Here is a 57,671-nt window from a genome sequence, read left to right on the forward strand (position 1 = left end):
GCGGCATCCGCAGCGGATTCTCGGAGCTTGAGGCGGAGATTCCAGAAGTCAGACCAGGAGCATGAGGGCAGCGGCATCCGCAGCGGATTCTCGGAGCTTGAGGCGGATACTGGCGGCCTTGCGTTTGTCCTTCAAAAGATGCGGCATCCGCAGCGGATTCTCGGAGCTTGAGGCGGCAGAGCGGATCATCCGGGATGATAAGGTTTTCGGCGGCATCCGCAGCGGATTCTCGGAGCTTGAGGCGGTCTACTCCACCGTTGCAGTGGGGGCAGACGGAGGGCGGCATCCGCAGCGGATTCTCGGAGCTTGAGGCGGAGCTATCGCGGCTCCGTATTCGGGGTATATCTTCGCGGCATCCGCAGCGGATTCTCGGAGCTTGAGGCGGGCCCTGGCCCTCGCGATGAGCGCATCGATATTGAGCGGCATCCGCAGCGGATTCTCGGAGCTTGAGGCGGCTGTAGCCCTGTACCCATCGCGGTAGTAAAACCAGGCGGCATCCGCAGCGGATTCTCGGAGCTTGAGGCGGGCAGCGCATCCAGCAACACCACGACAGGATGATGCGGCATCCGCAGCGGATTCTCGGAGCTTGAGGCGGGAGCAATGAGAGAGCATGTGGTCAAGGGGAAGGCGCGGCATCCGCAGCGGATTCTCGGAGCTTGAGGCGGCTGAAGGTTCTCGGTCTCTTGGCCGAGTTTGATGGGCGGCATCCGCAGCGGATTCTCGGAGCTTGAGGCGGGCATTGCTTCTTGCGGTCCACGGTGATGAGTTCAGCGGCATCCGCAGCGGATTCTCGGAGCTTGAGGCGGAGGAGCCCGACGCCGTTCACGAGCCGTTCGATCCGCGGCATCCGCAGCGGATTCTCGGAGCTTGAGGCGGTTGCATAGGGTGAAGGGAGATTTTGCATGCCGACGCGGCATCCGCAGCGGATTCTCGGAGCTTGAGGCGGTCCGGCGTGTATCCGACGAGGAGACGTTCGACCTGCGGCATCCGCAGCGGATTCTCGGAGCTTGAGGCGGAGCAGGGCGGCAGCGTTCAGGTCGACGCCGATTGCGCGGCATCCGCAGCGGATTCTCGGAGCTTGAGGCGGTACATCAGCACGGACGGCGAGTACAAGGAGACGCGCGGCATCCGCAGCGGATTCTCGGAGCTTGAGGCGGCAGTCGACCGTGATGCCGCGCCACTGCCGCCAGAGCGGCATCCGCAGCGGATTCTCGGAGCTTGAGGCGGCGTAAAGTGCGGCGAGGAGGAGAAGGAGAACGTGGCGGCATCCGCAGCGGATTCTCGGAGCTTGAGGCGGAATGCTGGTCGCGCCTCGTCTACGACGGCGACAAGCGGCATCCGCAGCGGATTCTCGGAGCTTGAGGCGGGTCCGGCGTTGCGGCAGTCCGTCTTGGGAAGACGCGCGGCATCCGCAGCGGATTCTCGGAGCTTGAGGCGGCCTGTAGCATATCGGCATATTGTAGCAGGAGTTATGCGGCATCCGCAGCGGATTCTCGGAGCTTGAGGCGGGCACGAAGGATCGCCCAGGACGAGGCGGCCGAGAGCGGCATCCGCAGCGGATTCTCGGAGCTTGAGGCGGGAAACTGAAGGCGATCCAGTTGCGTTGCTAACAGAGCGGCATCCGCAGCGGATTCTCGGAGCTTGAGGCGGAAACGCCGGGTTGCGCAGATCGCCGCGCGTATTGGCGGCATCCGCAGCGGATTCTCGGAGCTTGAGGCGGACTTGCCTCCCTTCTTCTCAATCCTGTTCCCATGCGGCATCCGCAGCGGATTCTCGGAGCTTGAGGCGGTACCGCTTCTGCCGCTGCTCGCAATATCGCTCTCGCGGCATCCGCAGCGGATTCTCGGAGCTTGAGGCGGAAAGGCTACCAGGCCGCCCGCACGAGATGGATCAGCGGCATCCGCAGCGGATTCTCGGAGCTTGAGGCGGTACGCCGGGCCTACAGAGGCGAATCTGAAGTGGAGCGGCATCCGCAGCGGATTCTCGGAGCTTGAGGCGGTGCTCCTCGTACGTCGGCGCGCATACCCGGATCCGCGGCATCCGCAGCGGATTCTCGGAGCTTGAGGCGGAATAAGAACGATGATACTACCCGCACATTCGCGTTCGCGGCATCCGCAGCGGATTCTCGGAGCTTGAGGCGGGACGTACTCCTTCATCGCGTCGAGCTTGTTTTTCGCGGCATCCGCAGCGGATTCTCGGAGCTTGAGGCGGTAATCAAGACAGCACAATTATGCGTCTGAGGGAACATCAGGTTATTACGTCCGACTGCCGGATCAGGTTAAATGTCATATTATGAAAGTGAAAAGATATCGAAACTCGATCCGGACTATTCCTGCATATGCGCTTCGCAAAAAATGGAGAAGATGGTTGCCCAGGTTAAAGGACGATATTTCTAACCTTTATCACGACTTGCAGATATATAAAGATTTAGTCGAGATCATAAAGGCTAATCCAGAGACTCTTAACCCGCCAGTATTTTTCAACTGGGCGGAAAACAATTTCCTCGCCATTTTTTGTGTCGGGATTCGCCGTCTTGCTGATACAGACTTACGATCCATATCCCTCTATCGCCTTCTACAAGAGATTTCTTGGCGACCTGATATAGTTAGCCGTCGTAGTTATGTGATGCTACAAAGCCGGCGCGGAATCAATGCGTCTAGGTACAAAGATATCCTCAACCCCTTTAATGCTTTTGATGAGGTTGCTGTTAAGGATAAGTCGCGAATATCAGAGAAGCTGGTGAAAAGAGATCTGGATGATCTCAAGAAGGTTGAAGACAGAATCAAACTTTTGGTGGATAAGCGTATTGCTCATCATGCCCCGTTAAGCCAGATAAGGAAGTTCCCTAAAAAACGGCAGATCGAGGAAGCTCTTGAATTCTATGACCACCTTCTGGCCAAGTATTATACGTTACTCACCGGGGAGGGGTATTCTACCTTCTACGCAACTCCCCAATACGATTGGCGCATTGTGTTTCAAAGGCCGTGGATGAGCTCTGATCCGCGAAAAAAACCACCGCATTACAATGGACCTAAGCTGGTCTAGATTTAGGCACAAGGTGAAAAACCGGGGTCACCTCGACTATTGACTGAGCGCCGGATACTACACTGCTATTGTTGTTGTGGGGGCAGGAGGCGGGTAGAGTAGTTCCAGAAGCAGTTCAGTCACTAGTCGAGGTGACCCTTGCGCTGTTCGTGGGCAAGATAACGCCGGAGGTATGGAACCGTCTTGACTTGCCCCCCGAAAACTGGGCCAGTTGCATTTAGAGCAAAGCGATCAGGGCGAGGAAGCAAAGAGGACGTTAGTGCCGTCTGAGCCGGAACCCATCATTGGCCGCGGGGTGAGCCAAAGGTTTTGATCTCGAAAGGAGGCCATCATGCACGCAGCAAAGATGTCGGCAGTCGTGGCGTGTCTGCTGCTGATGCTCTCCTTATCCACTGTCAGCGCACAGACATACACCCAATACGGCAACACGTATTACGGTTCCGACGGCAGTTCCTATAGCCGGTATGGGAACACCCTGTACGGGAGCGATGGAAGTACGTACAGCACGTACGGCAATACCACCTATGGGAATGACGGCAGTTCATACACCAGGTATGGAAACACGATTTACGACAATAGAGGCAAGAACTGGACGACGTACGGCAACACCACGTATGGTTCGGACGGCTCTACCTGGTCTCGATACGGGAATCAGATTTATCGCAACAATTGAGGTGACCCTGGTGCTGTTACCAGTCGGCAGCCCGAGCAATACGCGAACGAACTGCATCTGGACAACATCGGCGAGGGCCCCTTCTCGCCGGCGCTGAAGGGCCAGGAACTGCTCCTGGAGGTCCGGGGTTTCGTGGGAGCAGAACGGCGCGGGAAGGGGAGAGCCATGGGCCTTCGGGACGACACGGAGAAGTACGTCCGGAAGCTCCAAGGAACTTAGGCACGGCAAGCCGGAATGGAATCTGTTGTGATGGAGTCAGTTACTTCTGAATGGCAAAGGCGATATCAAATTCGGCCTTGACAAATTCGCTATTCGCGAATAGCGTATCTAGTTGAGGATTAAAGTATAAGCATTGAACACTGGTTGGCGCAACGTTGTGAAGCCGGGGTGTCGTATGTTAGGTTTGACTTGAGTCATTCGCTATTCGCGAATAGCGTATCCGGGTAGCTATGAAACCACAAGACATACTAGTCGTTTTGAAGTTGCTGTCGTCCTCTTGGCCAGGGAGTTATGCGGCCATGGGCGAGCAGATAGGGTTGAGTGCTTCCGAGACCCATGCGGCGTTCCGCAGGGCACGGCAGAGCGGGCTGATTCATCCGGAACAACCATCGCCCGTAAAATCGGCCCTTGCCGAATTCTTATTGCACGGACTCAAATACATATACCCCGTCAAGCCTGGCCATAGGACTCGGGGCACACCTACGAGTTTTGCCGCATCACCCTTGGCCGCGGAGTTTGCGTCATCGTCATCGTCGGAGAACGTACCAGTCTGGCCTGACCCGGAAGGCACACAGTCTGGATATGAGTTCAAGCCGTTGTACCAATCCGTGCCGCTGGCCGCAAAAAGAGATGCGCGACTGTACGAATGGCTCGTGCTTGTTGACGCAATCAGAGGCGGGCGTGCCCGTGAGAGGGAACTGGCGGCAAGGATGATCGCCAAACGTTTGGGCTATGGCAAACCATATTGACCTTCAGGCCGTGGCGATAGTCGCCAGGCGCTTGGAGCCATTGAACACCAAATGCGTGTTCACCGGCGGCGCGATAGTCCCGCTACTGCTTGATCATCCCGGGTTGGTTGCAGCCCGAGAGACGAAGGACGTGGATGTAATCATCGAGGTCCAAACACGTCTCAAGTTGTGGGAGCTTGAGGAACGACTCCGCAAGCTCGGTTTTAAGAATGACAGTGCCGAGGGGGCGCCGAGGTGTCGATGGATAGTCGATGGCATCCATGTGGATGTAATGCCCTCGACAGACATTCACGGTGAGTTTGGTGATAGATGGTTTGAGATTGCGATCCGGACGGCAACGCTGAAACGAATCGACGATATGCAGATATGGGTCGTGAGTGCGCCGTGTCTCATGGCGACGAAGCTGGATACTTTCCTGGACCGAGGCAATGACGATTATGCGATGAGCCACGATATTGAAGACCTCATTACCATCGTGGACGGTCGCGAGACTTTGAAGAGCGAGATCGCAGAATCATCAGATTGCCGTCAGTTCATCGGGGATGGATTCACGCGCTTGCTCGCCAGTCCCAAGTTCCGAGACAGTATACAGGGCCACCTGCTGCCGGATGAGGCGAGCCAACGACGGCTTCCTCTTATTCTCAAGAGAATGGATGAAATTGCAGCCCTTACGAGTTGATGGCCAGAGAGTTGATGCAGAGGGTGTATGACAGACTATGAGATACACATCCCCGCACAAGCCCGATAGATGCCCCGCATGCGGCTCGCGGAGGATCGCGGACATCCTCTACGGTTACCCCGCCTTCTCCAAGGAACTGGAAGCCGACGTGGCCGCGGGGCGCGTCATGCTCGGGGGATGTTGCGTGACCGGCGACGACCCGGCATGGGAGTGTTTGGATTGCCATATCGGAATCTACGACAAAAGGAAATGACAGGGATACTAGATACCCGCGAAGAGTCGCGAAGAGTCGGGGTCTGACGCTGCTGCTGTTCTGCTGTATGCATTGACTGCGCCGTCGATGCGTGCGATACTACTTAAAGAGGTGAGGGTAGTCTGTGGTCGTGAGGCCGCAGTCAGGAGACGATGGGGCAGTACGGAGCATCTCTTCTGGCTACGGTCTTTCTTTGTGCGCGGGCGGCGAATGCGCCGCTGCGGCCCCCGGAGCGGGATGGCGTTTACTCCCGGAAACTGGTATCACGCGCCGTCGGCGCAGATCACCACCGCGGACAACCTGATTTTCTCGAGGGCCGTGGGCCGGAGGGCGCTCCAAGCGCAGCAAGCCCGCGCCCGTCACGCGCGTCGCCCCCTGCAGGAGGCGTGCTCACAACCGTGAAGAAGAAACATAGATCGCCAGCGCGCTCCGCCCGCGCGGGGAAGGACGCGGACGCCGTCCCTCCAGATGCCGCCCTGGAGCGCCTGCGGATGGCGCTCGATGCCGCCGGGATGGTCACCTGGGATTGGGATGTGGGCGCGCATACCATCCGCTACTCCGACAACGTCCCGGCGCTCGCCCGGGGAACGGACGTGAAGCCGTACTGCACCACCGACGGCCTGATCGCGTTGGTGCATCCCGACGACCGGGACCGCATCCGCGCCGCCATCCACCGGGCGGTGACGATGCAGGAGCCGTACGACTGCGAATACCGCGTGCGCATGCTCGACGGCCGCTACCATTGGATCCACGGGAAAGGGAAGCGCGTCATCGTCCGGGGCGGCGCGCTCGTCCGCGTGTTGGGCGTTTCGCAGGATATCACCGCGCGCAAGCAGGCCGAGCAGGAGCTCGAGAGGAGGACCCGCCAGCTCGCGGAGCTCGCCTCGGCGCTGAGCATGGCCGAGCACCGCGAGCGCCGGCGACTCGCGGACCTGATCCACGACGGGATGCAGCAGCTCCTTGTCGGCGCCCGGATGCAGGTGCAGAAGCTGCTCGCGGGGGAGCGTGGAACGTGGCGGAATCAGCTCGACGGCCTCGACAAGACGCTGGGCGAGACGCTCGACCTGGCGCGCTCCATGATGAGCAACCTCGCGCCTCCCGTCCTGCTGCACCGGGACCCCGTTTCGGCGTTTGTTTGGCTCGCGAGCATCATGCGCACGCGCCACGGCCTGTCGGTCGCGCTGCGGACGGACCGCCGCCTCCCCCGGATGCCGGAGCCGCTCCTCCTGTTCGTCTTCACCTCCGCCCGGGAGCTGCTCATAAACGTGGCGAAGCACGCCGGGGCGCGAAGGGCCGCCCTCTCCCTGCGGCGCTCCTCGGGCAATCTCCTGCTCGAGGTGCGGGACCGGGGGAAGGGGTTCGACCCCGCCGCCCTCCCGCCGCCGGGCGGCGACGGCGGGTTCGGCCTCTTCAGCATACGGGAGCGCGCCGAACTGCTCGGGGGCACGCTCTCCGTGGGGTCGGTCCCGAAGCGCGGGACACGCGTCCTCCTCTCGCTCCCGCTGACGCGGGAGGCCCCGGCCGCCGCGCAGGGGGGCGCGGCCGAGCGCGCGCCGGGCGGCGAACGTCGCGCGGCCGGGCGGCGTCCCCGCCGGCCGCGACGGGGCTCGCCCGTCCGTATCGTCCTCGCCGACGACCACCTCACGGTGCGGGAGGGGTTGCGGCAAATGATCGAGATGGAGGACGGCTACCGGATCGTCGCCGAAGCCGACAACGGGCGCGAGGCGATCATGTGCGTGGAGCGGCACTCCCCGGACATCGTCATCATGGACGCCCGGCTGCCGGTCATGGACGGCATCGAGGCGACGCGCATCATCGCGAAGAGGTGGCCGCGCGTAAAGGTCCTCGGCCTCTCCATGCACGACAGCGATTCGCCGATCGGGGAGGGATTCCGCGCCGCGGGGGCGGTCGCCTACGTCCCGAAGGCGGCACCGCCGAAGGAGTTCCTGCGCGCGCTCCGCTCCTGCCTCCCCGGCCGTCCGCGGCGATGATCCGTCGTCGGGCCGGTCCCGATGGCACCCGGGCGACAGCGCCGGGGTCAAACTTTACTTCCCGGGCACAAACGCTGCGGCCGGGCTTCGCGTTAGGCATCCATGGCATACGGCTTCTCACGGAGGGGGCAGGTGAGCGTCACGGTCCGTGCATCAGTCCGGATCGACAGGCCTCCAGAAGACGTTGCCTCGGTCTTGCTCGACGCCGACAAGGCCGTCTTATGGACCACAGCCCTGGAAAAGTTTGAGATCCTCGCAAGGCCTCCCGGCCTGGTCGGCTCCAGGGCACGTCTCCACTACCGACAGGGCGCCAGGCGCTATGTCATGGAGGATGAACTGCTTCAGGCAGAGCCGAATCGGAGATACGTGTCCAGGGTCACAGGGGATGCGATCGAGGCGCACGTGGAGACGATCCTTACGCCGATCAGCGGGGCCACTCGAGTCGACGTGCGATGGGCTGGTTCAGGTAAGCCCCTTCTTCTCCGTCTCCTATTGCCGTTCATGCGCAGATCCATCGCCCGGCAAGCGCAGAAGGACCTGGTGAAGCTCAAGGCCCTGGTCGAATCAGAGTGGCGCGGAAAGGACCGGGGGCAGGGCTCGGCTGATGACCAAGCGGAACATATCGAGGCCGAATAGGATCGGGGCGCACCAGTGTTTTGTACAGCTGCGCAGCTCCCTCGCAATCGCACATCGTGTTGTCCGGGTGACCCGTTCAAAATCCCCGGAAAATCCCCGGAAAACGTTGAACCCCGAGGGAAGGGATGGTATAGTATTTTAAAAGCGGCCTCCGGACGGTTGCGGCGGAGGAATGATCTCGCGAGCCAACGTAGCTCAACTGGCAGAGCAGCGCATTCGTAATGCGCAGGTTATCGGTTCGATTCCGATCGTTGGCTCCATTACTTCAGTCGGTGGCGCGCAGTTTCTTGTTTCCAGGGACAGTCGGGAGAGCAAGGACAGTCGGGACAGTGGGGACAGTGAAAGAATAGGGGAGGGCCGGCGGCCCTCCCTTCGTGTTTTCCGTCCTGATCCCGGCTTCCCGCCCACCAGACGGAGGACAGGTCGGCGGGATGACGGCGATCGGCGTTTCCGGTTTCTCGTTTCGCGTTTTCAGAAATGCGGGGGAACGATGAGAAGGGCGGCGGTGCTGACAACGTGCCTGGCGCTGTGCGGGTGCGCGGCGTCGCGGGGCGCGGCGCCGTTTTCGGTGGATGTCGACGTGCGGGATGCGGACGGGTCCACCCCGCTCATGAAGGCGGTCTTCATCGGGAACCGGCAGTTCGCGGAGACGCTCATCGCGCACGGGGCGGACGTGAACGCCCGGAACGCGCACGGGAGCACGCCGCTGATGATCGCCGCGCACGCGGGGAGGAACGAGATCGCCCGGCTCCTCATCGAGAATGGCGCGGACGTGAACGCGCGGGTGAACGGGGAGAACGTCGCCCTCGCCATCGCGAACGAGCAGGGGAACGACGAGCTCGTGCGGATGCTCGAAGAGGCGGGGGCGCGGCTGCACCCCGCATCCGGGACTCCGGCTGTTTCCACGGAATGAGAAGGCGAAGCGCGTCCCCCCGCCCGCCCGCGAGAGGGGGGCCCGGATGACGAACCCCGATTCGAACGCATCCGCGAGGCGCGGATAGCCGGGCGCGCGAAGAGCGTCCCGTGGCTGTCGGGGGGGATCGGGACGCCGTCGCGGCGGCGGATCGCACGGCAGCGGAGCGATCCCCTGGAAGATCCGCGGCGCGCGGGACGGCGCGATCCCCGCACGCAGCGGCGGGAAGCGGCCCCGACGCGGCGCGCCGGAGGGGGGCATTCTCCGCGACCCTGCGCCGCGGGGAAGCGGAGCTTCCGCCGGCCGCGCGGAAAAGGAGCCCCGACGCGGCGTCTTCGGGTATACTATCGGCGCACCCGATGAAACGCGCCCTTGAATGGCTATCCGTCGCCGCGGTGATCTCGCTCGCGGCGGTCCTCCGCTTCACGGACGCATCCTCCCTGCGCGATCTCGCCATCGTGCCCGACAACGCGCAGTACGCCGTCGGCGGCTGGAACCTCGCCCGCGGCCGCGGGCTCTGGATCTACATCAACGACCTGAAGCTTCCGCTCCAGTACCCGTGCGGCTTCCCGCTGATTTTGGCCGTCTTTTACCTCGCGACAAACGCCGCGCTGCACCAGGCGGTCCACCTGGTGCACCTGTTCGCTCTCGCGACGATTCTCCTGGTCTACCTCTTCGCCCGGAGCGTGTTCGGGAGGAGGATCGCCCTTCTCGCGTCGCTCCTCCTCGCCGTCGCGCCTTCCTCAGTCGGGTACAGCCAGGTCCTGATCAGCGACATGGTCTCCAACGCGTTCATCGTCGCCGGGCTCTGGCTGGCCTGGCAGGCGGCGGCGCGAAATGACACGCGGCCGGGGCCCTGGGCCGCGGCGGGGGCGCTGTGCGGCTTTTCAGCCGCGGTGCACCTGCTGAGCGGTCTCACCGTTGTCCCGCTCGCCGCGGCGTCCCTCTGCGGCGCCTGCGGCGGCCGGCGGCGTTTCCCCGCGCCGCTTCTCTGGGCGCTCGCGGGGTTCGCGGCCGGTTTCTCCCCCGTGCTTGTCTGCAACGCCGTCGCCTTCGGGAATCCGTTCCGCAGCGGCTACGACTACTGGGCGCGATGGGGTCAGGGGCAGCGCAACTTCTCCCTTGCCTACGCCTGGAGGAACACGGCGGTCTCGGAGCGCGGGGACGGGAGGGGGAACCTCGGGTTCTTCGTCTGGCATTTCCTCGGCAGGAGCTGGCCCACGCTCTTCGCGCCGTATTTCTTGACCGTTCTTCCCTTCGCTGCCGCGGGGGCGGCGGCCGGGATCGTTCCGACGCGCCGGTGGGCGGCGTTGCCGATCGGCGTTCTGGCGGCCGCGGCAACGGCATGCGCGCTCCTCTTCCCCCTCGCCCCGTGGGTGAACGCGCCGCTCCTCGCCGCCGCGGCCGCGGCGCTTTTCTTCCCCGCCGCACGAGCGGCCGGGCGCGGTGCGCGCCTCTTCGCGCTCATCGCGTCGACGCTTGCCGGATCGGTGGTCCTCGTCCTCCTCTTCTACAGTTTCCAGATGTCCAAGTTCCTCCTCCCGATCGTGCCGCTCGTCTGCATCCTTGCCGCGCGCGGCGTCCTCCTTCTCGCGGAGGCATGCCGAGGCCCCGGCGCCTTCCCGGTGCTGCTGCGCCTTCCCGCGGCGGCGCTGTTCGCCCTCACCGCCTGGGGATGCGCCTTGCCGTTCGCAGGCGGACACTTCTCCCGCCCGGAATTTCCGTGGGGCTGGCACGAGGGGATCGAGCTGCTCGACCGCATCGCCCCGCCTGATGCCATCCTGATCTCCGGGATCGACGGGGTGTTCGTGACGCACTACTTCGTCAAGGAGACGCAGCGGGTCTACGTCCCGACGTCCCGGGATATCGAGTACGTCAGGCACCGGAAGCTCCCGCTCTCGACGGCCATGGATGATCCGGCGTATCTGGCGGCCGCGGCGGCGAAGGGGAGAAGAATCTTCATGGACGGGTTCACCTATCACCAATGGGCCGGAGTGCGGGTGGCGATGGAGAAGCAATTCATCTTCGTCCCGGTGGCGTCGTACCGCGGGGGCGCGCTGCGCCTCTTCGAGCTTCGCCCGCGAGTCGTGCACGGTCCAACCACGTAGGCCGCCTTTCCTGGCACCCGGCGAGGCTTGAATACACAAGGGGGGAACGGTGAGCGGGGGAAGGACGGGCGCGGCGGTTAAGAGAGCAGGCGCCGTTCTGGGGGCGCTGGCGGTGTGCGCCTTCGCCGGGGAGGCCGCGTTGCGCCTGCTGGCCCCGTTCCCCGAGCACGGTTCCCGGGCCATCCACTCGTTCCCCGACACCTACCACCCGCTCCTCGGCTGGACGGGCGTTCCGAATCTCGACACCGTCTTCACGCTCCCGGATTTCAGCCACCGGATCCGCAACAACCAACGCGGCTTCCGGGACCGGGATCACGCGAGGGAGAAGGCCGGGAAGCGCCGGATCGTCGTTTTGGGCGATTCCACCGCGTGGGGGTGGGGCGTCGAGGCGGAGGAGCGGTTCTCCGACCGCATGGAAAGGATGCTCCCGGGTTGGGAGGTGCTCAACCTCGCGCAGGCGGGCTACTCGACGGACCAGGAGCTCCTCGTCCTGGAGACGGAGGGGCTCGCCTATGGCCCCGAGCTCGTCCTGCTCCTCTTCGACCGGAACGACGTGGCGGAGGGGAACAACGCGCGTCTCATCGACAGGATGCAGCCGAAGCCGTGGTTCGAGGAGCGTGACGGCGCGCTGGAACTCCGCGGCGTCCCCGTCCCGCGCGACGCCGTCTACTGGGCCCGGAAGGCGGCGCTCGCCAAGACCTACGGCGGCCCGCCGCCGCGCGGGGGGTGGGAGGGATTCCGCGACCGGGTCCTCGCCCGGTCGCACCTTCACAACTGGATCTCGTTCCGGCTCACGCACCCGGCGCGGAGGGGGGGAGGGGAAGAAGGACGGGAGGACGAGGAGGTCCTCGATGCGAGGATGGGCCTCACGAAACGACTCCTCTCCCGGATGCACCGCCTCTGCGCGGAACACGGGGCGCGCTTCGTCATCGCCGACGTCCCGTCGGAATACTCCCCGTTCCTGGCGCGCTTCTGCCGCCGCGAGGGGATACCGCACCTCGACCTCCGCCCCGCGCTCACGGACGGGCTGCGGCCGGTGCAGCACCGGCGGGTGGGGCACTGGAACCGGCTCGGGCACCGCCTCGTCGCCGGGGCGGCGGTCGACTTTCTGGAGAGGGAGGGGCTTCTGGAGGGACGGGCGGAGAGGCAGGGGGCGCGGAGAGGACCGAGTGAAGGTGTGAAGGCGGGAAGGTGTGAAGGCGCAGGGGTGCGAGAATGCGAGGGTATGAGGGTATGAGGGTGGACGTGAAAACGGATCCGGACGGGCGAGGGAAGGCGACGGGGGGCGCGCCGGCGGCGCGCGACCGCACGGCACTCGCGGCGCGGCTGATCGCCGCGGCGACGCTGGCGCTCGTCTTCGCCCCGTACATCTGGGGGTACCTCAACGCGCCGCCGGGGATGGTCTTCATGGGCTTCGCCGACCACCCGTACGACCAGAACGTCTACCTCTCCTACATTCAGCAGGCGGCGGAGGGCAAGCTCCATACCTGCCGCGACCACACGCTCGAGCCCCAGGCGCGCGCCTGGTTCAACCCCTTCACGTTGATCCTCGGCCGGGCCGCGCGCATCACCGGGGCGACGCCGCTCCAGGTCTACTACGCGGCCATCGCCCTTTACGCCATTCTCCTCCTGCGCGTCGTCTATTGGTTCGCCTCGCTCTTCACCGCGGACCGGCGCGCGCGCCTCTTCGCCTTCGCGCTCTGCGCCCTCTCGTCGGGCTTCTGCTGGCTGATGCCCTACCGGCGCTGGCTCGCCCTCGCCTCGCGCTCGCCGGTCGAGAGCCGGAACATCATCCCGATCGACTACTGGATCGGCGAGACGATCACCTTCGAGACGATGCTCTCCGTGCCGCAGAAGGCCGCGACCGCGCTGCTGATGCTGCTGGCGTTCGGCCTGTTCATCAGGGCGTGCGAGGGCCGCACGGTTTTGCGCGGGATCGGCGCCGGCCTCGCCGCCCTCGCCCTCAGTCTCGTCCACCCGGTCGAGGTCGTCGTCGTCGCGGCGGTCGTCGCCGCCTGCGCCCTCGCCGCCGTCCTGCGCTTCCGGGAGGCGGCCGGCCGAGCCGTCGCGGCGGGAGCGCTTACCGCGGCCACGGCGCTCCCCGCCTTCGCCTATATGGTCTGGCTGTTCAGGACGGAGCCGGTGTTCGTCGAGTGGTCCAAGGAGCGGTTCATCTCGCCGCACCCGCTGAGCTATCTGATCGGGTACGGCCTGCCCCTCCTCCTCGCCCTCCCCGAGATCGTTTGGATCGCGCGCCGGGGGGGGCTCCGCGAGTGGCTCCCCGCCTTGTGGACGATCGCCGTCGCGGCGCTCCTCTACGCCCCGCTCTCGTTCCAGCGGCGCCTCTCCACCGGCGTGCACGTCGCCGTCTGCCTTCTCGCAACGCTCTTTGTCTTCCGCGCCGTCCTCCCGGCGCTCCGGCGGCGGTGCGCGGCCTGGTGGGGGCCGCGGGTCGAGGCGGCCTTCCTCGCGGCGATCGTCATCGCGACCGCGCCGGCCAACCTTGTGAAGATCGCCATCTGCGTCCACGAGATGCGGACGAACCCGCTTGAATTCCACCTCTACCGGGGCGACGTCGAGGCGATGCGGTGGATGATGGAACGGCACAACGAGGACGCCGCCGTGCTCTCCTCCTACAAGAGCGGCCTCTACATCCCGGCCTACACCGGCAACCGGACCTACGTCGGGCACTGGTCCGAGACGCTGCGTTTCGAGGAGAAACGCCGGATCGCCGACTGGGTCCTCCACGCGCCCGGGCGCATGGAGGAGAAGAAAGAATTCCTGAAGGCGCAGGGGATCCGGTACGTCTACTACGGGACCTTCGAGCGGATGCGGGGGCCGTTCGCGCTCGAGGAAGCGCCGTTCCTCGAGACGATCTACGACCGCGGCGGGGTGGCGATCCGGCGCGTCGTCCCCTGACCCCGCCTTTCGTCCGCCTCGGGCCGATTCCGCTTGCGCGCCGCCTCCCGCCGTGCGAGACTGCCGGCGGGGTTGGCGACGGGGGAGCGGCGGCATGAACTCGGCGGGGAGGGGGAACGGGTGGGGCATGGCGCTCCTCGGCGCGATGCTCGCGGCGGGAATGACGGCGTCCGCGATCACGGCGTCGAGAAGCTTCGAGCGGGTGCGGTCCGCGGACCGCACCATCCGGGTGAAAGGCGCGTCGGAGAGAAGGATCGTCTCCGACTGGGCGGTCTGGGAGGCGCGCTTCACGGCGCGGGCGCCGGGGCTCACCGCCGCCTACGAGAAGATCCGCGCGGACCTGGACGCGGTCCTCGCCTACCTCGAACGCGGCGGCGTCCCGCGGGAGGGGGTGGCGGTCTCCTCCGTCTCCACCGATATCAGGTACGGCATGACCGAGAAGGGGGCGGTCACGAACCGCATCGAGGGGTTCGTGTTGGAGCAGACGGTGCGGGTGAGTTCCGGCGACATCCCGCTCGTCACGCGCCTCGCGCGGGACTCCACCGGCCTCATCAAGGACGGGATCGAGTTCTCCTCCCTGCCGCCGAGCTACTACTACACCAAGCTGAACGACCTGAAGATCGCCATGCTCGGCGAGGCCACGAAAGACGCGAAGACGAGAGCAGAGCAGCTCGCCCTACACAGCGGGTGCGAGGTCGGCGCGCTCCGTTCCGCGAGCCAGGGGGTCTTCCAGATCACCCCGGAGTACTCCACCGCGGTGTCGGACTACGGGGTCTACGACACCGGATCGGTCGTCAAGTGCGTCAAGGCGCTCGTCACCGCGGAGTTCTCGATCCGGTGACGGGTTGACCTGGAGGGTCACCCCTCCACGACCTCGATCTCGAGATCCTCATCCTTGACGCTGCTGCACGGGCAGTACTCGAGCCGGTACCGGATCTCCTCCCTGACCTTGTCGAGGGCCTCCTGGCGTGTCGGGGCCCCGGCGCTGCATCTGGGTTCATCGCAGTAGGCGATGAACCTCCCCGAACTCACCTGCACAACCCTGACGGGATAGGGCATCGGATCCGCCTCCTTCTCGCTACCGCAGCAGGAACGGCTGCGACCGGTACCGTCTTCCCTTCCAGCGCACGCCCCTCCCCCCGATCTTCTTCCAAAACGCCCCCGCGAGGATCCCGATGAGCACCGCGGCGCCGAGCGGATGGACGAACACGAAACGCCGGTCCGCGCCGATGAAGGCGTACCCGCGTTCGGCGGCCAGGTGCATCGCCACGAGCTGGGCGAGGGCGAGGCGGGGCCACCGCGGGAGGGCGAGGTAGGGGAGGAACGAGAGGAGGGCGGCCGCCAGTGCCACGACCGGCAGCGCCCAGATGAGGTCGCTGAAGACGAGGAAGAAGATCCGCTCCCAGCCGGCGCGGAGGGAGCGGAGCGAGGAGTACATCCGGCACCGCAGCAGGGCGCGGCCGGGGAGGAGGCGGAACCGGACCCCGGCGCGCTTGGCGTTCTGCGCCAGGGCGATATCCTCGAGCGGGAAGGAGAGCACCGCCGCGTGCCCCCCGATGCGTTCGTAGGCGGCGCGTTCGAAGAGGAAATACTGGCCGTTGGCGAACGCCATCCTCGAGCGGTCGCGGTTGATCCGCCGGAGCGGGAAGAGCAGGAACAGGGCGATGCCGATGACCGGCTGGACGGTCTTTTCCCAGAACCCCTCGCAGGCGGGGGCGGGGAGGAGGGAGAGCGCCCCGACGCCCTCGCGGATCGCCCAGGCGAGGGGGACGCCGATCGAGTGGGGGCCGTGCTCCGTATCGGCGTCCGTGAAGAGGAGCCAGTCGCCGCGCGCCGCGCCCGCCGCGACGGCGAGCGCGTGGCTCTTGCCCGCGCAACCGTCCGGCGGGGGCGGCACCCGCACCGTGTGCACCGACGGGAACCGGGCGCGGAGGATCTCCGGCGTCGAGTCCTCGGACCCGTCGTCGGCGACGATGATCTCGGTGCGCGGGTGCCTCTGGGCGAGGAGGGAATCCAGGCAGCGGCCTATGCAGCGATCCTCGTTGCGCGCCGCCACGAGCACCGAGACGAGCGGCGGGTCCGCGAGCGGCTCCCGCAGCGCCGGGTCGCGCAACAGGTCCTGGCGCGGCGCGAGGAGGGCGGCGAGGTACCGCCGCACCCAGACCGCGAGCACCAGGAGCATCAGAAGCCGCGCCATGGGCCCATTGTAACAGGGCGGCGGGGGGGCGGGGAGGGAAACCGCGCCCGGTCGGGCCGTGTCCCCCTTGAAGGCATACCCCTGTTCATATATCATGGCGAAAAAGGCGCGGCGGGAAACGCCGCGACCGGAAAGGAACGGCCACAATGGCAAGGAAGATTGCGGCGGTGAAGAAGGCGGCGAAGCGTACGGTCCGTGCGAAGGCCCCCGCGAAGGCCCCGAAGAAGAAGGCGGCGAAGGCCCCGAAGAAGAAGGCGCCCGCGCGCCCGCGGCTCAGCCCGCGTGAACTGGAGCGGGAGATACAGAAGATCGCGTACGAGCTCTACGCGCGGAGGGGGTACTTCCACGGCCGCGACATGGCCGACTGGCTGGAAGCGGAGCGGATCGTTCTGTCGAAACTGCGCTGAACAGGCCGCGGGGGCGGAAGAGGCCGGGGCCCGTCGATGTGGCCCGAAACGCAGCCCCGTAGCATCTCCCCGCCGATCCCCGTCGGCGCCGTGGAGACGATCGGCCCCGTTCCCGTTTGAAAGGCCGACGCGATCCGGCTCGACCGTTTCCGCGAGACCCCCGTCGCCTGCGCCTCCTCCGCCGCGATGCGCATCGAAGGCGATCGGCAGGCCGGCCTCTCCGCACCCCGATGCCTTGCCCGGACAGATCCGCCGATTCATGCCGATCGCCCGCGCATTTCCGAGATCTGCGCGATGGCCCCTCCGTTTCGCCCGGGCCGCCGCCGCTTCGCGGTCGGCGCATCCCCCCCGCGACAAGGACGGCGTCGGCGTCTTCACCGCCTCCGGGGAGTGGGGCGGCCCCCCTTCCGCCGAGGCGGTGCGTCGCGCACACGAGGCGCTCCGACCCGTCAAGACCTGCGAAAGGAACAGGGTCGAGGTTCGGGCGGCCTGCGCGGCGCCCCCTTCCATCGAACGCCGCTTCCGTGGTACACTACGCCGAAACGAAGGCCGGAGGGCGCCGGGAAATGGGCAGGACGCTTCTTATCATCAAGCCGGATGCGGTGCAGCGCGGGCTCGGAGAGGAGATCCTCGGCAGGGTCGTCGCGGCGGGGTTCACCGTCACCCGCCGAGAACAGCGGCGGCTCAGCCGCGCCGAGGTCGAGGAGCTGTACCGGGAGCACCGAGGCAAGCCGTTCTTCGAACGGAACGCGGCGTTCATCGCCAGCGGGGAGTTGATCCTCTGCCTCATCGAGGGAAACGGCGACATCGTGGGTCGCGTGCGGGCGTTTATCGGCGACAAGAACCCGGCGCGGGCCCGAAAGGGGACGGTGCGCGGGGACTACGGGATCGACCCCGCGCACGTCGAGCGCAACCTGGTCCACGGCTCCTCGAGCGCCGAGGACGCGGAGCGGGAGACGGCGCTGTTCTTCGGCGAGGCGGGGGCCTCCCGCACCGATCGCTGACGCGCCGCCTCGCGGTCAACGGAGGGGATATGTCGAAGCCACATCGTGTTTCGGAAAAACGGCAGCGCAGGCGGAAGTATCTGAAGCGGGCGGCCAAGAAGCGCAAGGCCGCCTCAGCGAAGGCGGTGTAGCGGCGCGGGACCGTCCGCAGAGCCGGGCCCGTGCCGCGCGAGCGGCTTTCGGGGGGCTCCGATGAGGCGGACCCGGGTCCGGCGGTGCGCCGCGGCGCTTTTCGGCGCGGCGTGGACGCTCGCCTTTCTCTCCCCGCGCGCGGAGCACGGGCCGCACGCCGTCGCTCTCCCGGCTTCTCACCCGGCCGCGGCCGATGCCGGCCCGCCGCCGAGGGGCAATTGCCCTGCCCTAAATCCGATTAATGATAATTAGTACATGACAGCTTGCCTGCGGATATTTCTTCCGCTATACTGACCCCATCGAGATGCTTTACAGGGCCCGTGTGCGGCCCGGCAGAGGAAAGGGGGGATCGTGAAGAAGCCCGCGAAGAGACAAAAAGCCCGGCTCACCACCAACGCGGGGGCGCCGGTCGTCGACAACCAGAACATCATGACCGCCGGTCCGCGCGGTCCCGCCCTGCTGCAGGATGTCTGGTACCTGGAGAAGCTCGGACACTTCGACAGGGAGGTCATTCCCGAGCGGCGCATGCACGCCAAGGGGTGGGGGGCCTACGGGACCTTCACCGTCACCCGCGACATCACCGGCTACACGAAGGCGAAGCTCTTCTCCAAGGTCGGGAAGAAGACCGAGCTGTTCGTCCGATTCTCCACGGTGGCGGGGGAACGGGGCGCGGCGGACGCGGAGCGGGACATCAGGGGGTTCGCCGTCAGGTTCTACACCGAGCAGGGGAACTGGGATCTCGTCGGGAACAACACCCCGGTCTTCTTCCTGCGCGACCCGATGAAGTTCCCCGACCTCAACCACGCCGTCAAGCGCGACCCGCGCACCGGCCTGCGCAGCGCGAAGAACAACTGGGACTTCTGGACCTCGCTCCCGGAGGCGCTGCACCAGGTCACCATCACCATGAGCGACAGGGGGCTCCCCGCCTCATTCCGGCACATGCACGGCTTCGGCAGCCACACCTTCAGTTTCATCAACGCCCGAAACGAGCGCCACTGGGTCAAGTTCCACTGGGTCTGCCAGCAGGGGATCAAGAATCTGACCGACGCGGAGGCGGAGGCGCTCGTCGGCAAGGACCGCGAGAGCCACGGGCGGGACCTGTACGAGGCGATCGAGAACAAGCGGTTCCCCCGCTGGAAGCTCTGCATCCAGCTGATGCCCGAGAAGGACGCGGCGACGTTCCCCTACAACCCGTTCGACCTGACCAAGGTCTGGTTCCACAAGGACTACCCGCTGAAGGAGGTCGGGGTGATGGAGCTGAATCGCAATCCCGAGAACTACTTCGCCGAGGTCGAGCAGGCGGCGTTCAACCCCGCCAACATCGTCCCCGGCATCGGGTTCTCGCCGGACAAGATGCTCCAGGGGCGCCTCTTCTCCTACCACGACGCGCAGCTCTACCGGCTCGGCGCGAACCACCACCTGATCCCGGTCAACAAGCCGCGCTGTCCGTTCCACAGTTACCACCGGGACGGCGCGATGCGGGTGGACGGCAATCACGGCGGCACGCTCGCCTACGAGCCCAACAGCTACGGCGAGTGGCGCGAGCAGCCGGAGTTCGCCGAGCCGCCGCTGAGTCTCGAGGGGGCCGCCGACCATTGGAACCACCGGACCGACGAGGACTACTTCAGCCAGCCGGGGAAGCTGTTCCGCCTGATGAGCCCCGCGCAGCAGAGGGCCCTCTTCGGCAACACGGCCCGGGCGATGGCCGACGCCCCGATGGAGATCAAGGTGCGGCATATCGGCCACTGCCTGAAGGCCGATCCGGCCTACGGCAAGGGGGTGGCGAAGGCGCTCGGGATACCGCTGAACAAGGTCCCGAAATAACCGCCTCGCGCCCCGGTGCCTTCTTCGGGAGGGGCTTTTCGAAGCCCCTCCCGGAAGACCGGGGCCGCGCCTCCTCGAACCGAACTCCGGCGCGCCGCCTCTCGCCGGCGTGGCGGAATCCTCTCTCCTCCTTGCGCGATCGAACCGGAGAGGGTCCCCTTCCGCATGCCCGCGTCCTGTACGACCCCCCCGCGCCGCGCACACCGCAGGGTACGCCAATCCTTTTCCGCCCTTGTCCCCCCGGGCGGCGATCTGGTATACTCCTTTTGATCTTCAGGGCGGGGTGCGATTCCCCACCGGCGGTACAGCCCGCAAGTCCGTCCCGCATGGACGGGCCGACCCGGTGAAACTCCGGGGCCGACGGTGACAGTCCGGATGGAAGAGGATCGGAGAGGGGCTCGCGCCCCCGCATGTCCTGAAGACGTATGTCTTCGGGATTTTTTTGTGCCGTGCGGGAGGGGGACGGAGATGTTGGGCACCGTTGAGGACGCGCTGCGGGCGATCGCCGACGGACGGATCGTCATCGTCACCGACGACGAGGACCGGGAGAACGAGGGCGACTTCGTCATGGCCGCGGAGAAGGCCACGCCGGAGGCGGTGAATCTGATGGCCACGCACGGCCGCGGGCTGATCTGCGTCTCCGCGCCGGGGGAACGCATCGACGCCCTCGGTTTGAAGCCGATGGCGCAGCACAACACCTCGCTCTTCGGCACGCCGTTCACGGAGTCGATCGATCTCAAACACGGGACGACGACCGGCATCTCCGCCTTCGACAGGGCGGCGACCGTCCGCGCCTTCGCCGACCCGGAGCGGGGCCCGGACGAGTTCGCCCGCCCCGGCCATATCTTCCCGCTCAGGGCCAGGGACGGAGGGGTGCTCCGGCGCGCGGGGCACACCGAGGCGAGCGTCGACCTCGCGCGCCTGGCCGGGCTGTATCCGGCCGGGATGCTCTGCGAGATACTGGCCGAGGACGGCACGATGGCCAAGCTGCCCGTCCTGCTGCGGATCGCGGAGCGCTTCAAGATGACGGTGGTGACCGTCGACGCGCTGATCCGCTACCGGATGCGGCGCGAGAAGCAGGTGCAGTGCACCACCCGCACCCCCCTCCCCACGCCGTGGGGGCCGTTCGATCTCCGCCTCTACGAGTGCGTCCTGGACGGCGCGCACCACCTCGCCCTGGTGCGGGGCGAGGTGTCGGGGCGGCGCGACGTGCTCGTCCGCGTGCACTCGGAATGCCTCACCGGCGACGTCTTCAACTCCCTCCGCTGCGACTGCGGCGCGCAGCTGCGCGCCGCCTTGCAGCGGATCGCGGGGGAGGAGTGCGGCGTGCTCCTGTACATGCGGCAGGAGGGGCGCGGGATAGGCCTCGTCAACAAGCTCAAGGCGTACGCGCTCCAGGACGGGGGGCTCGACACGGTCGAGGCGAACGAGCACCTCGGGTTCGCGCCCGATCCGCGCGACTACGGGATCGGGGCGCAGATCCTCGCGGATTTGGGCCTCGGGCGGATCCGGCTCCTCACGAACAACCCGCGTAAGATCGTGGGGCTCGAAGGGTACGGGCTGGAGGTGTCGGAGCGGGTCCCGATCAGGGTGGGGGCCACCGCCCACAACGAGGAGTACCTGCGCACGAAGCGGGACAAGATGGGACACATGCTCTGACGCCGGTTCGGGGAGGGCGAACGACGCGTCGGCGGGCGCCCGGCGCGGCGCACGGGGGAGGGAAGGAGGAGGAGATGCCGAAGGTCTACAGCGGCGACCTGGTGAGCAAGGGGGCGCGGTACGCGATCGTGGTGAGCCGGTTCAACGAGTTCATCACCTCGAAGCTTCTCGAGGGGTGCACGGACACGCTCCTGCGCCACGGGGTCAAGGACGAGGAGCTCTCGGTCGTCTGGGTGCCGGGGGCGTTCGAGATCCCCTTCGCGGCCGCCCGGCTCGCGCGCGGCAAGAAGCACGACGCGGTGATATGCCTCGGGGCGCTGATCCGGGGCGCCACCCCGCACTTCGACTATGTGAGCGCCGAGGTCTCCAAGGGGATCGCGGCGGCGGGGATCGAGTCGGGGCTTCCCGTCATCTACGGAATCATCACCGCCGACACGATCGAACAGGCGGTCGAGCGCGCGGGCACCAAGGCGGGCAACAGGGGCAAGGACGCGGCGGAGGCCGCCGTGGAGATGGTGAACCTGTGCAAGAGACTGTAAGCGGCGGCGGGTGCCGGCGCGGCGTGCGCCCGCGGCGGGAGGAGGGCTGACCGATGGGTTCCCGCCGACGATCGCGCGAGTTCGCGCTCCAGTGCCTCTACGGGATAGAGATCTCCCACGAGGATCCCGAGCGGGCGCTGGCGGAGTTCTGGGCCGAGCACCCGGCGGATGAGGAGGTGCGCCGCTACGCGTCCGGCCTTGTCAAGGGGGCCTGCGCGGCGCGGGGGGAGATCGACCGGCTGATCGCCGGCTGCGCGAAGAACTGGACGCTGGAGCGGATGGCGGCCGTCGACAGGAACATCCTCAGGCTCGCCGTCTACGAGATGCGGTCCGGCGGCGAGCCGCCCCCGGCCGTGATCATCAACGAGGCGGTCGACATCGCCAAGAAGTACTCCACCCCCGACTCGGGCGCGTTCGTCAACGGCATCCTCGACCGCATCCACAAGGACGCGTTGCGCGATGGGAATCCCTGAGCCGCCGCCCCGGGACGCCGCGCGCGGCCCTGAGCGGCATATGCGGAGGGCGCTCGCCCTGGCGCGCCGGGGCAAGGGATTCACGAGCCCGAACCCCGCGGTCGGCGCGGTGATCGTGCGGCGCGGGGCGGTCGTCGGAGAGGGGTGGCACCGCCGGCCGGGGGCGCCGCACGCCGAGGTCGTGGCGCTGCGGAAGGCCGGCGCCGCGGCCCGCGGCGCCACGATGTACGTCACCCTGGAACCGTGCTGCACCTGGGGGCGCACCCCTCCGTGCACCGACGCGATCAGCCGCGCCGGCATCGCGGCGGTCGTCGCGGCGGGTCGCGACCCGAACCCGCGCCACCGCGGGCGGGGGTTCCGGCTGCTCCGGCGCCGGGGGATACGGGTGGCGGTGGGGCTCCTCGCGGCGGAGGCGGCCGCGCTCAACGAGGATTTCGCCTCCTACGTCGCCACCGGGCTCCCGTTCACCGTCGTCAAGTGCGCGATGAGCCTCGACGGCAAGATCGCCGCGGTCGGCGGCCGGGCCCGCTGGATCAGCGGGCCCGCGGCGAGGGCCCGCGCCCACGACCTGCGGATGGAGGCCGATGCGGTCCTGGTCGGGAGGACGACCGTCGCGCGCGACGATCCCTCCCTGACTGCGCGCCCCGCGGGCCGGCGGGGAAAAATCCCCTGGAGGGTGATCCTGGACTCGGGGGCGAACATCCCGCTCCACTCCCGCGTGCTGAGGCCCGCGGCGGCGGAGAAGACCATCGTGGCGGTGACCCGCGCCGCGTCTCCCGCGCGCGTCGCGAAAATCGAGGCGCGCGGCGCGCGGGTGCTGCGGTGCCCGGCCAAAGGCGGGCGGGTTTCCATACGGGCGCTCTGGCGCCTGCTCGGCCGGATGGGGATCATGTCCGTGCTGGTGGAGGGAGGCGGCGAGACCATCGCCTCGGTGATCGAGGCGGGGGTCGCCGACCGGTACGTCGCGTTCGTCGCCCCCCTGCTCATCGGGGGGCGCGGCGCCCCGACGCCCGTGGGCGGCAGGGGGGTCAGGCGGATCGCCGACGCCCTGCGCCTCGGGCGCATCGAGGCGACGCCTGTCGGACTCGACCTGATGCTCGAGGCGCGCCTGCATCCGCCGCGCGCCTGGCGCTGAACGAGGCACCTGCAAGGGGCGATGCCGTGTTTACCGGACTGGTCGAGGAGATCGGCGTCGTGGAGCGGATCGAGTCCGCCCCCGCGGGGCGGCGTATCGCCATCCGCGCCCGTCTGACGCTCGAGGGGATCGCGCCGGGGGCGAGCATCGCCGTGAACGGCGTCTGCCTCACCGTGGTCCACATCGACGCCCCTCCGGCGAAATCCACGCGGGGGCGGCTGGTCGCGGATCTGCTCGGGAGGACGTGGGAGGTGACGACGCTCGGCGCCCTTACGCCGGGATCGGCCGTCAACCTCGAGCGGGCCCTGCGGGCGGGGGATAGGATGGGGGGGCACTTCGTGCTCGGCCACGTCGACGGCACGGGAGTCGTCGAATCGCGCCGGACCGAGGGGGGCGATCTGGTGCTGCGCATCGCGGCGCCCCCGGGACTCGCCCCGGGCCTCGTGCCGAGGGGATCCGTCGCGGTGGACGGGGTGAGCCTCACCGTCGCCCGGGTCCGCGGCCGCCGCTTCGACGTCCACTGCATCCCCGCGACGCTCGAGCGCACCACGCTCGGACGGCTCCGGCCCGGCGCGAAAGTCAACCTCGAAACCGACATCCTCGGGAAATACGCGCAGCCGCCTTCCGGCGGCGGTCTCACCGCCGCGTCTCTCGAGGAGAAGGGGTTTTGAGAGGCCGGTTGCCGCCTCCTCGGGGCGCGTCGCGGCGTCGCGGCGTCCCCCGCATTTCCACGTTCCGTTTTTGATTGCCTTTCCCGCGCAGCTTCTTGTACACTGCTGTCGGCGTGCGGGGTGCGGCGTTCGCCCGCCGGCCGTCGCGAGCGGGGGGAGGAACGGTGGATAGGTTTTTTCTCTTGGGACTGCTGCTCTCCGCGGGGCTGCACACGGCGGTCGTCGCGCATGTCGGCATCCCCGGCGCGGGGGGGAGCGACTGTTCGCTCCCGCCCGGGCTCGAGCTCCGCTACGTGGAGGCGGTGACGCGGTTGTCGCCGGCCGCCGCGACGGGGGAGATCGAAACGGAGGCGCTGGCTGCCCTGACCGTTCCGGCGGAGGAACAGGTCGCCGCGCGGGAGCCGGCGCGGCCGGTGGCGTCGGCGATGCGGGGGACCGGCGAGGTGTTGCGCGCCTCGGTGCAGGAGACGCTGCGTCCGCTGCTCGACGAGGGCGATTCGCCGGACGCCGAGTTCTCCGAGGCGGTCTGCCGCTACAAGGCGCGGCTCGAGGCGATACTCGACCGGGAGAGTCGGATCGCGTACCCGGACCCCGCGCGGATGGGCGGGCGAGAGGCGAGGCTGCAGATCCGCTTCAGCCTGCGCAAGGACGGCAGCCTCGAGTCGGTCGAGCTGCCCCCCCGCTGCGGCGGCTTCGAGCAGGAACTGGTCGCGGGGCTGCGGAAGGCGGCGAGGCACTTTCCCGCCTTCCCGGAGGAGATCGACTGCGTGCGGCTCACATTCTGCTGGCCGGTCAGTTTCAACCTGTACTGAGGACAAGGAGGATTGCATTTGCCAAAGATCATACTCAGGGCGAACGAGTCGGTGGAGAAGGCCCTCAAACGCCTCAAGAAGAAGGTGGATAAAGAGGGCATCATGAAGCAGGTCAAAAAGCACCGGCACTACGAGAAGCCCAGCCAGAAGCGGCGCAGGAAGGCGCAAGAGGCGCGGCGGCGCTGACGGCGCAGCCGCTCCCGGACCATGCCGGCCCTGTCCACCGCGTGGAACGCGGACGGGAGGTACACCGCGAGGGGCCTGCTCGCTACGCTGGCGAGGATGGGGCTGCGGGAGATCGAGCTCAGCTACCAGTGCGGCCCCGTGGAGGTGCGCGACTACGCGTCCGCCTGCCGCGCGATGGGGTTCCGGGTGGTGAGCGTCCACAACTTCTGCCCGGTCCCCGAGAACGCCCCCGCGGGGCGGGCGCGGTCGGAGGCGCTCCTGCTCTCGTCCCTCGATGAGGGCGAGCGGAGGCGCGCCGTGGAGGCGACCCGGCGGTCGATCGAGACCGCGGCGGGGCTGGGGGCGGGGACGCTCATACTTCACCTGGGCAGGGTGGAGGTTTCCTGCCGGACGCGGGAGCTGATCGGGCTGTACCGGGCCGGGCTGCGGGGCACGCCCCGATGGGAGTCGATCCTCGGCCGGATGCGCGCGCAGCGCGCGGCGAAGAGGGGGCCGCATTTCAGCGCCGCCCTCCGGAGCCTCGACGAGTTGTGCGGGGCGGCCTCGGACGCGGCCCTGGCGCTGGCGGTCGAGAACAGGTTTTACCATCGGGAGATCCCGTCGTACGGCGAGCTTCGCGAAATCCTTCGCAGGTTCGCCGGTGGCCCCGTGGGCTACTGGCACGATATCGGGCACGCGCAGGTGATGGAGAACCTCGGCTTCTGTCGGCACGAGGAGTATCTCGATGCGGCCGGAGCGGTGTTGAGGGGATTCCACGTGCACGACGTGCTCCTGTGCCGGGACCATCTCCCGCCCCCGCGCGGGATGGTCGACTTCTCGCGGTTCGCAGGACGCGCAGGGGCGCGGGTCATCGAGCTGTCGCCGGTCCACGGGGCGGCGGCGGTTGAGCGGTGCGTGCGTTTTCTGGAGCGGACGTTCGGAGAGCCGCCGGCGACGGCGAGGGGTGCGTCGAATGGCGCGCAGGCATAGGGTCTACCGGCAGATCGAGGGGAAGAAGCGCTACGAGCACCGCGCCAAAACCATCGTCTCGGCCGCCATCCTTGTGATCATCCTCGCCTTTCCCATCTCTGTTTACAAGGCGAGAAACCCCGCGGCGATTAATCTCCCCGCCGCAATGGACGTGGCACAGGTGGCCCGCAATCTCGCCAGGGGGGGTGGGTTCACCACCAATATCCTGCGTCCCGGCCTGTACGCGTCGCTGCCGCGGTTAACCAAGCCTCCGGACATCGTGAATCCGCCGCTCCACGTCTGGCTGCTGGCGCGGCTCCCGGGGATGAAGCGGGGTACGATCCTCTCCACCCCCGACAGCACCGTCACCAATTTCTCCTCATTTTTCTACCTGCTCACGGCGCTGCTCCTGTTCCTGCTCGAGCGCAGGTTGTCGGGCGGCCAGACCCTCGCCATCGCCTCGTTGATCTACCTCTTCAGCGTCCCGATGTTGCACAGTGCGGTGTCCGGCACCGGCGAGACCCTGTCGGCGGCGATGGTCACCCTTCTCATGCTCATGATCTCCGTGGACAGCAACAAGTCGTTCCTCTACTCGTTCGTCGTGGGGGCGGTCCTGGGCGCCTGTTATCTGACCTCCTACGTTTTCCTGGTCCTCCTCCTCCCCCTCATCATCCACAAGAATGCGGTGGGGGAGGAGGGGCGTTTCAGGCACATCGCGGCGATGCTGGTGGGGCTTTCCGCCGTGTCGGTGCCCTGGATGGTGCGCAATCTGCATTTCGGCGCCAATGCCCTCATCGCCCAGCCTTTTTCCTCGATTTTCCTCGGCGGCGAGCGGCCGCCGCAGGGCCCCGCCGCCGGGGGGGGAGTTTATTTGCACATGGCGAACTATTATGGTAAGCTTATTAATAATTACAGTGCGTCGTGTGTGCTTGGGTTTTTCCTGATTTCGCCCGTTGTGCAAAGCCACGGCCAAGGGATTGGCAGGGTCAAGCATTTCCTATGGTACGGCTTGGGGGCGGTCATACTCTTTTCGCTGCTCGGGCAGGGCGATACGGAAGCGATGGGGGCGTTTCTGCCCGGCGCCATACTCGTCGGCAGCCTCACGTTCCAGGAGCTTATTCAGAGGTACCGCTCCGATTCGCCACTGGTGAAAAGCAGGCTGACGGTTTTGTTCATCGCGCTTAACGTTCTTCCGTTCGTATCCGCGCTGATGGCGACGCCGCCGAGCGCGGCTGCGTATCGATGGCACGAGAATCGACTGCGCACCATGGCTGACATGCACAGCAGGATGCATGCCGGAGAGATCCTGATGACGAACGCGCCGGAGTGGATGGCGTACTACGGGGAGTTCAATACCCTTCCGCTCCCGGCCGACGGCGCCGAGCTCAGTCGATGGGAGCAGGCGTTCGGCCAGTTGCGCTTTGCGGCGGTGTGCCCGTACGGTTCGGTCGAAGGCGTGGCCAAGATGATACTCAAACAGCACGTTGTCCCCGCCTGGTTCCTTAGCGAAAAGGCGCAGGTCTATCCGGGCAAGGAGGTCTTCTTCTCCGCCGCCGATAACGATGAGGCTATGGTCGTCACACGTTGATTATCAAATAGGGGGTGGTCTAATGCGCGCGAGGCTTGTGTCCCTGATCATATGCACCGGTGTTCTCTGTTCGGCAATGTGCCTCGGACAGACGCCCGGCGAACAGGCGGCCCGGAGGAACGAGCTCGAACAGAAATACCCGGACATCAAATTCAACTGGCCCAAGACCCCCGGGGCGGGGGAGGCGGAGGGGGGCGAGGCCGTGCCGGTCGATCCGTCCGTATCGACACCGGACCTTGAGGAAACGGCGTCGACGGCGTTGTATCAGGACGCCTCCGAGATCGCCCAGGAGGAGGTGCTGATGCGCCAGAAGCAGCGCAGGGCCTATATGCTCGGCCCCGGCGATGTCATCAGCATCAACGTCCGCGATCATCCGGAGTTCAGCAGTTACGGCGTGCGGGTCGGCTACGCGGGGGAGGTCATCCTTCCGCTCACGAACGAGGTCGTCTACGCGGAAGGTCTCACCGTGGAGGAGGTGCGGCTGGCGATCGAGGAGAAGCTCAAGGCCTACATCGAGCGCCCCTTCGTGAGCGTCTTCATCACCGAATTCAACAGCAAGAAGTTCTACGTCCTCGGCGAGATCGGAGCGGGGATCTACCCGATCGGAGCCACGAATATCAGCCTGATGGAAGCGATGTACGCCGCCGGGCTCCCCTCGGAAGGGATCGCGGCGATGCGCCGTGTGCAGATCATCACCCCGCACGAGACCGATCCGATCAACCGCTGGGTGAATGTCTACGCCATCCTCTACAAGGGCCGGATGGAGCACAACATCACCATCGAGCCGGGGACCATCATCTACGTGCCCACCACGATCTTCACCAAGTTCTCCAGGGTGATCAGGCAGGTCTCGGTGACGATCGAGGACCTCTCCAAGATACCGAACGACCTCGCCTCGTTCGACTCGGGGCTCATCGCATGGGACACGTCCTGGAACATGAACATATTCCCCAAGGGTATCGATCTGCACGGCGGCAACAAGGCCAGCCGCTGGTATGACGGGGACTAACTCCGCATCGATCGTCGGCGGTCACGTGCAGCCCCCCGCCCGCGGCGGGACGCGGGTCGGGGTTTTCGCTATCCCCCCCGCCTAGAGGTTCGGCAGTATGGTCGTCAACGCTGCGGCGATTACCGGCGCCGCGAGAAGCTACATCGAGGTCGTCTTCAGGCGCAAGTGGCTCTTCCTGGTGCCGGTGATCGTCTTCCTCTCCGTCGCAGTCGGCCTCGGCTTCGTGCTCCCCCCGCGGTACCGTTCCGAGGCCATCCTCGGCCTGAAGGAAGAACAGAGCGACAACCCCCACCTGAAGGGGGTTACCGCGATCACCCCTGTCAAGGAACGTCTCCCGATGATCCGCGAGAAGCTCACCAGCCGCTCGCGACTGATCTCGGTGATCCGGAGCCTCGGCCTCGATGCCCAACTCAAGAACGAGTGGGGGATGGAGGAACTCATCGGTTCTTTGCGCAGGTCGATCGGCGTCGAGATGCGGCAGGGGGGGAACTTCTTCAGCATCTGGTGCGAGCACTTCGATCCGGTCACCTGCCAGAAGATCGCGGAACTGTTGACCGATCTGTTCATCAAGGAGAACCTCGACATCGAGAAGCGCGAGACGAGCATCGGTATCGAGTTCCTCGAGAGCCAGCGGTCGATCTACCGGCAGAAGCTCGAGGAGTCCGAGAAGAACCTCACCACCTTTAAACAGGAAAACCAGCGCGTCCTCTCCATCGCCGCCGCGCGGGAGCTTGGCGAGAAGCTCGGCGTGAGCGATGCCGCGAACATCAACGTGCTGCGCTTCACCAACTACCAGGTGAACCTGATCGAGTCGCGAATCAAGCTCCAGGAGCTCACCACGCACAGGGAGCAGCTCGTGCGGGAGCTCAAGCGGACGGACAAGTACGTCGTCGCGGAGCGGATCCAGGAGATCAACCCGATCGTCCGCGAGCTGAAGAAGACCCTCGTGGACAAGCGCATCGAGCTCCATAAGCTCAAGCTCGACTCCACGGAGAACCATCCGCTCGTCCAGCAGCTCCAGCAGCAGATAGAGAAGACGCAGGAGGAGCTGGAGAAGATGACCGAGGAGACGGTCAAGCAGGAGACGCGCGCCATCAACCCCAACTACCAGCAGATCGAGCGCGAGATCGGCCAGACGGAGGCCGAGATCGCCTCCCTGAAGAAGCGCCTCGAGATCACCGAGCTGTACATGAAGGACTTCCACCGGGAGATCCAGCAGATCCCCGAGACGGAGCGCAAGATGACCGATCTGCAGCGGAGCTACGGCATCTACAACAAGCGCTTCCTCGACCTGACCGAGCGCCTCGAGACGGCCAGGATCACCGAACGGCTCGAGACGATCGAGAAGGGGGTGCGCTTCGAGATCTACGAGCGGCCCCGTGTGCCGATCCAGCCGTTCAAGCCGAATCGCAAGGCGATCTCCCTCATCGGGCTCGTCTCGGGGATCTTCTTCGGGGGCGCCCTGGTCTTCATCGCCGAGGCGACCGACCACTCGTTCAGCGAGATATCGCAGCTGCGGGCGGCGATCGATCTCCCGGTCATCGGTTCGGTGAGCAGGATCCTGACCGTGGAGGAGGACGAGTTCAACAAGTCCAAGAAGCGGCTCGGCCTCGTGAGCCTGCTGGTCTTCATCATCTTTATTTTCCTCGGCGTGGTGGCGAAGTACATCCTCACCGCCTGACGCCGTCCGGGGGGGGGTAGCGCGATGCCCGACACATTCGATCTCGGGAAGATCAAGTCGTTCTTCCTTGAGAAGAAGAAGAGTCTCCAGGAGGAGATCACCACCCGGTCGTACGTCGCCGACCCCGACCCGACCGACGAGGGGATCGACTCGCGGATCGTGGTCTTCTCGGACCCGTCCTGCCATGTCGCCGAGCAGTACCGGACCATCCGGACGAATCTCCTCTCGCTCTCCCCCGACAAGCCGCTCCAGGCGATCCAGCTCACCAGCGCGCTGCACTCGGAGGGGAAGACGATCACCAGCTGCAACCTCGCCTTCGCCCTGGCCCAGGAACCGGAAAAGAAGACCATCCTGATCGACTCCGACATGCGGAAGCCCGCGATCCACAAGCTGCTGGGGATCCCGAAGGAGCCGGGCCTCTCGGAGATCCTCACCAAGGACTTCGACCTCGAACATTTTCTCCAGCGTCCGATCGCGGGGGGGCTCTACGCCATCCCCGCGGGCAAGGGGCCCGCGAACCCGTCCGAGCTCCTCTCCTCCTCGCGCCTGAGGAGGATGGTGACGCGCCTCAGGTCGGAGTTCGACTACATCGTCTTCGACGTCTCCCCGATCATCCCGGTGACGGACGCGAGCGTGCTCGGGAAGCAGCTCGACGGGACCCTGCTCATCGTGCGGGCCGGCTGGACGCAGGCGATCGACATCGAACGCGCCTACTCGCTCCTCACGGAGGCGCAGGCCAAGCCGATCGGGTCGGTGCTCACCTGCGTGGTGAGCTATATCCCGTACTACCTCTATCGCTACCGGTACATCTACTCGCACTACGCGCGCCCCTACGTCTACTACGGCCCGTGACCGGCGGCGCCTGTCCCGCGCGGCGGGCGGGGGGAGGAGGACGAATGACGCACACGATCGTCGGCACGGACAAGGCGCCGCGTCCGTCGGGGCCGTATTCCCAGGCGGTGCGCGTCGGCAACCTGCTCTTCATCTCCGGACAGATCCCCCTCGATCCCCGGAGCGGGGAGGTCGTGGCCGGGGGGATCGATATCCAGGCCAGGAGGGCGCTCGAGAATCTGGGGGCGATCCTCCACGCGCAGGGGCTCGATTACCCGTCGGTCGTCAAGACGACCGTCTTTCTCAGGAGGATGGAGGAGTTCAAGGAGTTCAACGAGATCTACGCGCGCTACTTCGCCTCCGGCCCTCCCGCACGATCGTGCATCGAGGTGTCGCGCCTTCCCGGGGGGGTCGACGTGGAGATCGAGGCGGTCGCCGCCTACTGACGGCGGCGGGGGCGGGGAGGGGAACGATGCGCACCTGCGGGATTCAGATCGACTACACGAAGATGATGGCGGCGTGCATCGGTCCCGAGCACGGCATCCGGCCGGCGGAGCTGCGCGGGATCGCGCGCCGCGGCCGGACCGCGGCGCTGTCGGTCGCCGCGGCGGTGCGCACCGGCGGCCTGGGCTTCTCGAAGCTCCCGTTCGCGGGCGCGGTCGCCGACGAGGTGCGGCGCGTCGCCGACGAGATCGCCGGCGAGGTCGACACCTTCGTCGTCCTCGGGATCGGCGGTTCCGCGCTGGGCGCCGCCGCCTTGCACGCCGCACTGGCCCATCCGTTTCACAACCTCCTCCCCCGGGAGAAACGGAACAGGCGTCCCCGCGTCTTCGTCCTCGACAACGTCGACCCCGAGTTCGTCGCGGGGGCGATCGATCTGCTCGACTTCAAGAAGACCGCCGTGAGCGTCGTGACGAAGTCGGGGGGGACCGCCGAGACGCTGGCGCAGTGCCTCGTCTTCCTCAAGGAGATGCGCAGGCGGCTCGGGACGCGCCTGACCCGGCGGCGTGTCGTGGTCACGACGGACCCCGAGCGCGGGGCCCTGCGGGCGTTCGCCCTCCGCGAGGGATACCGGCTCTTCAGCGTGCCGCCGGACGTGGGCGGGAGGTTCTCGGTGCTGAGCCCGGTCGGCCTTCTCCCCGCCGCGGTCTCCGGGATCGACATCGGGGCCCTCCTCGACGGCGCGCGCGCCGCGCACGATGCCTGTCTCGCCCCGGGGCTCGCCTACAACCCCGCTCTCCTCCTCGCCGCGCTCCAGCATATCTCCTGCGTCGAGCGGGGGAAGACGATCGCCGTGATGATGCCGTACAGCAACGCCCTGGCCGGCGTCGCGGACTGGTTCCGTCAGCTCTGGGCCGAGAGCCTCGGCAAGCGCCTCGACCGCGCGGGGGCGGTGGTGCACGCCGGGCAGACGCCGGTGCGGGCGCTCGGCGCCACCGACCAGCACTCGCAGATCCAGCTCTACATGGAGGGGCCCGCAGACAAGGTGATCACCTTCCTGGGCGTGCGCGGGTACCGGAGGACCGTCCGGATCCCCGCGGCGCCGCCCGGCGACGACGCCCTCGACTACCTCGGCGGCGCGACGATGGACGACCTCATAGGCGCCGAGCAGCGCGCCACCGCCCTCGCCCTCGCGGAGGCGGGCCGCCCCTCGATGACGATCACCCTCGACCGGATCTCGCCGCGCGCGCTGGGGGCGCTCCTGTATCTGTTCCAGATGCAGACCGTCTTCGCCGCGGAACTCAGGGGGATCAACGCCTTCGACCAGCCGGGGGTGGAGCAGGGGAAGCGTCTGACCTGCGCGATGATGGGGCGCCCGGGGTATGGCGCCCTCCGCCGCGGGATCGCCAGGTCGGATCGGCGATGCGCGTCGCGCTGCGCGCTTTCTCTCTGAGGCCCGGGGCGCGTTGCACGAACGCAACAACCGATTGACCGCCGCGGCGGATCGGGATACACTAACAGGCAGGGGAAAGTTGCCATGGCCTTCCTGAAGAGAGGTGCGTGTCTTGCCGCCGTTCTGCTCGCCCTCGGCGCGGGCGTCGCGTTCCCGCTGAGTCTCCTCAGGCCGGGGGAGCCGCGCTTCAAGTTCAACCGGATCGTCGCCCCCGCCAAGGCGGAGGCGGGCGACCAGTTCAGGGTCCTCGCCTTTGTCACGCCTCTCCAGAACATCTGGGACGAGGAGCGGATCTTCTTGCACCTGCTCGAGTCCGACGCGGTGATGGACGAGTACCCCGCGGACGGGTGGGACCAGAAGGGGATCCTGGTAAACGCCAACGCCGCCCCGCAGATCCCCTCGCAGCGCTGGGTCGTGGGAGAGGACGTGCAGCTGGGGCCCGTGACCTTCGAGATCCCCCGCGGGCTCGCCCCCGGCACCTACCTGATCCAGATGGGGCTGTTTCATGTCGTCGATCCCGTCAAGCGGGTCTTCATGCGCGAACCGTACGCCAATCGGGAGATCAAGGACTGGATCGTCGGTTCGGTGGAGGTGACCGCCCCGCGGCGGATCGAGAACGGGAGCCGGGTCGAACTGCTGCTGAGCGACTTCGAGACCCTCGGGGACGTGAAGAAATGGGAGTCGGGCAGGCGCGGCGAGCTCGGACTCGTGGGCGGGGCGGAGGCCCTCAGCGGGGACTACTCGGGCTGCCTCGCGTTTCCGTCGAACACCTACCTCCCCATCGTGATGATGCAGAGCTTCTTCGAGAGCGCCCCTCCCGAGTACACCGACTGGGGGCAGTACGACTACCTCGAGTTTCTTTTCCAGGGCCAGTTCTCCCCCCGCGCCTACGACGGAAGCCACGTGTCGATCCAGATCAAGGACGCGGGCGGCGGAAGGTTCCAGCGCAGGCTCGACGAACTCGAGAGGGTGAACGTCGAGAGGGGGGCGCACGGCGACTGGGCGTCCGCGACGGAAAACGGCCCTACGCCTGTCGCCGGCCCGCAGACGCCCGTGCCCGCGCGCCGCGAAAACGCCTCCGCCCCCAACGGTTCGAACGGTTCCGCGTTCCGGATGCGTCTGCCGGTCGTCGATATCGCCACCCGGATCGATATCGGCAACATCGCCCACCTCGGATTCTGGGCGTCGGGGCTCCCCGAACGGGAGGACTGGTTTCTCACCGCGGTCGTCGACGACATCAAGCTGGTGGCGGAGGAGGGGAGGAAGCCGGGCTGGTTCGACGAGCCGTTTGTGGTCTTCGAGAAGCTCAAATGCCCCGCGACCGCCGTCCCCGGAACGGCGATCAGGATGGAGGCCGCCTTCAGCCTCGCGCGCAAGTTCCGCCAGGATTACTCGCTCTTCATCCATGTCATCGGTGAGGAACCCCCGCACTACGCGATGCACGTCGAGCGCAGGCCGTTCCGCTCCACGACCACCTGGGAGGTCGGGCGCATGCACACGGAGGGCCCCCTCCACGTCCCCGTGCCGCAGGACGTTCCGCCGGGGAACTACTTCGTCAATGTCGGGCTCTTCAAGGTGCGCGATGAGTTGAACACGAATGCGCGCTACGTCAACACCTACCGCTGGTCCGACGGGGTCTACACCGAGGAGCAGCCGACACTCCCGGTGGACTACATCAAACAGCCGTACCTCAACCGCGACTCCGCGCAGCAGTGGAGGGTGGGGAAGATCGCCATCGTTTCGCGGAAGGCGGAGAAATCCGCGCCGGCGATGGCCGCGGAGTCGCAGGAGATGGAGGACCTCGTCAAGAGCACCGCATCCGGGATCCTCACGAAACCCGCCCCGAAGGGCGACAAGACACGCAACGTTCCGAGGCCGGTGAGGATCCCGCTCCGGAACGCCGGGCGAGAGGGGCCCGACGGTGACTAGGGACGAGCAGGGGCGCCCGCTGGTCAGGATACGCGTCAAGGAGCGGATCGGTTCCTCCTCCGAGCGGGCGGTTTCGAAATCCCACGGCCCGGAGAAGATCATTTTGCTCGTCGTCGGCGCGTGTCTCGGCCTCGGTCTCGGGTACCTCCTCGCCGGCAGGCTGGCGGCACTGTTCCGTCCGTCGTTCGGCTCGGTGCGGGCGGACGCGCCGGCGGCGCGGGAGCGCGGGGATGCGCCCGCCCCCGCGGCGCCCGCCCTCGAGTTCGATCTGCCCTCCGAAGGGGAGTGATGCGCAAGCTGCTCCTCGCCGTCTCCGCATTCACCGCATATCTGTGCGCGGCGCTGGGAGCGGGGTTTGTCGACGCGTTCGTGCTCGAGCCGAACTGGCTCAAGATGGAACGCGTCACGGTCGCCAGCCCCGCCCTCGCCGCGTCGCTGGGCCCCCTCACCATCGCCCAGCTCTCCGACCTCCATCTCCGCGGCGCGTGCGGGTTTCTCGAGGAGCAGATCCTACGGACGCTCGCCCGCATCCGCCCCGACGTCTTGTTCTACACCGGCGACCTCGTGTCGCGCAGGGAGGCGCTCGAGGAGTTCTGGCGGTTCGCCCGTCGCGCCGCCCCCCGTCTCTGGAGTTACGCGATCCCGGGCGACGACGACGAGGCCCTCATCAACGACCGGTGGCGCGACCCCGCATGGCGGAAGGCGGGGGTGGCGCTGTTGGTGAACGAGGTCGTGCCGCTGCGGCTTCCGGGCGGGGGAGACCGCGCCCTCTGGCTCGTCGGCGCGGGGCCCGACTTCCCCTGGGGGTCGTACCGCGACAAGATCCCCGAGGGGGAGGCGGTCCTCGTGCTCGCCCACCGTCCCGCCGAGATAAAGCATGCGGCGATCCGCGGGGCGGGGATGGTCCTCTCCGGGGATACGCACGGGACCCAGCTCGGCATTCCGGCGCTGCGCCGGTTTTCGGCCTACGCGCGCCGGGGACCGTACATGGCCGGGCTCTACCGCGTCAAGGAAACCCTGCTCTACGTGAGCAGGGGGACGGGCTGGAAGGCCCGCCCGATCCGGTTCTTCTGCAGGCCCGAGCTCACCGTGTTCCGTTTCGTCTCCTCGGGCGCGACGAGCGAAATCACGGTCCTTCCCGGCGATGAATAGGCGCGCCAGTCCCATACTGCTCTACCATGGCGCCGAGGAGAGCGGCGACGCCATCCGCGACCCGCTTTACTCCCTCCCCCCCGCGCGTATCCGCGCGCAGATCGCCGCACTCCGGGAGGCCGGGTTCCGTTCCGTGACGCTCGGCGAATTCCTCGCCCGCGGCGGATACTGCGCCGGCGGCTGCGTGATCACCATCGACGACGGGCTCCTGAGCGCCGCCACGGTTCTCTTCCCGGCGCTTGCGGGAGCGGATCTCACGGCTGTCATCTTCCCGGTGGCGGGGATGGTCGGCCGCAAGGGATGGGTGGACTGGACCGCGCTCGCCGAGATGCGGCAGGCCGGATTCGAGGTGGGGTCGCACGGGATGACGCACGCCAGCCTGGCCGCCGCCTCGGCCCGCGAGGAACTCGCCGCGTCGAAACGGCGCATCGAGGACCGCCTCGGCGCGCCGGTGCAGTACCTCGCCCTGCCCGGGGGGTACCGGAGCCGCGCGACGGCGTCGTACGCCGCGGAGGCCGGCTACACGGCGATCTGCGGCTCCCGCTTCGGCTACAACAAGGTCCCCGCGGAGCCGATGGATCTGAAAAGGATCTGCCTGAAACGCGGGGACGGCCCCGAGGCTGCGGCGGTCTTCGCGGCGGGCAGACCAGGCAGGATCGCGGGGCGTTTCATGCGGGAACGGGGGAAGGAGATCGGCCGGGCGATCCTCGGCCCCAGGATCTACGCTGCGCTGCGCGGGCGGCTCGTCCCCGAGGGCGCCTGCCGGTCGCTGCCGCGCTTCCCCCAAGACACGTGAGGCCGGCGTGTGGAGATGCCGGCGTTCAGATGCCGCGCCCGCCGAGCATCACGACGATCGTCCTGAGCATGATCCAGAGATCGAGCAGGAGCGACATGTTCTCTATGTAGTAGAGGTCGCTCACGAGCTTCTCGGCGTTGGATTCGATGGTCGATGCGTACTGCAGATTCACCTGCGACCAGCCGGTGATGCCCGGCTTCACCTCGAGGCGTTCGGTGTAGAACGGCATGCACCGGATGAGCGAGCGCACGAAGTGCGGGCGCTCCGGCCGCGGCCCCACGATGCTCATCTCCCCCTTCAGCACGTTGAAGAACTGCGGAAGCTCGTCGAGGTGCGTCCGGCGGAGGAACCGTCCGAAACCGTTCACGCGGGCGTCGTCGGGCGCGGCCCAGACCGGGCCGGTGTTCTTCTCGGAGTCGACGGTCATCGTGCGGAACTTGAGCATCGTGAACGGCCGGCAGTGGAGTCCCGCGCGCTCCTGCATGTGCAGGATCGGGCCTCGCGAGGTGAGGCGTACGATCAGGGCGATCGGCAGCATCAGCAGCGGACCGGCGACGGCGATCACGGCGAGCGAGAAGGCGATGTCGAGCACCCGCTTGAAGCCGTGGTACCAGCCGCGCCCATAGCGCGCGAAGGTGAGTTCGATGAGCGGGATGTTTTTCGCGGCGGCGGTCGCGGCCACCCTGCCGACCACCGCCTCGTACAGGTCGGGGACCGTTTTGAATATGATGTCGGTGTTGATGAAGTAGGAGAATATCTCCGCCACCCGCTCGCGCGGAAGGTCCGGCGACGAGATGACCGCCTCGTCCACCGGCCGGCTGGATATGATCGAGGGGAGGTCCTCCACCGTCCCCAGGATCATCTCCCGGTCGACCTCCGGTTCGTTCCCGTCGGTGGCGATGTAGCCGACGAGTTCGGTCTTGATCCCCGCCCGGCGGGTCATCTGGAGCATCAGCCGCAGGGCGCTCCGGTCGGTGCCGACGATGAGGAGGTGGGAGACGAAGTAGTTGTGGCCCACCAGGATATTGATCGCGCGCCGGACCAGCAGCCGCCAGCCGGTGATGAACGCGGCGGTGAGCAGCCAGGATATGAGGATGACCGTGCGCGGGTAGGCGAACGACTGGGAGAAATAGGCGACGGCGATGATGAACAGGGTGCTCACCGTCATCGCCTTCGCGATGTTCGTGACATTCTCGAAAACGGTTTTGTACTTGGGCTTCTCGTACAGGCCGAAGACGTAGAGGCAGATCAGGCGGAGCAGCACCACGAACACCGCGATCCGCCAGTAGGCCTTGAAGTTCTCCTCGCGCACGTCGATGCCGTAGCGCAAGGAGAAGGAGAGAAGATCGGCGAGGACGATCAGGGTGGCGTCGATCACCACCGCGGCGCCCACGATGGATCTCAGGGGAAGCACACGTCTCGCGGAAGCCCCCCCCCCGCCAGCCACGGCCCGGGATTCCACAGGAGGCGCGATGTTCATGCGCCGCCGTCTTGGGGGAGACGGGAGAACTTTATGACCGCGTTCTTCTCAATTTTCTGATCCGGGGAGGAGACGGCGACGTCCGCGAGGCACATCCGCGGGTAGAGCTTCTTGACCTTGGCGGTCCCCACGCGGACGCCCTGCGCCTCGATGACCCCCGTGTCTCCCAGGGCGATGCCGTCCTCGCTTCCGAGGTTCACGATGACGAAGTTGTACTTCTCGTGGGAGACGAGCACCTGCCCGGCGATCTCACGGGGCCCCCCCGCGCTGTCGGTCACGACGGTCTCTTTCAGTGAGATCTCCCCGGCCGCACCGGGATCCGGTTCGCCGTCCCGCGCGCGGGCGAGTTTGGCGACGAGGTCGGCCTTCTCCCGCGCGGCCGCCTCGAGCCGCTCGATCAGCTGGAGTTCGGTGCTCTTGCTCTCCTTCAGCCGCGTGCGGAGGTAGGAGGCGATCTGCTCCTGGCGCGCGAGGCCCGCCGCCGTGGCCGCCGCCTTCTCGGAGGCCAGCTTCAGGCGCGACTGAAACTCCGCGAGGATCTTCTGCCGCTCCTCGATGCGCGTGCGCAGCACGCGCCGCTCCCCGTCAACCTTCAAGAACTCGCTCTTCAGGGCCGCGAGCATCTCCGCCTGCCGGGAGATCTCGGCGGTTTGGGTCTGCGCGGCAACCGCCGCCTCCTCGATCTGTTTCTGCAGGGAGCTGGAGAGGAGGCTCTGGGAGTAGAACCGCGAGTAGAAGTAGAGCGCCGCCGCGAGTTCGGCGACGGCGAGAACACAGAGGACGACGGTGATGAGGCGGGAGCCGGACGCCGGGGCGGAAGGCTCCGGCGGATCGGGCACCGGACCGGCGGCGGCCGGGCGCGGCGCGGAGGGGGGGACGCGGGGCTCCAGACGAGACGAAGGCGCGGGCTTCCCGACGTTCGCGGGGGACGCCGCGGAGGCGGTCCCGTCCGTCAGTCCCTTCAGGTCGGGCCGTTTCTCTCCGGATCCGTTCTGTTTCATCGGCAGCCGGGCGGTTTCTTCAGGTTGCGCTGCGAGCAGTATTCGGCTATTATAGGGCTCCCGCCGCGTTCCTGTCAACGGCGCGGGGCCGTTTTTTTGCGGCGGAAGGAGAGGAGGGGGAGTGGCGGACTGGGGCGGGATACGCGGGATCATCGACGCCGGCCGGCGTTTCGTCGTGACCAGCCACGTCTACCCCGACGGGGACGCGATCGGGTCCACGCTCGCCATGCTCCGGCTTCTCCGGGCCATGGGCCGGAGCGCGACGGGCGTCATGCCGTCCCCGGTCCCGGACACCTACCGGTTTCTCCCCGGCGCGCAGGCGCTGCGGAGCTACCGGCCCGTCCACGACGCCGTCCTCGGCGCCGCCGACGCCCTCTTCGTGCTCGACGCCAGCACCAACGACCGGCTCGGGGCGCTCGACGAGGCGTCGCGCCGTCTCCGGGTGCCGAGGGTCTGCATCGATCACCACCCCGGCAATACCGTCGACGCGGAGACGCGCCTGGTGGATACCGGAGCCTGCTCGACCGCGCAGCTCATCTACGAGCTCTACGAAGCGTGCGGGCAGACGATCGACCGGTCCTCGGCGCTCGCCCTCTACACCGGCATCCACACCGACACGGTGTCGTTCAATTTCCTCGGGACCGACGCCGTCACGCACGAGATCGCTGCGGTGCTCCTCCGGCAAGGGGTCGACCCGAAATCGGCGTGGCTGAAGATCTACGGGAACGAATCCCCGGCGCTCCTGAGGCTCGCGGGAGCCACCCTGTCGGGGCTCCAAACCGCCGCGGGGGGGCGTATCGCATGGATGGCAATCCGCGAGCGGGATTGGCGGCGGCTGCGCGTCGACCCCAGGGCCACCGAGTCGTTCACTCGCTACCCGCTCACGATACGCGGGGTGGGGGTCATCGTCGTCTTCTGCGAGGAGGAGAGGACGCGCGTGCGGGTCAGCCTCCGGGCGCTCGACCGGACCGACGTGGGTGCCGTCGCGCGTCTGTTCGACGGGGGGGGGCACCGGACCTCGGCGGGGGCGCTGATCTATGCCCCGCTCGGCACGGTGGTTCGGAGGGTCATCGGCGCGCTCCGCCGGAGCAAGGGGGGACGATGATGCGCGTGCGCGGCGGCAAGGCGGCTTCCTCGGAAACCGCCCGTTGGGAACGCCTGATCTTGTGGGGGATCGTCGTGTTGGCGGTCGTCCTCCGCGCCTGGGGGCTCTCCCATCAGCTGCCCGACAAGACCTATATCGAGGAGGACGAGTTCATCTATACCGCCTTGAAATACGGGTCGGGGGATCCCAACCCGCACTGGTTCTTCCATCCCCCGCTTTACAGCTACCTCCTCTTCGCCCTGTACGGTGCCTACTATCTCCTCGGCGCGGCGGCGGGCTGGTTCCGCGGCGCGGAGGAGTTCATCCTTCAGTACCTGGTCGACCCGAGCGCCTTCTACATCATCGCGCGCGGCCTGAGCGTCCTCCTCTCCGTCCCCGCGGTGCTGCTCCTCCACCGGTTCGGCAGAAACGTCTGCTCGCCGCGTGTCGGCCTCGCCGCCTGCCTCCTCTTCGCCGTGATGCCCCTCGGCGTCAAGTACGCGCACTACGGCTGCACCGAGCCGCTGCTCCTGTGCCTTGTCCTCGCCGCCGCCGTCTGCGCGGCGCGGGCCCTCCAGACGGGCCGGGTCCGCCCGCTGCTCGCCGCGGGGGCGTTCGCGGGCGCGGCGATGGGGACGAAGTACACCGGGGCCTTCGCACTCGCCCTCGTCGCCGCGGCGGTCCCGCCCCCGACGCGGGTCTCCTCCTGGGCCGCCCTGCTCGGGGCCTTCGCCGCGGCGGGCGCCGCCTTCCTCCTCGTCTGCCCCTTCCCGATCCTCGCGCCGCAGGAGTTCGCGGCGAACGTCTCCCTCCTCGCGTCCCAGCCGCTCCAGGTGGGCGAGTACAGCTGGCAGCGGATCCCGAACCTGTATCTGGAGTTCGCCCGCCGCCATATGCCCGTCGGGATGACCGCGCCGCTCGCCTGGATCTCCCTCGCGGGCACCGTGTTCCTCTGGCTGCGGCACCGGCGCGAGGATATCCTGGTCGCGGCCCTCCCGACGGCCTTCTACCTCGTCATCGGGCGCTCGCGCCTTTTCTACGACCGGTATATGCTCGTCTGCTACCCGTTCTTCGCCCTCGCGGCCGCGGCGCTGCTCGACGCGGCGGCTGCGCGCGCCGCCGGACTCCTCGCCCCGGCAGCGGCCCGGCCGCGGCGGGCGGCGGCCCTCCTCGCGGCGGCGGCCGTCGCGCTTGCCCTCGGCGGCGCCGGGGCCAGCGCCCGTCTCGTCCGGCTGATGGTCCTGCCCGAGACCCGGTTCCTCGCGGCGCGCTGGATCGAGGAGCACCTCCCCGCGGAGGCGAGAATCCTCGCCGACGACGCCCCCGTGCCCCAGACGGAGGAGAGCGTCCGGCGCGAGCAGCGCCTGAAGGAGCGGGAGCCCCGGCAGGAGTTCGGCTACCGGGAAAAGACGGGGCTCTACTTCGATCTGCAACGGCGCGCGGCCCGCGGGCGCCGCGGGTTCGACGTCACGCGGATACTGCACCCCCGCGGCTTCCATATGCTCGGCGGGGGCAGGGGGTACGAGGAGGAGTGGATGACGCCGGAGCGGATGAAGGCGCAGCTCGAGTCGATCGACGACTACGACTACGTGCTCGCCTCCTCGACCGGCGCCTACCGCTACCGGGCGCGTGAAATCCTCCCGGAGCGGTTCAGGTTTTTACACGACTTCTACGCCGGGCTGGCGGGGAGGGGGACGGTCGTGAAGGTCTTCCGGCCCGAGCCGTCGCGTTCCACGGGGCCCGAGTACACGCTCTACCGGGTGGGGGAGGGGCGCTGAGGCGGGCGGCTCACTCCGCCGGGACGGGCGCCGGTTCAGGCGCATCGCCGCGCGCCCCCCGCTCCCACGGCACGCCCGGCAATCCCCAGCCCGACCCCTCGTCTGAACGGATCGTTGCCGATGCCGCGTCGGACCTGTCGCTGACGAGCCCCGCAGCGTCGATCGCGGAGACGCGGTAGGTGCAGGAGGTTCCCGCCGCCGCGGTGCGGTCCTCGAACGAGGTGCCGGAGACCCTGCCCACCTTCTCCTCTCCGGCGAGCGGGTTCCACCCGCTCCTGCGGTAGATCTCGTAGCCGGCGATGTCGGGTTCCGGGCTGGGGGTCCAGGAGAGCGCGATCAGGTCGCCGCGGGCCTCGGCGTTGAGGTTCACGGGAGCGGACGGCCGCGGCTTCGTCGCCGCCTCGACCTGCTCAGAGGGGGGGCTGACCAGCCCCTCCACGTCGACCGCGCAAACCTCGTACCGGTAGGGTACGCCGTCTTCCAGGCCGCTGTCGGTGTAGCCGGGTGTTCGAACCTCTCCCGCAACCGAGGACGCCCCGCGGCGGAGGCGGCGGACCGTGTAACGCGCGATGTCGGGTTCGGGGTTGGGGGCCCATACGAGCCGAACGCTCCGAGGGAGCCCCGACTCGGCCTTCAGGCCCTGCGGCCTGGAGGGGAGGGGCCTCGTGGCGGCGGAAACGGTCTCCGAGAAGCCGCTCAGAAGCCCGTCCCGGTCGACTGCGCGGACCCGGTAGAAGCGGACGGTCCTGTCCCCGAGGCCCGCGTGAACGAATGAGGGCGGGGCGGTTTCGGCGATCTGCCTGAACGGTCCATCCCCGCTCTCCGAGACGAAGACGCGGTAGGCGGCGATGTCGGCCTCGGGATTGCGGTCCCAGACGAGCGGCACGCGGCGCGCCCTGCCCCCCTCGGCCGCGAGGCCCCGCGGCGCGGACGGGGCGCGCTTGGTGACCGCCTTCACGGGCGCGGTCATGGCGCTCGAGAGCTTGTCGGCGTCGATTGCCTCGATCGTGTAGTAGTAGGCGGTGTCGTCCTCCAGCCCGGTGTCGGTGTGGGAGGGACCCGTGAGCCATCCCGGTTTCACGCTGGCGATCTCCCGGTAGGGGCCCGACTCCGAGCCGCTGCGGTGGATGCGGTACTCCCGGATATCCTTCTCCTTCGGCGGGCCCCACTCGAGCCGCACCCTGCGTGCGAGCCCCCCCTGGGCGCAGAACCCCGCCGGCGGCGAGGGGGGCGGCTTCGCGCCGGCGGCGAATTCGACCGACGGCTCGCTTTCGAGCCCGTTGCGGTACCGCTTGACGACCCGGTAGTAGCGCGTCTCCCCGTTCGCGAGCCCCTTCTCAAAGAAGCCGGGCGTGCGGCTTTCGCCCGCCCGCACGTACTCCCCGCCGGGCGAGGCGGCGCGGTAGATCGCGTAGCCGACGACGCCCTCCTCTTCCTCCGCCCACGAGAAGGAGCTGGCCCCGACCGCGGTCTGCCGCCGCACGCGGAGCTCGCCGATCGCCGGCCTGCCGCGGGTGCGGACGGGGGCGGCGGCGCACGGCGGCGATTCCCTCCCGTCCGTGTCGACGGCCGTCAGTCGATAGAAGAGGGCGGCGCCGTCGGCGAGGCCGCGGTCGATCCAGTCCGTCTTCTCCGTCTCTCCGACGACGGCGTACGGCCCCCCCTCTGCCTCGGCGCGGTGGATGCGGTACCCTTTGAGGTCGGGTTCGGCGTTGGGACGCCAAGAGAGCGACGCCTCGCGCACGCCGCCGGTGGTCGCGAGGCCGGCCGGGGGCGCCGGCGCGTGGAATTGGATGAGGTAGGCGCCCTCGATCCTGCGCACCTCCCGCTCGACCGCCTCCCGGAGGCGGGCCTCCGCGACGACCTTGAGGGCGTCGGGGAGGATCACCTTCCCCGTCTCGACGTCGAGCAGCCTCAGATCGACCTCGATGGCGCCCCCGAAGAAGGAGACCCCGCCCGCGAGGGCGACGTCGACCCCGAGCACCCTCCCCAGCTTCTTGGTCGTCTCCTCGTCCACCGCGCCGGACTGGCCGAAGTAGAGCTCGTCGAGGAGCTTCCGGATCTGCTTTCGCTCCACCACCTCGAAGTTGGGCCTCCGGGCGAAGGCGGTGATGAACATCTCGGAGATCGTCTCGCCGTAGCCGCGTTCCCTCGCCGGGGGGTTGTTGTTCTTGAAGTCGAAGACCGCGATCCGGAGCGGCTTCTCGAGGCGGGCGACCGGGGCCTCCTCGACCCTCGGGACGGCGAGGGAGAAGATCTGCACGCGGCGGTTGCCGCGATCCGCCACGCAGACGAGGCCGTTGGGGCCGGTCCCGACGCCCTGCGGTTCCCTGAACTGTCCGCGCCCCTTCCCTCGCCCCCCGACGGCGGCGAGGAAGCGGCCCTGGGGGTCGAAGAACTGGACCGCGTTGTTCTTCTCGTCCGAGACGCAGACGATCCCCATCGCCCCCACGGCGATCCCGGACGGTTTCTCGAATCTCCCGGGCCCTTTGCCGCGCCCGCCGAAACTGAACAGGTAGGCCTGCTGGGGGGTGTAGGCGTGCACGGCGCGCGTCCCCGAGTCGAGGACGTAGATGAGGCCGTCGACTCCGACGGCGACATCCTCGATGCGCGTGAACCGGGGCCAGGCGACGAATCGGATGGGGCCGCTCGTGCGCGAGATGTCGATCTTGTCGACGGCCTTGGGGCCCGAGACGATCTGCCCGATGAACGTCCCGTCGGCGTCGAATCTCTGCACGCGGTTGTTGCCCCGATCGGCCGCGTAGACCCTCCCGGCGTCGTCGACGGCGACCCCGACGGGGTCGCGGAAGCGGCCCGGGGCGCTCCCCTTGCCGCCTATCTTCGCCGCGAGGGTGCCGGTTTGGTCGTGGATGCAGATCGAACGGTTCCGTGAGTCCGAGATGTAGAGGCGCCCCGCCCTGTCCGTCGCCACCGCCGAGGGGCGGGGGAAGGTGCTGCTCCAGAACCGTTTCTCCCCGATGGAGAGGATCGGTCTCCCTTCGGCGTCGAACAGATATGCCTTGTGCGTGGATGCGTCGAGGACACAGATATTCCCGGCGGCGTCCGCCGCGGCGTCCACGAGCGATTTCCACGCCGGGTCGGAGAGCTCGCGCTGGTAGACCACCCCCCGGAGCGTCACCGGGTAGGCGGGCGGGCCGGGGAGGAGATGGAACTGCGGCGTGGAGCATCCTGCGGCGAGGAGGGCGATACCGACACCGGCGCCGAGAAGTCGGTTTTTCATCCGCACAAGCATACACCGTCGGAACAGGGCCGGTCAATTCCGTTGTCGAAACGCCGTCGAAGCGGCGGGGCGCGGGAGGAGGCGCACGCGGGGCCGCTGCACACGGGCCGGGATGCCCCCGCCGCGGCGCTCCTCCGTCTTGCGGCGGCGCCGGGCGGTGTGCTATCATCCGTCCGCCCCGGAGCAGGTCGCACCGTACGGGGAAAGGAGTCATGCAATGGACGCACCAGTAGATCTGTCGACCGAGCAGGGGCTGGAGACCTACCGCCACTCGGCCTCGCACCTGATGGCGCATGCGGTGAAGCGTCTCTTCCCGCAGGCCCGCCTCGCCATCGGCCCTGCCATCGCCGACGGCTTCTATTACGACTTCGACCTCGACGCGCGCCTCACCCCGGAGGACCTCGAGAAGATCGAGGAGGAGATGCGGAGGATCGCCGCCGAGGACCACCCGTTCGTCCGGGAGGAGGTTGACCGGGCGGAGGCGATCGACCTGTTCAGGAAGGCGGGGGAGCGGTACAAGGTCGAGATACTCGAGGAACTTCCCGAGGGGAAGGTGAGCCTCTACCGCAACGGGGAGTTCGCCGACCTGTGCCGGGGGCCGCACGTCGCCAGGACCGGACTCCTCAGGGCGTTCCGCCTCCTCAACGTCGCCGGCGCCTACTGGCGCGGGAACGAGAAGAACGCGATGCTCCAGCGGATCTACGGCACCGCGTGGGGGAGCGATGCGGAGCTCGAGGCGTATCTGTCGAGGCTCGAGGAGGCCAAGGCGCGCGATCACCGGCGCCTCGGCCGGGAGCTGGGCCTGTTCGACGTCTACGAGGAGGCGGGCGCGGGGCTCGTCTACTGGCACCCGCGCGGGACGGTGCTCCGACGCATCATCCGGAACTACTGGGAGGAGATGCACCTCGGGCGGGGGTACCAGCTCGTCACGATTCCGCACATCGCCCACGCCCACCTCTGGAAAACCTCCGGGCACTTCGACTTCTACCGGGAGCATATGTACACGATGAAGGTGGAGGACGAGGAGTACGTCCTCAAGCCGATGAACTGCCCGGGGCATATCCTCATCTACAAGTCGGCGGTGCGGAGCTACCGCGACCTGCCGATCCGTTTCGCCGAGATGGGGACGGTCTACCGGCACGAGCGCTCCGGCGTCCTCCACGGGATGCTCAGGGTGCGCGGCTTCACGCAGGACGACGCCCACATATTCTGCACCCCCGAGCAGCTCCCCGGAGAGATCCTCTCGGTCCTCGACCTGGTGCTCGAGGTGCTGCGGAAGTTCGGCTTCGCGGGGTTCGAGATCGATCTGAGCGTCCGCGACCCGAACAGGCCGCAGGACTACGCCGGCTCCCCGGAGTCGTGGGAGACGGCGGAGCGGGTGCTGGCCGACGCACTCAAGGCGCGGAACCTCGCCTACCGGCGGATCGAGGGGGAGGCGGTCTTCTACGGCCCCAAGATCGACATCAAGCTCCTCGACGCCCTCGGGCGGCGGTGGCAGTGCTCCACCATCCAGTTCGACTTCAACCTGCCCGGCCGGTTCAACGCCTGCTACGTCGGCAGGGACAACGCCAGGCACCACGTCGTGATGGTGCACCGGGCCCTCTTCGGGTCTCTCGAGCGGTTCGTCGGCGCGCTCATCGAGCAGTACAAGGGGGCGTTCCCGGTCTGGCTCGCGCCGGTCCAGACCGTCGTCATCCCGGTCTCCGAGAAGTTCCTCGACTACGCGGAGTCGGTGCGCGAAACGCTCGCCGCGGGAGGGATCCGGGCGGAGATTGACCGCCGCAACGAGAAGATGGGGTTGAAGATACGCGACGCGCAGCTCCAGAAGATCCCCTACATGCTGATCGTCGGCGGGAGGGAGCGCGACGCCGGCGCGGTCGCCGTCCGTTCGCGCGAGGCGGGCGACCAGGGGACGATGCCGCTGGCCGGCTTCATCTCCAAGATCCACGCCGAGGCGAAGGAGGGATGACCGGCGGTCCCGGTTCCCCTCGCCCCGAAGCGCCCGGCCCTCAGCCGATCGCCTTCCCCGTGGAGCTCATCGACAGACACGCGTGCTTTACGCCGCGGCTCGCCCGCAGCAGGTCCGCGAGGCGCGTGATCTCCTTCGGGTTCCCGCGCGCGACGATCACCTCGATGCAGGTGTCGTGGTCCAGGTGGATGTGCTGCGATGAGAGGACGCGCGTGTAGTGTCGGTGCTGGAGCTCGATCAGGCGCTTGGAGAGCTCGCGCTGCCGGTGGTCGTAGAGCAGGCTGATGACCCCGATCACCTCGTCCCCCTCCGCCCATTCGTCCTCCACGAGGCACGCCCGCACCAGATCGGCGATCGCCTTCGAGCGGTTGGTGTGCCCCGTCTTCCGCGCGCGGCGGTCGAACCGCGCGAGCAACTCCCTCTCGAGCGAGACCCCGAAGCGGATAAGCCTGTCCATCCCGCACCCCCTCCTTGTGCGCCGTGGCACCAGTATAGCACCGCCCCCGCGGACAGGTACACCCCCCCGCCCGGAGCGGCGGGAAATTTTGCCTTGTGCGGCGCGCCGCGTGATTGCTATACTACGCCCCGTAGCCTCCGCGGTGCGCCCGACGCGCGCCGCGGGGCAGGGGTGAGGTTCGTTGATGCAGGGTCCCGGCCGGCAGACGCCGGCGCGGGCCGGGCGCGGCGCACGGGGAGGTGATACGCATTCGGTCTCTCATACGGGTCAACAATCAGATCAGGGCCAGGGCGGTGCGCACCATCGACAAGGACGGCAAGCAGGCGGGGATCATGACCGCCGAGCAGGCCCTTGCGCTTGCGCGGTCGTGCAAGCTCGACCTCGTGGAGGTGGCGCCGAACCTCGACCCGCCCGTCTGCAGGATAATGGATTTCGGGAAGTACCAGTACCAGCAGATGAAGAAGAGCCGCGTCGCCAAGAAGAAGTCCATGGGCGGCAAGCTCAAGGAGATCAAGCTCAGGCCCCGCATCGAGGCGCACGACTACCAGGTGAAGCTCCGGCACGCCCGGGACTTCCTCGAGAAGGGGTGCAAGCTCAGGTTCCGGCTGGTCTACCGCGGAAGGGAACTCGCCCACATGGAGATGGGCATCAACCTGCTCAAGCGGATCGAGGAGGACGTGAAGGACCTCGGGCAGGTGGAGATGTATCCCAAGACCTTCGGCAGAAACGTGATCATGATGTTCGCGCCGCGTCCCGGGGCCTCGAAGCCCCGGCCCGCGGACGGGCAGAAAAAGGACGGCGGCGATGCCAAGGCTGAAAACGAACCGCTCGGCGGCCAAGCGGTTCAGCAAGACGGCGCGCGGCAGGTTTAAGAAGAAGCTCGCCTGCACGAGCCATATCATGACGAAGAAGAGCCGCAATCGAAAAAGAAAACTCCGGGGGACCAGCGTTGTCAGCCCCGTGGAGCAATCGATGCTCAGGAAGGTTTTGCCGTACGCCTGAGATGGTGTGAGAGGAGGGTCACGTGGTCAAGGCCAGCAACGCCCCCGCTTCCAGGAAGAGGAGGAGGAGGGTCCTCAAGCGCGCGAAAGGGTACCGGAGCGCGCGCGGGAGCCTCATCCGTCTCGCGACGGAAGCCGTCGAGCGGGGGCTCGCATACGCATACAGGGACCGCAAGGCGCGGAAGCGCGATTTCCGCGGGCTCTGGATCACCCGGATAGGGGCGGCCTGCAAGGCCGAGGGGCTTTCCTATTCGCGGTTCATCGCCGGGCTCAAGAAGGCCCGGGTCGCGCTCGACAGGAAGGTCCTGGCGGACCTCGCGGTGCGCGACAAAGACGTCTTCGTGGAACTGGTGAAGGTCGCCCGGGGAGCGGCGGCCGAATAAGGCGGGAGAGCGGCGCAGAGAGACCATCGACGAGGGAGCGCATGCGATTCGTTTACCATACAGACCGGAACACCGGACGCGCGGCCGAAGAGACCACCGGCGGCGCGTTTCCCGGGTAGCGGCGCGCCGGTCTGCCGCGCACGTTCCGCCCCCGCCGTTCCTCTCCGCCCGCGTACCCCGCGTCACAGGGGTGTTCGGCTCCGGATGAAAGACAGGATCGAAGCCCTCCGCGGAGAAGCCGTCCGTCTCATCGCCGCGTGCCCGTCGCGCGACGCCCTCGATGCGCTGCGGGTCAGATTCCTCGGGCGGAAGGGCGCCGTCACCGCGATGCTGCGGGGGCTCAAGGATCTGCCCCCCGGCGAGCGGCCCGCCGCCGGCCAGGCGGTCAACGGCCTCAGGGATTCGATCGCCGCCCTCCTCGACGAACGCCTCGCGGGGCTCCGCGGGCGCGAGGAGGAGGCCGGCTTCAGGCGCGAAACAATCGACGTCACCCTTCCCGGCGTTCCGGTGCGCGTCGGCGCGCGCCACCCGATCCCCCGCGTCATGGAGCGGATCACGGGGATATTCGCGGGCTTGGGCTTCGACGTCGAGGAGGGCCCCGAGGTCGAGACCGACCGGTATAACTTCGCGGCGCTGAACTTCCCCGCGGACCACCCCGCGCGGGACATGCAGGCGACCCTCTACGTCGACGACTCCCTGCTGCTGCGCACCCACACCTCCCCCGTCCAGGTGCGGGTGATGGAACGCCGGAAGCCGCCGCTCCGGTGCATCATGCCCGGCCGCGTCTACCGCTGCGACAGCGACGTCTCCCACTCCCCGATGTTCCACCAGGTCGAGGGGCTGGCGGTCGGGGAGGGGATCGGTTTCGGGGAGCTGAAGGGGCTGCTCGGCTTCTTCGTGCGGCAGATCTTCGGCCCCGACACGGCCCTCCGGTTCCGCCCGAGCTTCTTCCCGTTCACCGAGCCGAGCGCGGAGATCGACATCTCCTGCGTCATCTGCGCCGGGCGGGGGTGCCGCGTCTGCAAAGGCTCCGGCTGGATCGAGATACTCGGCGCCGGGATGGTCCACCCGGCGGTCTTCGAGGCGGTCGGCTACGACCCGGAGCGGTACAGCGGCTATGCGTTCGGGATGGGGGTCGAGCGGGTCGCGATGCTCATCTACGGGATCGACGACATACGGCTTTTCTTCGAGAACGACGCGAGGTTCCTGGAGCAGTTCAGGTAAGGCGGCGCGGGGATCGCGGGAGGGCGGAAACCGGGGGAGGGTGACCCGGCGGCGACGAGATGAAGATCCTGTACCGGTGGCTTGCGGAATTCGTGGAGTGCCCGCTTCCCGCGGAGGAGCTCGCCGGCCGCCTCACCGGCGCCGGCCTCGAGGTCGAGGGGGTGACCCGGCTCGACCCCGGCCCGCCGGGGCTCGTCACGGCGCGGATCCTCTCCGTCGAGCCGCATCCCGCCGCCGACCGCCTCACCGTCTGCCGGGTGAGCGACGGCGCGCGCGACTACACGGTCGTCTGCGGCGCGCCGAACGTCCGTGCCGGCGAAACCGCACCGTTCGCCGCGGTCGGGACCCGGCTCCCGGGCGGGATCGCGATCAGGAAGGCGAAGCTGCGCGGCGTCGTCTCGGAGGGGATGCTCTGCTCGGAGCGCGAGCTCGGCCTCGGCGAGGACGCCGCGGGGATACTGCTCCTCGGCCCCGACTGCCGGGCGGGCATTTCGCTCGCCGAGGCGCTCGGGCTCGACGACTGGCTGCTCGACGTCAACGTGCCCCCGAACCGTCCCGACTGCCTCGGCGTCATCGGCATCGCGCGGGAGGTCTCGGCGCTCCTGCGCGTCCCGCTCCGCGTCGCCCCCCCGCATGTCGCGGAGGGCCCCGAGCCGACCGCCGCCCGCGCCCGGGTGTCCGTCGAGCGCTTCGACCTGTGCCCCCGCTACACGGCGCGTCTCGTCGTCGGCGCGCGGCCGGTCCCGTCCCCGTTCCCCGTGCGGCGGCGGCTCGCCCTCTCGGGCGTGCGGGCGATCAACGCGATCGTGGACGCGACGAACTACGTGATGCTCGAATACGGCCAGCCGCTCCACGCATTCGATTTCGCGAGGATCGAGGGGGGGGGCGTCGAGGCGCGCGCGGCGAGGCCCGGCGAGAGGATCGTCACGATCGACGGGAGGGAGCGGGAGCTCCCCGGGGGGACGCTCGTCATCGCCGATGCCCGGGGGCCGGTCGCCGTCGCGGGGCTGATGGGCGGCGCGGGGAGCGAGGTGGGGCCGGACACCGCCGAGGTGCTGCTCGAGAGCGCCTGCTTCGACCCGGCGACGGTGCGGCGGGCATCGAAGGCGCTCGGGCTCTCCAGCGATTCGTCGTACCGGTTCGAGCGGGGGACCGACGTCGAGGGCGTCGCGTGCGCGCTCGACCGGGCGGCGCAGCTTGTCGCCGCGCATGCGGGGGGGGTCGTCAGCGCGGGCATCCTCGAATGCCGTCGCCCGACCCCCCCTCCGCGGGCGATCGCGCTTCGCCTCGGCAGGGCGGGCGCCCTCCTGAGCGGGGCGGTGACGCGCGGGGAGGCCGCCGACTGCCTGACGCGCCTCGGCTTCTCGGTCCGAGAGGGGGAGGGGGACGTCGTCGAGGTCGTCCCCCCCTCCTTCAGGGTGGACGCGCGGCGGGAGGTCGACCTGATCGAGGAGATCGCCCGGCTGCGCGGCTACGACGCCGTCCCCTCCGTCGCCGTGTCGGCGGTCGACAGCGGGGCGGACGGGTCCGCCCGGCACACGGGGCGTGCGCGGGTCAGGGAGGCGCTCCGGGCGCGCGGCTTCTCCGAGGCGGTCACGCTGAGCTTCATGGGGGGCGCGGAGATGGACCGGCTGATGTGGGGCGCGTCGGATCCGCGCCGCGCGGCGGTCCGGCTCAGGAACCCGGTCAGCGAGGAGTTCGCCTACCTGAGGACGAGTCTGCTCCCGCCGCTGGCGCGATGCCTCGGTCTCAACGCGTCCCGCGGCGCGCACGATCTCCTCCTCTTCGAGCTCGGCTCCGTCTTCGCCGCCGCCGGCGGCGGCGCCCCGCCGATCGAGGAGGAGCGGCTCGCGCTCATCGCGACCGGCCTGGCGGCCCCCGCGTCCTGGTGCGCGCCCGGCAGGGACGCGGACTATTTCTTCGTGAAGGGGGTCCTCGAGTCGCTCGCCGGACACGCCGGCCTGCGCCTCCGCGCTGAGGCGGCCCCGCTCGACGGCTTCCACCCCGGCCGCGCAGCGGCGCTGCGGCTGAACGACGAGCCGTGGGGAATCCTCGGCGAGCTGCACCCGCGGGCGGCGGAGGCGTACGGGATCCGCGGGCGGGTCGTCTTCGCCGAGATGAACGCCGCGCCGCTTTTCGCGGCGCTCGCCCCCGCGCCGCGCTGCCGCCCGATCCCCCCCTCCGCCGCGGTGCGGAGGGATATCGCGGTCGTCGCCGCGGAGGCGACTCCCGCGCAGCGCCTCCTCGATCGGCTAGGCGAGGCGCTGCCCGGCGGGGCGGTGGAGTCGGTGGCGCTCTTCGACCTGTTCACGGGCCCCCCGATCCCGCCGGGGAGGAAGGGGCTCGCCTTCTCGGTGCGGCTGCGTCTGCCGGAGGAGGGGGGGGAGGCGGGCATCGACGCCGCCGTCGAACGGCTCCGCGCGGCGCTGCGCGAAGAGGGGTGCGAGATCAGGTAGCGCCCGGCATCCGCCCGGCGCGGAGGGGATCGGATCGCCGGTTCGTCGACGCGGCCGGCGCCGCCGCGGCGTATCGACGGGGGATCCGCATGGATCTGTTCGACGCGCAGGAGAGGGATATCCCGGCGGAGGCCGAGCCGCTGGCGGCGCGGATGCGGCCGCGGACGCTCGACGAGTTCCAGGGGCAGCGGCACATCCTCGGCGAGGGGAGGCTCCTCTCCCGGGCGATCGCGTCGGACCGGATCGGTTCGCTGATCCTCTGGGGGCCGCCGGGGTCGGGGAAGACGACGCTCGCCGAGGTGATCGCCCGGGCGACCCACAGCCGCTTCGAGCGCATCAGCGCGGTGATGGCCAACGTAGAGATCCTGCGCAAGGCGATCTACGCCGCGCGGAACCGCCTTCGGGAGAAGGGGGAGAAGACCACCCTCTTCATCGACGAGATTCACCGTTTCAACAAGGCGCAGCAGGACGTGCTGCTGCCGCACGTCGAGCGCGGGGGGATCGCCCTGATCGGCGCCACGACGCACAACCCGTGCTTCTACGTCAACGCGCCGCTGCTGTCGCGCTCGCTCCTGTTCGAGCTCAAGCCGCTCGAGAAGGAGGATCTGCGCGCCATCGTCGCCCGCGCGCTCGCGGACCGGGAGCGCGGCCTCGGGGCGATGCGGGTCGCGGTGGACGACGACGCGCTCGAGCATCTCCTCAACGCCTGCGAGGGGGACGCGCGGCGCGCCCTGAACTCGATCGAGCGGGCGGCGCTCACGACCCCGCCCGGTCCCGACGGCGCGGTGCGCATCACGCTCCGCCAGGCGGAGGAGTCGGTCCAGTCGAAGGCGGTCGTCTACGATCGCGACGAGGACGGGCACTACGACACGATATCCGCGTTCATCAAGAGCATGCGGGGCTGCGACCCCGACGCCGCCCTCTACTGGATGGCGAAGATGCTCCACGCGGGCGAGGACCCGCGCTTCATCGCGCGGCGGATCATCATCTGCGCCGCGGAGGACGTCGGCAACGCGGATCCGCACGCGCTCCTTGTCGCGACCGCCGCGATGCAGTCCCTCGAGTTCGTCGGGATGCCCGAGGCCCGCATCCCGCTGGCGCAGGCGGCGGTCTACGTCGCCTGCGCCCCCAAGAGCAACGCCTCCTTCCTCGGGATCGAGAAGGCGCTCGAGGCGGTGCGCAGCCGCCCGGTGATGGAGGTCCCCGACGCCGTGAAGGGGACCGGCTACGCGGGCGCGGCGAAACTCGGCCGGGGGGAGGGGTACACGTACGGGCACGGCCCGAGAAGCGAGACCGGAGACCCGGCGTTCACGCCGGCCGAACTGCGCCTCTACGCACCGTGGGCAAGCGGCTACGAGAAGATCATACGGAAGCGTCTCGAGGCCTGGCGGAAGGGCCGCGGGGAGCGGAAGGAGGCGGCGGGGCCGCGATGACCGGGGAAGGCGTCGAATCCGACGAGAAGGGGAGGCTGCGCGCGGCGCTGCTGGCGCGGCGCCGGGCGATCCCGGAGGGGCTGCGGGCGGGACAGAGCGCGCGGATCGCCGCGGGCCTTCGCCTGCTCGAGGCGTACCGCCTCGCGCGGCGGATCATGTGCTACGCGGCGGTGCGGGGAGAGGTGGAGACCGCGGGGCCGGTGGCGGAGTGCCTCCGGCGCGGGGCGCTGGTCGCCCTGCCGCGTTTCGACGCCGCGGCGGGGCGCATCGAGGCGCGGTGGGTGCGCGACCCCGGCCTGGATCTCGCCCCGGGGGCGTTCGGCATCCCCGAGCCGCGGGCGGACCGGTGCCCGCCGGCCGACACGGGAACGATCGACCTCTTCCTCGTCCCCGGCGTCGGCTTCGACCCGCGGGGCAACCGCCTCGGGTGGGGGAGGGGGCTGTACGACGCCCTGCTCGCCGGGGCGGCGCCGCGCGCCGTGAAGATCGGACTCGCCTACGAGGCGCAGGTCGTCCGCCTCGTCCCCGCGGGGAGACGGGATGTCGCCGTGGACCTGCTGGTGACCGAGGATCGGACGATCGACTGCGCGAGGATTCGAAGGATTGTCGACGGGGGAACGCGGGCGCAGCCGGTTTCGCGCTAGGGCGGCGATCCCGCGCCATCACGAACCAGAGGAGGGAGGCGCATATGCATTTTCTGCAGGAGCAGTTCATCGCCCTCATCCTGATCGGCACCGCCGCCGGGGTGGCCGCGGGATATCTGTTGCGCCGCCACGCGGCCGAGAAGGGGTTCTCCGACGCGGAGGCGCAGGCGAAGAAGATCGTCGAGGAGGCCCAGCGCGAGGCGTCCAACAAGGCGCGCGAGGCGGAGCTGTTCGCCAAGGACGAGCTGCACCGCTCCCGGACGGAGTTCGAACGGGAGACGAAGAATCGGCGCAAGGAGCTCCTCACCCTCGAACAGCGCGTCCTCCAGAAGGAGGAGAATGTCGAGCGCAAGGTGGGGCTCATCGAGAAGAAGGAGCAGATGCTGTCGAAAACCGAGCGGGAGCTCCAGGAGCGGGAGCGGAAGGCCGAGGCGCGGCAGGCGGAGCTCGACGGGATCATCGAGGAGGAGCGCCGGCGCCTCCAGAAGGTCGCGGGCCTGAGCCGCGACGAGGCCAAGCAGCTCCTTTTGAGCAAGCTCGAGGACGAGATCAGGCGCGACGCGGCGACGATGGCCCGGCGCATCGAGGAGGAGGCGAAGGAGAGCGCCGACAAGCAGGCGAAGAAGATCATCTCCCTCGCCATTCAACGCTACGCCGCCGACCATGTCTCCGAGACCACGGTCACGAGCGTGCCGCTCCCCAACGACGAGATGAAGGGGCGGATCATCGGCCGCGAGGGGCGCAACATCCGCGCCCTCGAGGCGGCCACGGGCGTGGACGTCATCATCGACGACACGCCGGGCGCCGTGGCCCTCTCGGGTTTCGACCCGATACGGAAGGAGGTGGCGCGGATCACCCTCGAACGGCTCATCGCCGACGGGCGCATCCACCCCGCCCGGATCGAGGAGATCGTCGAGAAGGTCAAGAAGGAGATGGACGAGACGATCCGCGAGACCGGCAAGCAGGCCGCCTTCGACCTCGGCATCCACGACCTCCATCCGGAGCTGGTCAGGCTCCTCGGGCGCCTGAAGTTCAGGAGCAGCTACGGTCAGAACGTGCTCCAGCACTCCAAGGAGGTCGCCCGGCTGATGGGGATCATGGCGGCGGAGCTCAAGGAGGACGTCCAGGCCGCCAAGCGGATCGGACTCCTGCACGACATCGGAAAGGCGGTGGACCACGAGGTGGAGGGGGCGCACGCGACCATCGGCGCCGACATCGCCCGGCGCTACGGCGAGGTCGCCGAGGTCGTGCACGCGATCGCCGCCCACCACAACGACGTCGAACCGGGCACGATCCAGGCGGTCCTCGCCTCTGCGGGCGACGCCATCTCCGCGGCGAGGCCGGGGGCGCGCTCCGAGTCGATCGAGGCGTATATCAAGCGCCTCGAGAACCTCGAGAAGATCGCGCTCTCCTTCCGCGGCGTCCAGCACGCCTATGCGATCCAGGCGGGGCGCGAGATCCGCGTGATGGTGGAGCCGGACAAGATCGGGGACGCCGAGGCGATCCAGGTCGCCCGCGAGGTGACCAAGAAGATCCAGGAGGAGCTCGAGTACCCGGGGCAGATCAAGGTGGTCGTGGTGCGCGAGACGCGGGCAGTGGAGTACGCCAAGTGACGAACATCCACGGCAATGGTCTTGCCGCGAATGAACGCGGATCTTCGCGGATTCGGGTCTGTCTCGCAGCCGTATCCGCGGTCGAACCGTTTCCGTGCTTCACGGTGTCAACGGTATGATCTGTGGCGGGAGGGGCTGAGATGATCGGCATCCTGTTCGGAGGGGACATCGTCGGGAAGCCGGGGAGGGACGCCGTCGCGAGGCTCGTCCCGCTCCTGCGGAAACGCCACGGGGTCGACTGCGTGGTCGCGAACGCGGAGAACGCCGCGGGCGGCTCCGGCGTCACGCCGGAGATCGTGGAGGAGCTCCTCTCCGCGGGGGTGGACGTGCTCACCTCCGGCGACCATGTCTGGAGGAACAGGGCGGTGTACGGCATCATGGGGCGGGAGGACCGCCTGCTCCGGCCCGCCAACTACCCCGAGGAGGCGCCGGGGAAGGGGCGCGTCCTCGTCACCCTCCCGGGCGGCGCGAAACTCGGGGTCGTCAACGTGATGGGGAGGGTCTTCATGAAGCCGGCCGACTGCCCGTTCAAGGCGGCGGCGCGCGAGGTGGAGGCGCTGCGGGTCGAAACCCCGCTGATCCTCGTGGACATGCACGCGGAGGCGACCTCGGAGAAGATCGCCCTCGGGCGCTGGCTCGACGGGAAGGTGACGGCGGTCATCGGGACGCACACGCACGTCCAGACGGCCGACGAGCGCCTCCTGCCCGGCGGCACCGCCTACCTCACGGAGGCGGGCATGACCGGGCCGTGCGAGTCGGTCCTGGGGCGCGAGATCGGGGCGGTGGTGCGGCACTTCGTGACGCAGCTCCCCGAGCGGTTCGAGGTGGCGCGCGAGGGGGTCGAGTTCCAGGGGG

The 57,671-nt window shown here is 68.1% G+C and carries 49 protein-coding genes, 1 tRNA gene, 1 CRISPR repeat array and 1 riboswitch (1 of these 52 running past the window's edge); of the genes, 44 read left to right on the top strand and 6 right to left on the bottom strand.

The annotated features are described in order from the left end of the window. A CRISPR array of direct repeats spans positions 1-2,211; the repeat unit is 36 nt; unit sequence GCGGCATCCGCAGCGGATTCTCGGAGCTTGAGGCGG. A gap of 81 nt (positions 2,212-2,292) precedes the next feature. The 11 genes from GXY35_04445 (at position 2,293) to GXY35_04495 (ending at position 15,026) form a co-directional block, all read left to right on the top strand. Next, on the top strand, positions 2,293-3,045 hold the full coding sequence (locus GXY35_04445) for a hypothetical protein (GenBank protein NLW93833.1): 753 nt from the start codon (positions 2,293-2,295) through the stop codon (positions 3,043-3,045). A gap of 1,624 nt (positions 3,046-4,669) precedes the next feature. Next, on the top strand, positions 4,670-5,365 hold the full coding sequence (locus GXY35_04450) for a hypothetical protein (GenBank protein NLW93834.1): 696 nt from the start codon (positions 4,670-4,672) through the stop codon (positions 5,363-5,365). A 37-nt stretch (positions 5,366-5,402) separates the two neighbouring features. Beyond that, the gene (locus tag GXY35_04455; protein NLW93835.1) at positions 5,403-5,618 is read left to right on the top strand and encodes a hypothetical protein; all 216 of its coding nucleotides are present in this window, start codon (positions 5,403-5,405) and stop codon (positions 5,616-5,618) included. A 398-nt stretch (positions 5,619-6,016) separates the two neighbouring features. Next, the gene (locus GXY35_04460) at positions 6,017-7,609 is read left to right on the top strand and encodes a response regulator (protein ID NLW93836.1); all 1,593 of its coding nucleotides are present in this window, start codon (positions 6,017-6,019) and stop codon (positions 7,607-7,609) included. A 132-nt stretch (positions 7,610-7,741) separates the two neighbouring features. Beyond that, complete coding sequence (locus tag GXY35_04465; GenBank protein ID NLW93837.1) at positions 7,742-8,245, top strand: hypothetical protein; 504 nt, start codon at positions 7,742-7,744, stop codon at positions 8,243-8,245. 184 nt (positions 8,246-8,429) lie between these two features. After that, positions 8,430-8,505, top strand: a tRNA-Thr gene (locus GXY35_04470). A 230-nt stretch (positions 8,506-8,735) separates the two neighbouring features. Beyond that, positions 8,736-9,158 carry an ankyrin repeat domain-containing protein gene (locus GXY35_04475; GenBank protein ID NLW93838.1) on the top strand — a complete coding sequence of 141 codons (423 nt, stop codon included), beginning with the start codon at positions 8,736-8,738 and terminating at the stop codon, positions 9,156-9,158. Positions 9,159-9,517: 359 nt separating this feature from the next. Further along, positions 9,518-11,266, top strand: a complete 1,749-nt coding sequence (locus GXY35_04480; GenBank protein ID NLW93839.1) for a hypothetical protein — start codon at positions 9,518-9,520, stop codon at positions 11,264-11,266. 49 nt (positions 11,267-11,315) lie between these two features. Then, on the top strand, positions 11,316-12,503 hold the full coding sequence (locus tag GXY35_04485) for a hypothetical protein (protein ID NLW93840.1): 1,188 nt from the start codon (positions 11,316-11,318) through the stop codon (positions 12,501-12,503). Between the two features lie 2 nt (positions 12,504-12,505). Beyond that, a complete protein-coding gene (locus tag GXY35_04490) occupies positions 12,506-14,185 on the top strand; it encodes a hypothetical protein (protein ID NLW93841.1) in 1,680 nt (559 codons plus the stop codon). A 94-nt stretch (positions 14,186-14,279) separates the two neighbouring features. Beyond that, positions 14,280-15,026: an SIMPL domain-containing protein gene (locus tag GXY35_04495; GenBank protein NLW93842.1), complete on the top strand. Its 747-nt coding sequence runs from the start codon at positions 14,280-14,282 to the stop codon at positions 15,024-15,026. Between the two features lie 17 nt (positions 15,027-15,043). Here the strand turns inward: GXY35_04495 and GXY35_04500 are convergent, their stop codons facing one another. Both GXY35_04500 and GXY35_04505 read right to left on the bottom strand, forming a co-directional pair. Beyond that, positions 15,044-15,244 carry a hypothetical protein gene (locus GXY35_04500; protein ID NLW93843.1) on the bottom strand — a complete coding sequence of 67 codons (201 nt, stop codon included), beginning with the start codon at positions 15,242-15,244 and terminating at the stop codon, positions 15,044-15,046. A 19-nt stretch (positions 15,245-15,263) separates the two neighbouring features. Beyond that, positions 15,264-16,382 carry a glycosyltransferase gene (locus GXY35_04505; GenBank protein ID NLW93844.1) on the bottom strand — a complete coding sequence of 373 codons (1,119 nt, stop codon included), beginning with the start codon at positions 16,380-16,382 and terminating at the stop codon, positions 15,264-15,266. Positions 16,383-16,528: 146 nt separating this feature from the next. On the opposite strand from GXY35_04505, the gene GXY35_04510 reads away from it, so the two are divergent. The 21 genes from GXY35_04510 (at position 16,529) to GXY35_04610 (ending at position 37,052) form a co-directional block, all read left to right on the top strand. Next, the gene (locus GXY35_04510) at positions 16,529-16,789 is read left to right on the top strand and encodes a DUF2934 domain-containing protein (protein ID NLW93845.1); all 261 of its coding nucleotides are present in this window, start codon (positions 16,529-16,531) and stop codon (positions 16,787-16,789) included. Positions 16,790-17,355: 566 nt separating this feature from the next. Then, positions 17,356-17,793 carry a nucleoside-diphosphate kinase gene (locus GXY35_04515; GenBank protein ID NLW93846.1) on the top strand — a complete coding sequence of 146 codons (438 nt, stop codon included), beginning with the start codon at positions 17,356-17,358 and terminating at the stop codon, positions 17,791-17,793. A 483-nt stretch (positions 17,794-18,276) separates the two neighbouring features. Beyond that, a complete protein-coding gene (locus tag GXY35_04520) occupies positions 18,277-19,749 on the top strand; it encodes a catalase (GenBank protein NLW93847.1) in 1,473 nt (490 codons plus the stop codon). 265 nt (positions 19,750-20,014) lie between these two features. Further along, positions 20,015-20,140: riboswitch (FMN riboswitch) on the top strand. Positions 20,141-20,217: 77 nt separating this feature from the next. Next, the gene (locus GXY35_04525) at positions 20,218-21,408 is read left to right on the top strand and encodes a bifunctional 3,4-dihydroxy-2-butanone-4-phosphate synthase/GTP cyclohydrolase II (protein ID NLW93848.1); all 1,191 of its coding nucleotides are present in this window, start codon (positions 20,218-20,220) and stop codon (positions 21,406-21,408) included. A gap of 74 nt (positions 21,409-21,482) precedes the next feature. Next, entirely contained in the window at positions 21,483-21,947 is a 465-nt protein-coding gene (locus tag GXY35_04530; protein NLW93849.1) for a 6,7-dimethyl-8-ribityllumazine synthase, read from the top strand. A gap of 53 nt (positions 21,948-22,000) precedes the next feature. Then, the gene (gene nusB, locus GXY35_04535; protein NLW93850.1) at positions 22,001-22,420 is read left to right on the top strand and encodes a transcription antitermination factor NusB; all 420 of its coding nucleotides are present in this window, start codon (positions 22,001-22,003) and stop codon (positions 22,418-22,420) included. After that, positions 22,407-23,555 (top strand): bifunctional diaminohydroxyphosphoribosylaminopyrimidine deaminase/5-amino-6-(5-phosphoribosylamino)uracil reductase RibD, encoded by a 1,149-nt coding sequence (gene ribD / locus GXY35_04540; protein NLW93851.1) that lies wholly within the window; start codon positions 22,407-22,409, stop codon positions 23,553-23,555. Before nusB ends, ribD begins: the two co-directional genes overlap by 14 nt. A 26-nt stretch (positions 23,556-23,581) precedes the next feature. Continuing rightward, the gene (locus tag GXY35_04545; protein NLW93852.1) at positions 23,582-24,226 is read left to right on the top strand and encodes a riboflavin synthase; all 645 of its coding nucleotides are present in this window, start codon (positions 23,582-23,584) and stop codon (positions 24,224-24,226) included. A gap of 164 nt (positions 24,227-24,390) precedes the next feature. After that, complete coding sequence (locus GXY35_04550; GenBank protein ID NLW93853.1) at positions 24,391-25,038, top strand: hypothetical protein; 648 nt, start codon at positions 24,391-24,393, stop codon at positions 25,036-25,038. Positions 25,039-25,056: 18 nt separating this feature from the next. Then, positions 25,057-25,224 (top strand): 30S ribosomal protein S21, encoded by a 168-nt coding sequence (gene rpsU / locus GXY35_04555; protein ID NLW93854.1) that lies wholly within the window; start codon positions 25,057-25,059, stop codon positions 25,222-25,224. 21 nt (positions 25,225-25,245) lie between these two features. Further along, positions 25,246-26,193, top strand: coding sequence for a TIM barrel protein (locus tag GXY35_04560; protein ID NLW93855.1), 948 nt, complete (start codon positions 25,246-25,248; stop codon positions 26,191-26,193). After that, a complete protein-coding gene (locus tag GXY35_04565) occupies positions 26,177-27,760 on the top strand; it encodes a hypothetical protein (protein ID NLW93856.1) in 1,584 nt (527 codons plus the stop codon). The genes GXY35_04560 and GXY35_04565 overlap by 17 nt, the downstream gene beginning before the upstream one ends. Before the next feature lie 22 nt (positions 27,761-27,782). Next, on the top strand, positions 27,783-28,769 hold the full coding sequence (locus GXY35_04570; protein NLW93857.1) for a polysaccharide export protein: 987 nt from the start codon (positions 27,783-27,785) through the stop codon (positions 28,767-28,769). A gap of 97 nt (positions 28,770-28,866) precedes the next feature. Next, entirely contained in the window at positions 28,867-30,450 is a 1,584-nt protein-coding gene (locus tag GXY35_04575; GenBank protein ID NLW93858.1) for a hypothetical protein, read from the top strand. Between the two features lie 24 nt (positions 30,451-30,474). Beyond that, positions 30,475-31,302 carry a CpsD/CapB family tyrosine-protein kinase gene (locus GXY35_04580; protein NLW93859.1) on the top strand — a complete coding sequence of 276 codons (828 nt, stop codon included), beginning with the start codon at positions 30,475-30,477 and terminating at the stop codon, positions 31,300-31,302. Between the two features lie 44 nt (positions 31,303-31,346). After that, positions 31,347-31,727 (top strand): RidA family protein, encoded by a 381-nt coding sequence (locus GXY35_04585; GenBank protein ID NLW93860.1) that lies wholly within the window; start codon positions 31,347-31,349, stop codon positions 31,725-31,727. A gap of 26 nt (positions 31,728-31,753) precedes the next feature. Next, positions 31,754-33,175 (top strand): glucose-6-phosphate isomerase, encoded by a 1,422-nt coding sequence (locus GXY35_04590; protein NLW93861.1) that lies wholly within the window; start codon positions 31,754-31,756, stop codon positions 33,173-33,175. An 84-nt stretch (positions 33,176-33,259) separates the two neighbouring features. After that, the gene (locus GXY35_04595) at positions 33,260-35,104 is read left to right on the top strand and encodes a hypothetical protein (GenBank protein NLW93862.1); all 1,845 of its coding nucleotides are present in this window, start codon (positions 33,260-33,262) and stop codon (positions 35,102-35,104) included. Then, a complete protein-coding gene (locus tag GXY35_04600; GenBank protein NLW93863.1) occupies positions 35,097-35,393 on the top strand; it encodes a hypothetical protein in 297 nt (98 codons plus the stop codon). Before GXY35_04595 ends, GXY35_04600 begins: the two co-directional genes overlap by 8 nt. Further along, positions 35,393-36,256 carry a hypothetical protein gene (locus GXY35_04605; protein ID NLW93864.1) on the top strand — a complete coding sequence of 288 codons (864 nt, stop codon included), beginning with the start codon at positions 35,393-35,395 and terminating at the stop codon, positions 36,254-36,256. Before GXY35_04600 ends, GXY35_04605 begins: the two co-directional genes overlap by 1 nt. Beyond that, a complete protein-coding gene (locus GXY35_04610) occupies positions 36,249-37,052 on the top strand; it encodes a polysaccharide deacetylase family protein (GenBank protein NLW93865.1) in 804 nt (267 codons plus the stop codon). Before GXY35_04605 ends, GXY35_04610 begins: the two co-directional genes overlap by 8 nt. Positions 37,053-37,077: 25 nt before the next feature. On the opposite strand, the gene GXY35_04615 is transcribed toward GXY35_04610, so the two are convergent. Further along, positions 37,078-38,466 (bottom strand): sugar transferase, encoded by a 1,389-nt coding sequence (locus tag GXY35_04615; protein ID NLW93866.1) that lies wholly within the window; start codon positions 38,464-38,466, stop codon positions 37,078-37,080. A gap of 62 nt (positions 38,467-38,528) precedes the next feature. Beyond that, positions 38,529-39,533 (bottom strand): hypothetical protein, encoded by a 1,005-nt coding sequence (locus GXY35_04620; GenBank protein NLW93867.1) that lies wholly within the window; start codon positions 39,531-39,533, stop codon positions 38,529-38,531. Between the two features lie 121 nt (positions 39,534-39,654). On the opposite strand from GXY35_04620, the gene GXY35_04625 reads away from it, so the two are divergent. Beyond that, complete coding sequence (locus GXY35_04625) at positions 39,655-40,638, top strand: bifunctional oligoribonuclease/PAP phosphatase NrnA (protein NLW93868.1); 984 nt, start codon at positions 39,655-39,657, stop codon at positions 40,636-40,638. After that, positions 40,635-42,395: a hypothetical protein gene (locus GXY35_04630; GenBank protein NLW93869.1), complete on the top strand. Its 1,761-nt coding sequence runs from the start codon at positions 40,635-40,637 to the stop codon at positions 42,393-42,395. The genes GXY35_04625 and GXY35_04630 overlap by 4 nt, the downstream gene beginning before the upstream one ends. A gap of 10 nt (positions 42,396-42,405) precedes the next feature. On the opposite strand, the gene GXY35_04635 is transcribed toward GXY35_04630, so the two are convergent. Then, positions 42,406-45,636, bottom strand: coding sequence for a hypothetical protein (locus GXY35_04635; protein NLW93870.1), 3,231 nt, complete (start codon positions 45,634-45,636; stop codon positions 42,406-42,408). Between the two features lie 217 nt (positions 45,637-45,853). Between GXY35_04635 and thrS the strand changes: the two genes are divergently transcribed. Further along, entirely contained in the window at positions 45,854-47,605 is a 1,752-nt protein-coding gene (gene thrS, locus GXY35_04640) for a threonine--tRNA ligase (protein ID NLW93871.1), read from the top strand. A 40-nt stretch (positions 47,606-47,645) separates the two neighbouring features. Here the strand turns inward: thrS and nikR are convergent, their stop codons facing one another. Next, entirely contained in the window at positions 47,646-48,062 is a 417-nt protein-coding gene (gene nikR / locus GXY35_04645; protein NLW93872.1) for a nickel-responsive transcriptional regulator NikR, read from the bottom strand. Positions 48,063-48,301: 239 nt separating this feature from the next. Here nikR and GXY35_04650 point away from each other — a divergent pair, with 239 nt between their 5' ends. The 9 genes from GXY35_04650 to GXY35_04690 all read left to right on the top strand — a co-directional run. Next, on the top strand, positions 48,302-48,934 hold the full coding sequence (locus GXY35_04650; GenBank protein ID NLW93873.1) for a translation initiation factor IF-3: 633 nt from the start codon (positions 48,302-48,304) through the stop codon (positions 48,932-48,934). Continuing rightward, positions 48,867-49,064, top strand: coding sequence for a 50S ribosomal protein L35 (rpmI, locus tag GXY35_04655; protein ID NLW93874.1), 198 nt, complete (start codon positions 48,867-48,869; stop codon positions 49,062-49,064). Before GXY35_04650 ends, rpmI begins: the two co-directional genes overlap by 68 nt. A gap of 22 nt (positions 49,065-49,086) precedes the next feature. Beyond that, the gene (gene rplT / locus GXY35_04660; protein NLW93875.1) at positions 49,087-49,446 is read left to right on the top strand and encodes a 50S ribosomal protein L20; all 360 of its coding nucleotides are present in this window, start codon (positions 49,087-49,089) and stop codon (positions 49,444-49,446) included. Positions 49,447-49,650: 204 nt separating this feature from the next. Then, positions 49,651-50,670 (top strand): phenylalanine--tRNA ligase subunit alpha, encoded by a 1,020-nt coding sequence (gene pheS, locus GXY35_04665; GenBank protein ID NLW93876.1) that lies wholly within the window; start codon positions 49,651-49,653, stop codon positions 50,668-50,670. Positions 50,671-50,729: 59 nt separating this feature from the next. Next, complete coding sequence (locus GXY35_04670; protein NLW93877.1) at positions 50,730-53,126, top strand: phenylalanine--tRNA ligase subunit beta; 2,397 nt, start codon at positions 50,730-50,732, stop codon at positions 53,124-53,126. An 89-nt stretch (positions 53,127-53,215) separates the two neighbouring features. Next, positions 53,216-54,559 carry a replication-associated recombination protein A gene (locus tag GXY35_04675; GenBank protein ID NLW93878.1) on the top strand — a complete coding sequence of 448 codons (1,344 nt, stop codon included), beginning with the start codon at positions 53,216-53,218 and terminating at the stop codon, positions 54,557-54,559. Beyond that, complete coding sequence (locus tag GXY35_04680) at positions 54,556-55,203, top strand: 5-formyltetrahydrofolate cyclo-ligase (GenBank protein NLW93879.1); 648 nt, start codon at positions 54,556-54,558, stop codon at positions 55,201-55,203. Before GXY35_04675 ends, GXY35_04680 begins: the two co-directional genes overlap by 4 nt. Positions 55,204-55,247: 44 nt before the next feature. After that, positions 55,248-56,816, top strand: coding sequence for a ribonuclease Y (gene rny, locus GXY35_04685; GenBank protein NLW93880.1), 1,569 nt, complete (start codon positions 55,248-55,250; stop codon positions 56,814-56,816). 140 nt (positions 56,817-56,956) lie between these two features. Further along, positions 56,957-57,671 carry the 5' portion of a TIGR00282 family metallophosphoesterase gene (locus tag GXY35_04690; protein ID NLW93881.1) on the top strand. The gene runs 125 nt beyond the window's last position, so 715 of the gene's 840 nt are visible here — the first part of the coding sequence; the start codon lies at positions 56,957-56,959; its stop codon lies off the right edge, out of view.

Source organism: Chlamydiota bacterium (assembly GCA_012729785.1).
Taxonomy (GTDB): domain Bacteria; phylum Auribacterota; class Tritonobacteria; order UBA1439; family UBA1439; genus UBA1439.

Excerpts from the sequence above, each read along its gene's own strand:
- GXY35_04445 (NLW93833.1), top strand. The coding sequence starts at position 2,293 with ATGAAAGTGAAAAGATATCGAAACTCGATCCGGACTATTCCTGCATAT.
- GXY35_04450 (NLW93834.1), top strand. The coding sequence starts at position 4,670 with ATGGCAAACCATATTGACCTTCAGGCCGTGGCGATAGTCGCCAGGCGC.
- GXY35_04455 (NLW93835.1), top strand. The coding sequence starts at position 5,403 with ATGAGATACACATCCCCGCACAAGCCCGATAGATGCCCCGCATGCGGC.
- GXY35_04475 (NLW93838.1), top strand. The coding sequence starts at position 8,736 with ATGAGAAGGGCGGCGGTGCTGACAACGTGCCTGGCGCTGTGCGGGTGC.
- GXY35_04480 (NLW93839.1), top strand. The coding sequence starts at position 9,518 with ATGAAACGCGCCCTTGAATGGCTATCCGTCGCCGCGGTGATCTCGCTC.
- GXY35_04495 (NLW93842.1), top strand. The coding sequence starts at position 14,280 with ATGAACTCGGCGGGGAGGGGGAACGGGTGGGGCATGGCGCTCCTCGGC.
- GXY35_04500 (NLW93843.1), bottom strand. The coding sequence starts at position 15,244 with ATGCCCTATCCCGTCAGGGTTGTGCAGGTGAGTTCGGGGAGGTTCATC.
- GXY35_04505 (NLW93844.1), bottom strand. The coding sequence starts at position 16,382 with ATGGCGCGGCTTCTGATGCTCCTGGTGCTCGCGGTCTGGGTGCGGCGG.
- GXY35_04510 (NLW93845.1), top strand. The coding sequence starts at position 16,529 with ATGGCAAGGAAGATTGCGGCGGTGAAGAAGGCGGCGAAGCGTACGGTC.
- GXY35_04515 (NLW93846.1), top strand. The coding sequence starts at position 17,356 with ATGGGCAGGACGCTTCTTATCATCAAGCCGGATGCGGTGCAGCGCGGG.
- GXY35_04525 (NLW93848.1), top strand. The coding sequence starts at position 20,218 with ATGTTGGGCACCGTTGAGGACGCGCTGCGGGCGATCGCCGACGGACGG.
- GXY35_04530 (NLW93849.1), top strand. The coding sequence starts at position 21,483 with ATGCCGAAGGTCTACAGCGGCGACCTGGTGAGCAAGGGGGCGCGGTAC.
- nusB (NLW93850.1), top strand. The coding sequence starts at position 22,001 with ATGGGTTCCCGCCGACGATCGCGCGAGTTCGCGCTCCAGTGCCTCTAC.
- ribD (NLW93851.1), top strand. The coding sequence starts at position 22,407 with ATGGGAATCCCTGAGCCGCCGCCCCGGGACGCCGCGCGCGGCCCTGAG.
- GXY35_04560 (NLW93855.1), top strand. The coding sequence starts at position 25,246 with ATGCCGGCCCTGTCCACCGCGTGGAACGCGGACGGGAGGTACACCGCG.
- GXY35_04565 (NLW93856.1), top strand. The coding sequence starts at position 26,177 with ATGGCGCGCAGGCATAGGGTCTACCGGCAGATCGAGGGGAAGAAGCGC.
- GXY35_04570 (NLW93857.1), top strand. The coding sequence starts at position 27,783 with ATGCGCGCGAGGCTTGTGTCCCTGATCATATGCACCGGTGTTCTCTGT.
- GXY35_04575 (NLW93858.1), top strand. The coding sequence starts at position 28,867 with ATGGTCGTCAACGCTGCGGCGATTACCGGCGCCGCGAGAAGCTACATC.
- GXY35_04580 (NLW93859.1), top strand. The coding sequence starts at position 30,475 with ATGCCCGACACATTCGATCTCGGGAAGATCAAGTCGTTCTTCCTTGAG.
- GXY35_04585 (NLW93860.1), top strand. The coding sequence starts at position 31,347 with ATGACGCACACGATCGTCGGCACGGACAAGGCGCCGCGTCCGTCGGGG.
- GXY35_04590 (NLW93861.1), top strand. The coding sequence starts at position 31,754 with ATGCGCACCTGCGGGATTCAGATCGACTACACGAAGATGATGGCGGCG.
- GXY35_04595 (NLW93862.1), top strand. The coding sequence starts at position 33,260 with ATGGCCTTCCTGAAGAGAGGTGCGTGTCTTGCCGCCGTTCTGCTCGCC.
- GXY35_04605 (NLW93864.1), top strand. The coding sequence starts at position 35,393 with ATGCGCAAGCTGCTCCTCGCCGTCTCCGCATTCACCGCATATCTGTGC.
- GXY35_04610 (NLW93865.1), top strand. The coding sequence starts at position 36,249 with ATGAATAGGCGCGCCAGTCCCATACTGCTCTACCATGGCGCCGAGGAG.
- GXY35_04620 (NLW93867.1), bottom strand. The coding sequence starts at position 39,533 with ATGAAACAGAACGGATCCGGAGAGAAACGGCCCGACCTGAAGGGACTG.
- GXY35_04630 (NLW93869.1), top strand. The coding sequence starts at position 40,635 with ATGATGCGCGTGCGCGGCGGCAAGGCGGCTTCCTCGGAAACCGCCCGT.
- GXY35_04635 (NLW93870.1), bottom strand. The coding sequence starts at position 45,636 with ATGAAAAACCGACTTCTCGGCGCCGGTGTCGGTATCGCCCTCCTCGCC.
- thrS (NLW93871.1), top strand. The coding sequence starts at position 45,854 with ATGGACGCACCAGTAGATCTGTCGACCGAGCAGGGGCTGGAGACCTAC.
- nikR (NLW93872.1), bottom strand. The coding sequence starts at position 48,062 with ATGGACAGGCTTATCCGCTTCGGGGTCTCGCTCGAGAGGGAGTTGCTC.
- rpmI (NLW93874.1), top strand. The coding sequence starts at position 48,867 with ATGCCAAGGCTGAAAACGAACCGCTCGGCGGCCAAGCGGTTCAGCAAG.
- pheS (NLW93876.1), top strand. The coding sequence starts at position 49,651 with ATGAAAGACAGGATCGAAGCCCTCCGCGGAGAAGCCGTCCGTCTCATC.
- GXY35_04670 (NLW93877.1), top strand. The coding sequence starts at position 50,730 with ATGAAGATCCTGTACCGGTGGCTTGCGGAATTCGTGGAGTGCCCGCTT.
- GXY35_04675 (NLW93878.1), top strand. The coding sequence starts at position 53,216 with ATGGATCTGTTCGACGCGCAGGAGAGGGATATCCCGGCGGAGGCCGAG.
- GXY35_04680 (NLW93879.1), top strand. The coding sequence starts at position 54,556 with ATGACCGGGGAAGGCGTCGAATCCGACGAGAAGGGGAGGCTGCGCGCG.
- rny (NLW93880.1), top strand. The coding sequence starts at position 55,248 with ATGCATTTTCTGCAGGAGCAGTTCATCGCCCTCATCCTGATCGGCACC.